The sequence below is a fragment of the Ruegeria sp. K7 genome, assembly GCF_056531785.1.
In genome coordinates this window covers 1-57671 of the sequence record NZ_JBQFMJ010000006.1, presented here as the reverse complement: position 1 = coordinate 57671, position 57671 = coordinate 1, and the positions used below count along the sequence as shown (strand labels likewise).

46 protein-coding genes (1 of these 46 running past the window's edge) are annotated in these 57671 nt (G+C 57.5%); 18 read left to right on the top strand and 28 right to left on the bottom strand.

All coding sequences use genetic code 11. The features are described 5' to 3' along the window. Together ACR0FE_RS11865 and ACR0FE_RS11860 are read left to right on the top strand one after the other, a co-directional pair. Positions 1 to 1244, top strand: partial view of a mannose-1-phosphate guanylyltransferase/mannose-6-phosphate isomerase gene (locus ACR0FE_RS11865; RefSeq protein ID WP_480912872.1) — the 3' portion only. It extends 190 nt beyond the left edge of the window; 1244 of the gene's 1434 nt are visible here — the last part of the coding sequence; the start codon falls outside the window, past its left edge; the stop codon is at positions 1242 to 1244. Positions 1245 to 1407: 163 nt separating this feature from the next. Further along, positions 1408 to 2484 carry a DUF2793 domain-containing protein gene (locus ACR0FE_RS11860; RefSeq protein ID WP_480912871.1) on the top strand — a complete coding sequence of 359 codons (1077 nt, stop codon included), beginning with the start codon at positions 1408 to 1410 and terminating at the stop codon, positions 2482 to 2484. Between the two features lie 32 nt (positions 2485 to 2516). Here the strand turns inward: ACR0FE_RS11860 and fcl are convergent, their stop codons facing one another. Together fcl and gmd are read right to left on the bottom strand one after the other, a co-directional pair. Further along, on the bottom strand, positions 2517 to 3494 hold the full coding sequence (fcl, locus tag ACR0FE_RS11855) for a GDP-L-fucose synthase (RefSeq protein WP_170825029.1): 978 nt from the start codon (positions 3492 to 3494) through the stop codon (positions 2517 to 2519). Between the two features lie 11 nt (positions 3495 to 3505). Continuing rightward, a complete protein-coding gene (gene gmd / locus ACR0FE_RS11850; protein ID WP_170681223.1) occupies positions 3506 to 4630 on the bottom strand; it encodes a GDP-mannose 4,6-dehydratase in 1125 nt (374 codons plus the stop codon). A 160-nt stretch (positions 4631 to 4790) separates the two neighbouring features. Here gmd and ACR0FE_RS11845 point away from each other — a divergent pair, with 160 nt between their 5' ends. Beyond that, entirely contained in the window at positions 4791 to 6095 is a 1305-nt protein-coding gene (locus ACR0FE_RS11845; protein WP_170619394.1) for a UDP-glucose dehydrogenase family protein, read from the top strand. An 18-nt stretch (positions 6096 to 6113) separates the two neighbouring features. On the opposite strand, the gene ACR0FE_RS11840 is transcribed toward ACR0FE_RS11845, so the two are convergent. Together ACR0FE_RS11840 and ACR0FE_RS11835 are read right to left on the bottom strand one after the other, a co-directional pair. Then, complete coding sequence (locus ACR0FE_RS11840; RefSeq protein ID WP_480912870.1) at positions 6114 to 6938, bottom strand: 3-methyl-2-oxobutanoate hydroxymethyltransferase; 825 nt, start codon at positions 6936 to 6938, stop codon at positions 6114 to 6116. A 70-nt stretch (positions 6939 to 7008) separates the two neighbouring features. After that, the gene (locus ACR0FE_RS11835; RefSeq protein WP_480912869.1) at positions 7009 to 8010 is read right to left on the bottom strand and encodes a sterol desaturase family protein; all 1002 of its coding nucleotides are present in this window, start codon (positions 8008 to 8010) and stop codon (positions 7009 to 7011) included. Between the two features lie 108 nt (positions 8011 to 8118). Here ACR0FE_RS11835 and ACR0FE_RS11830 point away from each other — a divergent pair, with 108 nt between their 5' ends. Then, positions 8119 to 9009 (top strand): LysR family transcriptional regulator, encoded by an 891-nt coding sequence (locus ACR0FE_RS11830; RefSeq protein ID WP_170807531.1) that lies wholly within the window; start codon positions 8119 to 8121, stop codon positions 9007 to 9009. On the opposite strand, the gene ACR0FE_RS11825 is transcribed toward ACR0FE_RS11830, so the two are convergent. From ACR0FE_RS11825 to ACR0FE_RS11815, 3 genes are read right to left on the bottom strand one after another with little or no spacing between them, the layout of a single operon-like run. Beyond that, positions 8982 to 10061, bottom strand: coding sequence for a hypothetical protein (locus ACR0FE_RS11825; protein ID WP_170815953.1), 1080 nt, complete (start codon positions 10059 to 10061; stop codon positions 8982 to 8984). The two genes, ACR0FE_RS11830 and ACR0FE_RS11825, sit on opposite strands and share 28 nt — an antisense overlap. Positions 10062 to 10111: 50 nt before the next feature. Then, on the bottom strand, positions 10112 to 10858 hold the full coding sequence (locus ACR0FE_RS11820) for a hypothetical protein (RefSeq protein ID WP_170611403.1): 747 nt from the start codon (positions 10856 to 10858) through the stop codon (positions 10112 to 10114). Further along, a complete protein-coding gene (locus ACR0FE_RS11815) occupies positions 10855 to 11427 on the bottom strand; it encodes an RNA polymerase sigma factor (protein WP_480714123.1) in 573 nt (190 codons plus the stop codon). Before ACR0FE_RS11815 ends, ACR0FE_RS11820 begins: the two co-directional genes overlap by 4 nt. A 48-nt stretch (positions 11428 to 11475) precedes the next feature. Between ACR0FE_RS11815 and ACR0FE_RS11810 the strand changes: the two genes are divergently transcribed. The 3 genes from ACR0FE_RS11810 to ACR0FE_RS11800 all read left to right on the top strand — a co-directional run bounded on the left by ACR0FE_RS11810 (position 11476) and on the right by ACR0FE_RS11800 (position 15894). Beyond that, entirely contained in the window at positions 11476 to 12414 is a 939-nt protein-coding gene (locus ACR0FE_RS11810) for a c-type cytochrome (protein WP_480912868.1), read from the top strand. A 74-nt stretch (positions 12415 to 12488) separates the two neighbouring features. After that, positions 12489 to 13502 (top strand): Ldh family oxidoreductase, encoded by a 1014-nt coding sequence (locus ACR0FE_RS11805; protein ID WP_480912867.1) that lies wholly within the window; start codon positions 12489 to 12491, stop codon positions 13500 to 13502. Between the two features lie 85 nt (positions 13503 to 13587). Further along, positions 13588 to 15894 (top strand): Tex family protein, encoded by a 2307-nt coding sequence (locus tag ACR0FE_RS11800; RefSeq protein ID WP_480912866.1) that lies wholly within the window; start codon positions 13588 to 13590, stop codon positions 15892 to 15894. A 378-nt stretch (positions 15895 to 16272) separates the two neighbouring features. Here ACR0FE_RS11800 and ACR0FE_RS11795 read toward each other — a convergent pair whose 3' ends face one another. The 10 genes from ACR0FE_RS11795 to ACR0FE_RS11750 all read right to left on the bottom strand — a co-directional run bounded on the left by ACR0FE_RS11795 (position 16273) and on the right by ACR0FE_RS11750 (position 29222). Next, positions 16273 to 17199: a 3-hydroxyacyl-CoA dehydrogenase NAD-binding domain-containing protein gene (locus ACR0FE_RS11795; protein ID WP_170611410.1), complete on the bottom strand. Its 927-nt coding sequence runs from the start codon at positions 17197 to 17199 to the stop codon at positions 16273 to 16275. Continuing rightward, positions 17199 to 17972, bottom strand: a complete 774-nt coding sequence (locus ACR0FE_RS11790; RefSeq protein WP_480912865.1) for an SDR family NAD(P)-dependent oxidoreductase — start codon at positions 17970 to 17972, stop codon at positions 17199 to 17201. The genes ACR0FE_RS11795 and ACR0FE_RS11790 overlap by 1 nt, the downstream gene beginning before the upstream one ends. A 154-nt stretch (positions 17973 to 18126) precedes the next feature. Next, on the bottom strand, positions 18127 to 18921 hold the full coding sequence (locus ACR0FE_RS11785) for an SDR family NAD(P)-dependent oxidoreductase (RefSeq protein WP_480912864.1): 795 nt from the start codon (positions 18919 to 18921) through the stop codon (positions 18127 to 18129). Further along, a complete protein-coding gene (gene betC / locus ACR0FE_RS11780) occupies positions 18918 to 20453 on the bottom strand; it encodes a choline-sulfatase (protein WP_480912863.1) in 1536 nt (511 codons plus the stop codon). Before betC ends, ACR0FE_RS11785 begins: the two co-directional genes overlap by 4 nt. After that, entirely contained in the window at positions 20450 to 21589 is a 1140-nt protein-coding gene (locus ACR0FE_RS11775) for an aromatic ring-hydroxylating oxygenase subunit alpha (protein WP_480813605.1), read from the bottom strand. Before ACR0FE_RS11775 ends, betC begins: the two co-directional genes overlap by 4 nt. A gap of 135 nt (positions 21590 to 21724) precedes the next feature. Then, positions 21725 to 22732 carry a GlxA family transcriptional regulator gene (locus ACR0FE_RS11770; RefSeq protein WP_480813623.1) on the bottom strand — a complete coding sequence of 336 codons (1008 nt, stop codon included), beginning with the start codon at positions 22730 to 22732 and terminating at the stop codon, positions 21725 to 21727. Between the two features lie 164 nt (positions 22733 to 22896). After that, a complete protein-coding gene (locus tag ACR0FE_RS11765) occupies positions 22897 to 25944 on the bottom strand; it encodes an efflux RND transporter permease subunit (protein ID WP_480912862.1) in 3048 nt (1015 codons plus the stop codon). An 11-nt stretch (positions 25945 to 25955) separates the two neighbouring features. Further along, on the bottom strand, positions 25956 to 26993 hold the full coding sequence (locus tag ACR0FE_RS11760) for an efflux RND transporter periplasmic adaptor subunit (RefSeq protein WP_170611422.1): 1038 nt from the start codon (positions 26991 to 26993) through the stop codon (positions 25956 to 25958). Continuing rightward, positions 26990 to 27457: a MarR family winged helix-turn-helix transcriptional regulator gene (locus tag ACR0FE_RS11755; RefSeq protein WP_480441606.1), complete on the bottom strand. Its 468-nt coding sequence runs from the start codon at positions 27455 to 27457 to the stop codon at positions 26990 to 26992. The genes ACR0FE_RS11760 and ACR0FE_RS11755 overlap by 4 nt, the downstream gene beginning before the upstream one ends. A 169-nt stretch (positions 27458 to 27626) precedes the next feature. Continuing rightward, positions 27627 to 29222, bottom strand: coding sequence for a GMC family oxidoreductase N-terminal domain-containing protein (locus tag ACR0FE_RS11750; protein ID WP_170611424.1), 1596 nt, complete (start codon positions 29220 to 29222; stop codon positions 27627 to 27629). Positions 29223 to 29330: 108 nt separating this feature from the next. On the opposite strand from ACR0FE_RS11750, the gene ACR0FE_RS11745 reads away from it, so the two are divergent. The 6 genes from ACR0FE_RS11745 (at position 29331) to ACR0FE_RS11720 (ending at position 36825) form a co-directional block, all read left to right on the top strand. Continuing rightward, complete coding sequence (locus ACR0FE_RS11745) at positions 29331 to 30569, top strand: TRAP transporter substrate-binding protein (RefSeq protein WP_170681180.1); 1239 nt, start codon at positions 29331 to 29333, stop codon at positions 30567 to 30569. Between the two features lie 65 nt (positions 30570 to 30634). Next, positions 30635 to 31300 (top strand): TRAP transporter small permease subunit, encoded by a 666-nt coding sequence (locus ACR0FE_RS11740; RefSeq protein WP_170611428.1) that lies wholly within the window; start codon positions 30635 to 30637, stop codon positions 31298 to 31300. Continuing rightward, positions 31300 to 32658 carry a TRAP transporter large permease gene (locus tag ACR0FE_RS11735; RefSeq protein WP_170611430.1) on the top strand — a complete coding sequence of 453 codons (1359 nt, stop codon included), beginning with the start codon at positions 31300 to 31302 and terminating at the stop codon, positions 32656 to 32658. The genes ACR0FE_RS11740 and ACR0FE_RS11735 overlap by 1 nt, the downstream gene beginning before the upstream one ends. 11 nt (positions 32659 to 32669) lie before the next feature. Then, positions 32670 to 33449, top strand: a complete 780-nt coding sequence (locus ACR0FE_RS11730) for an IclR family transcriptional regulator (protein ID WP_170807516.1) — start codon at positions 32670 to 32672, stop codon at positions 33447 to 33449. 55 nt (positions 33450 to 33504) lie between these two features. After that, positions 33505 to 35172 (top strand): tetratricopeptide repeat protein, encoded by a 1668-nt coding sequence (locus tag ACR0FE_RS11725; RefSeq protein ID WP_480912861.1) that lies wholly within the window; start codon positions 33505 to 33507, stop codon positions 35170 to 35172. A gap of 39 nt (positions 35173 to 35211) precedes the next feature. After that, a complete protein-coding gene (locus tag ACR0FE_RS11720) occupies positions 35212 to 36825 on the top strand; it encodes a CHAT domain-containing protein (RefSeq protein ID WP_480912860.1) in 1614 nt (537 codons plus the stop codon). A gap of 568 nt (positions 36826 to 37393) precedes the next feature. Here the strand turns inward: ACR0FE_RS11720 and ACR0FE_RS11715 are convergent. The 7 genes from ACR0FE_RS11715 to ACR0FE_RS11685 all read right to left on the bottom strand — a co-directional run bounded on the left by ACR0FE_RS11715 (position 37394) and on the right by ACR0FE_RS11685 (position 44065). Further along, positions 37394 to 38686 carry a TRAP transporter large permease gene (locus tag ACR0FE_RS11715; RefSeq protein WP_170611436.1) on the bottom strand — a complete coding sequence of 431 codons (1293 nt, stop codon included), beginning with the start codon at positions 38684 to 38686 and terminating at the stop codon, positions 37394 to 37396. Then, on the bottom strand, positions 38683 to 39297 hold the full coding sequence (locus ACR0FE_RS11710; protein WP_170611438.1) for a TRAP transporter small permease subunit: 615 nt from the start codon (positions 39295 to 39297) through the stop codon (positions 38683 to 38685). Before ACR0FE_RS11710 ends, ACR0FE_RS11715 begins: the two co-directional genes overlap by 4 nt. 81 nt (positions 39298 to 39378) lie before the next feature. Then, complete coding sequence (dctP, locus tag ACR0FE_RS11705) at positions 39379 to 40383, bottom strand: TRAP transporter substrate-binding protein DctP (protein WP_480912859.1); 1005 nt, start codon at positions 40381 to 40383, stop codon at positions 39379 to 39381. After that, positions 40380 to 40682 (bottom strand): hypothetical protein, encoded by a 303-nt coding sequence (locus tag ACR0FE_RS11700; protein WP_480912858.1) that lies wholly within the window; start codon positions 40680 to 40682, stop codon positions 40380 to 40382. The genes dctP and ACR0FE_RS11700 overlap by 4 nt, the downstream gene beginning before the upstream one ends. Before the next feature lie 78 nt (positions 40683 to 40760). Next, positions 40761 to 41783: a histone deacetylase family protein gene (locus ACR0FE_RS11695; protein ID WP_480912857.1), complete on the bottom strand. Its 1023-nt coding sequence runs from the start codon at positions 41781 to 41783 to the stop codon at positions 40761 to 40763. A 9-nt stretch (positions 41784 to 41792) separates the two neighbouring features. After that, positions 41793 to 42722: a 3,5-dioxohexanoate:acetyl-CoA acetone transferase gene (gene kce, locus ACR0FE_RS11690; protein ID WP_480912856.1), complete on the bottom strand. Its 930-nt coding sequence runs from the start codon at positions 42720 to 42722 to the stop codon at positions 41793 to 41795. A 2-nt stretch (positions 42723 to 42724) separates the two neighbouring features. Continuing rightward, positions 42725 to 44065 (bottom strand): aminotransferase family protein, encoded by a 1341-nt coding sequence (locus tag ACR0FE_RS11685; protein ID WP_480913005.1) that lies wholly within the window; start codon positions 44063 to 44065, stop codon positions 42725 to 42727. An 81-nt stretch (positions 44066 to 44146) separates the two neighbouring features. Here ACR0FE_RS11685 and ACR0FE_RS11680 point away from each other — a divergent pair, with 81 nt between their 5' ends. The 5 genes from ACR0FE_RS11680 to ACR0FE_RS11660 all read left to right on the top strand — a co-directional run bounded on the left by ACR0FE_RS11680 (position 44147) and on the right by ACR0FE_RS11660 (position 51701). Then, positions 44147 to 45133, top strand: a complete 987-nt coding sequence (locus tag ACR0FE_RS11680; protein WP_480912855.1) for a LysR family transcriptional regulator — start codon at positions 44147 to 44149, stop codon at positions 45131 to 45133. Positions 45134 to 45309: 176 nt separating this feature from the next. Further along, on the top strand, positions 45310 to 46194 hold the full coding sequence (locus ACR0FE_RS11675) for a MurR/RpiR family transcriptional regulator (RefSeq protein WP_170611449.1): 885 nt from the start codon (positions 45310 to 45312) through the stop codon (positions 46192 to 46194). A 2-nt stretch (positions 46195 to 46196) separates the two neighbouring features. Next, positions 46197 to 47039: a carbon-nitrogen hydrolase family protein gene (locus ACR0FE_RS11670; protein ID WP_480912854.1), complete on the top strand. Its 843-nt coding sequence runs from the start codon at positions 46197 to 46199 to the stop codon at positions 47037 to 47039. Between the two features lie 175 nt (positions 47040 to 47214). Beyond that, positions 47215 to 49599, top strand: coding sequence for a GcvT family protein (locus ACR0FE_RS11665; RefSeq protein WP_480912853.1), 2385 nt, complete (start codon positions 47215 to 47217; stop codon positions 49597 to 49599). Positions 49600 to 49724: 125 nt separating this feature from the next. Further along, positions 49725 to 51701 (top strand): CocE/NonD family hydrolase, encoded by a 1977-nt coding sequence (locus tag ACR0FE_RS11660; RefSeq protein WP_480912852.1) that lies wholly within the window; start codon positions 49725 to 49727, stop codon positions 51699 to 51701. Between the two features lie 164 nt (positions 51702 to 51865). Here the strand turns inward: ACR0FE_RS11660 and ACR0FE_RS11655 are convergent, their stop codons facing one another. The 4 genes from ACR0FE_RS11655 to ACR0FE_RS11640 all read right to left on the bottom strand — a co-directional run bounded on the left by ACR0FE_RS11655 (position 51866) and on the right by ACR0FE_RS11640 (position 57582). Then, positions 51866 to 52975 (bottom strand): TylF/MycF/NovP-related O-methyltransferase, encoded by a 1110-nt coding sequence (locus tag ACR0FE_RS11655; RefSeq protein ID WP_480912851.1) that lies wholly within the window; start codon positions 52973 to 52975, stop codon positions 51866 to 51868. A gap of 238 nt (positions 52976 to 53213) precedes the next feature. Continuing rightward, positions 53214 to 54317, bottom strand: coding sequence for an alginate O-acetyltransferase AlgX-related protein (locus tag ACR0FE_RS11650; RefSeq protein WP_480912850.1), 1104 nt, complete (start codon positions 54315 to 54317; stop codon positions 53214 to 53216). 1 nt (position 54318) lies between these two features. Continuing rightward, on the bottom strand, positions 54319 to 55710 hold the full coding sequence (locus ACR0FE_RS11645; RefSeq protein ID WP_170611461.1) for an MBOAT family protein: 1392 nt from the start codon (positions 55708 to 55710) through the stop codon (positions 54319 to 54321). Positions 55711 to 55722: 12 nt separating this feature from the next. Further along, the gene (locus ACR0FE_RS11640; RefSeq protein WP_480912849.1) at positions 55723 to 57582 is read right to left on the bottom strand and encodes a rhamnan synthesis F family protein; all 1860 of its coding nucleotides are present in this window, start codon (positions 57580 to 57582) and stop codon (positions 55723 to 55725) included. Positions 57583 to 57671 lie beyond the last annotated feature (89 nt).

Genomic DNA, 57671 nt, shown 5'->3' with positions numbered 1-57671 from the left:
CGTTTCGGTTCGTTGTACCCGAGCAGCTAAACGGCATTGGCATCGATCCCGGCCCGGTCCTGATCGAACCCGAGGGCCGCAATACTGCCCCAGCCGTATTGGCGGCTGCGCTATACCTGGCTGCTGAAAACCCGGACGCCATCATGCTTGTCGCCCCTTCCGATCACGTGATCCCGGACAAATCCGCGTTCCACGCGGCTGTTGCCAAAGGTGTCGAAGCCATCCGCGAACGCGGTGATCTGGTGACCTTCGGCATCACTCCGGACCGGCCGGAAACGGGGTATGGGTATCTGAAACTCAGCCATGCCCCGAACGCAGACACCGCAGTTCCGCTGGACCGGTTTGTTGAAAAGCCCGATCTCGAAAACGCCCAGGCAATGGTCGCCGATGGCAGCTATCTCTGGAACTCAGGTATTTTCCTGTTTGCGGTGAAAGACATCATTGCAAGTTTCGAACAACACGCCCCGGACCTGATCCCGCCGGTGCAAAAAGCGGTTACCGATGCGCAGACCGACCTTGGATTTCTGCGTCTCGATGCGACCGCTTGGAGCGAGGTCAACGATATTTCGATCGACTATGCGGTCATGGAAAAAGCAACTAACCTGAGCGTCGTGCCCTATGCCGCTGGCTGGTCTGACGTCGGAAGCTGGTCCGCCGTGCAGGAGTTGAGCAATCCTGACGCCGATGGCGTCGCCACAACCGGAGAAGTGACTGCAATCGATTGCCGCAATGTCCTGATCCGGTCGGAATCCCCGACGCAGGAAGTTGTGGCCATGGGGCTGGAAAACGTGATCACGGTTGCCATGCCCGATGCGGTACTTGTGGCCAGCATGGACAAGGCGCAGGACGTAAAACTGGCCGTCGCTGCACTTAAAGCGAAAGGCGCGAAGCAGGCGGAATCTCTGCCGGTGGATCATCGCCCGTGGGGCTGGTTCGAAAGCCTTGTGATCGGGGACCGGTTTCAGGTGAAGCGTATCCATGTCCATCCCGGTGCCGCGCTGAGCCTTCAGTCACACCACCATCGCTCGGAGCACTGGATCGTTGTGGAAGGCACGGCAAAAGTCACGATTGACGACGACGTGCGCCTCGTGTCCGAGAACCAGTCGGTCTACATCCCGCTGGGTGCCACGCACCGGATGGAAAACCCCGGAAAGGTGCCGATGGTTCTGATCGAGGTGCAGACCGGAACATATCTGGGTGAGGATGACATCATCCGTTACGAGGATATCTACGCGCGCGACTAGGCGACCGATTCTCGCACGCGGTTCCTGGCCCTGTGTCAGGCAACCAGCAGTTAATTAGCAAATCGTTTCGCGGGCGTTCGGCCCGGTCGGACAGGATTCATGTGTGCCACGGCAGGGTGGCGCGCAATGCAATTGTCGGACCGACAGCCACAGGAGGACGCCCGTGTCACAGACCTCACCCCGATTGGACCTGCCATTTCTTCAACCTTCGCAGGCCCAGAAACACGTCACCCATAACGAGGCCCTGCGCCGGCTGGATCTCGTGGTGCAGCTCAGCGTGGTGGCCACCAACGCGACCACGCCTCCCCCGGTTCCGGAGCAGGGCGAGGTTCATGCGCTGGGATCTACGCCAACCGATGAATGGGCGGGTCAGGCAGGTAACCTTGCAGCCTGGCTGGACAACGCCTGGCACTTCCTTTCCCTCGGCATCGGATGGCGCGCCTGGGATCAGACCGCTGGCCAGATCAGGATTTGGGACGGATCTGCCTGGATTGATCCGCCGGTGGCGACACAGAATCTGAACGGTGTCGGCATCGCCACCAGCTATGACGACACAAATCGCCTTTCAGTGCGCGGCCCTGCTACGCTGTTCAGCCATGATGGCGGCGGACATCAGGTCAAGATCAACAAGGCCGGTTCCGGTGATACCGCATCGCTTTTGTTCCAGTCCAACTGGACCGGCCATGCGGAAATGGGGTTGGCTGGAAACACAGGGTTTTCCATCAAGGTCTCTCCTGATGGGGGCAGCTGGACCGAAGCGCTGCGCCTTGATCCGACCACCGGTATCGTGGATGGCGCCGCCGTTCAGGCCAGTGCCGACGACACAACGACAGGCCGCCTGATGCGGGCGGATTACGGATATGGTCCAGGCAATTTGCTGGGGTCTGTATCCGAATCCGGGGGCGTTCCAACTGGTGCGGTGATCGAACGGGGCAGTACAGCAAATGGTGACTATGTTCGTTTTGCCGATGGAACGCAGATCTGCAACGCCGCATTGAATGCCGTTGCGTGTACCACCGCCGAAGGGACGATGTTTGCAAGCAATACAGACACCTGGACCTTCCCTGTAAGCTTCGCCCCGGGGTCGGCTCCAGTCATCAGTGGCTCAGGGGGTGCGGCATCCCGGTTTGTGGGCTTCGCTTCGCCTTCAAAAACGCAGGTGACCTACAAGGTATTGTCTGCATCCTCGGATGCAGCCACGCACGCGCCAACGGCCATTGCAATTGGTCGCTGGTTCTGAACATCAGGCTGCCCGGGCCTTAGTCCGGGCAATCACTTTGAACGCAGATCTGCGTCGTTCTGTTCAAGAAACCACGCATAAGTCTCGCGCAAACCATCCTCAAGCTCTACGCTTGCGCGCCAGCCCATATCCGCCAGGCGGGTCACATCCATTAGCTTGCGCATCGTGCCGTCGGGTTTGGACACATCCTGTGTGATCCGCCCCTCAAACCCGGTGACTTCAGCCACCAGCACCGCCAGTTCAGCAATCGAGATGTCCGAGCCGGTGCCAACATTGATGTGGCTCAGCATCGGTTGCGTGTTTGCCTCATATTTGTCGCGCGGCAGGTCGAGGACGAACAGCGACGCCTCGGCCATGTCATCCACATGCAGGAACTCGCGTCTCGGTTTTCCGGTTCCCCATATCACAACCTCGTCCAGCCCGTCGCGCTTTGCCTCGTGAAACCGCCGGATCAGGGCAGGCAGAACATGGCTGTTTTCGGGGTGGAAATTGTCCCCCGGACCATAGAGGTTCGTGGGCATGACCGAGCGGTAGTCGACACCGTGTTGACGGTTGTAGCTTTCGCACAGCTTGATCCCCGCGATCTTGGCAATCGCATACGGTTCGTTTGTCGGCTCTAACACGCCCGTCAGCAATGCATCTTCCCGCATCGGCTGCGGAACTGCGCGTGGATAGATGCAGGAACTGCCCAGTTGCAGCAGGCTTGTGACCCCGGCCGAAAAGGCTTGATGAATCACATTGCATTCAATCATCAGGTTTTCATAAATGAAATCAGCGGGGTACGTATTGTTGGCGTGAATGCCGCCAACCTTGGCCGCCGCCAAAATGACCACATCGGGTCGTTCAACCTGCATGAATTCCCGCACAGCTGTCTGGTCCGTCAGATTGAGCTCGGCTGACGTTCGGGTCACAAGCTCAATCGCTTCACCCCCAGCCTGACGATCCTGCAACCGGCGCAGGATGGCACCGCCGACCATGCCGCGATGCCCTGCTACGTAGATCTTGCGCATGGCGTCCCCCCTCAGCCGTTTTCCAGGCTGACCGGCAGCTCGAACCCGTGCTCTTTCAACAGCGCATGGCGTTTGGCTGTTTTCAAGTCTTCCAGAACCATCTCGGCGCACATTTCCTGCACAGTCAACTCCGGCTCCCACCCGAGCTTCTGTTTCGCCTTTGACGGATCACCCAACAGCGTCTCCACCTCGGCCGGGCGGAAATAACGGGGGTTGATCCGCAGGATGACATCACCGGGCTTCAAAGCCGGCGCATCGTTGCCTTCAATGGCGGTGACCGTCGCAACCTCATCCACCCCTTCGCCCGAAAACTTCAGCGAAATGCCGAGTTCAGCCGCTGACCACTCGATGAACTGACGCACAGAATACTGCTTGCCGGTTGCAATCACGAAATCCTCGGGATTGTCCTGTTGCAACATCATCCACTGCATACGGACATAATCCTTGGCATGTCCCCAGTCGCGCAAACTGTCGATGTTGCCCATATAAAGGCAATCTTCAAGCCCCTGCGCGATGTTGGCCAGACCGCGGGTGATCTTGCGCGTCACGAAGGTTTCGCCTCGGCGTGGGCTTTCATGATTGAACAGAATTCCGTTGCAGGCATAAAGACCATAAGCCTCGCGGTAGTTCACAGTGATCCAGTAGGAATACAGCTTGGCCACCGCATAGGGCGATCTGGGGTGGAACGGCGTCGTTTCCCGCTGCGGTGTTTCCTGAACCAGACCATACAATTCCGACGTCGAGGCCTGATAGAACCGCGTCTTGTCCTCGAGCCCGAGGAACCGGATCGCTTCAAGCAGGCGCAGGGTGCCAATTGCATCCACATCGGCGGTGTATTCCGGAGCTTCAAAACTGACGGCAACATGAGACTGTGCACCAAGGTTGTAGACCTCGTCAGGCTGCACCTCCTGCATGATCCGGGTCAGATTCGAGGTGTCGCTCAGGTCCCCGTAATGCAAATGCAGCTTCGGGTTCGGTACATGCGGATCCTGATAAATATGATCGATGCGCTGCGTGTTGAAGGACGATGCCCGCCGTTTGATTCCGTGAACCTCGTAGCCCTTTTCCAGCAGAAACTCGGCCAGATACGACCCATCCTGGCCCGTGATACCGGTAATCAATGCCTTTTTGGTCATATCTGCGCCTCACAAATATCAATGTGTCAGTTTAGCGTCTCAAAAACAGCAAGAAACCATGGAATGCAAGCCAAGGTCACAGTCAGGCATTGAATCCGGCGGAAGATTCTTCGAATGTGCGGTCGCCAGACTTGGTAATTGGTAAGAAGGATTTTAACGAATGCGTATTGCAATGATCGGAACTGGCTATGTCGGTTTGGTATCCGGTGTCTGTTTCTCGGATTTTGGCCATGACGTGATCTGCGTCGACAAGGCCCGGGAAAAAATCGAGATGCTGCAGGCCGGAAAGGTTCCGATTTATGAACCGGGCCTTGATGTGCTTATGGCCAAGAACGTGGCGGCCGGCCGGCTGAGCTTTACCACTGATTTGACTGCTGCTGTCGATGGCGCGGATGCCGTTTTCATAGCTGTGGGGACACCCACCCGCCGGGGCGATGGCCACGCGGACCTGACTTATGTAATGGCCGCCGCAGAAGAGATCGCACAGGCCATAACCGGCTACACCGTTGTTGTCACCAAATCGACCGTTCCGGTCGGAACCAATCGCCGGGTGCATCAGGTCGTTTCTGCCGCAAATCCCCAAGCCGATTTCGACGTCGCCTCGAACCCCGAGTTTTTGCGCGAGGGTGCCGCAATTGACGACTTCATGCGCCCCGACCGTGTGGTTGTCGGCGTCGAAAGCGACCGCGCCGCAGACGTGATGGCCGAAATCTACCGCCCGCTCTATTTGCGCGATTTCCCGATCCTGACCACCGATCTGGAAAGCGCCGAGATGATCAAATACGCGGCGAACGCCTTTCTTGCGACCAAGATCACCTTCATGAACGAAATCGCGGGCCTGTGTGAAAAGGCGGGGGGCGACGTCAAGGAAGTTGCGCGCGGCATTGGCCTGGATGGCCGGATCGGCAACAAGTTCCTGCACGCAGGCCCCGGCTATGGCGGTTCGTGTTTTCCCAAGGACACCGCAGCGCTGGCCCGGATCGGGCAGGAGCATGCGCACCCGATGCAGATCACCGAAACCGTCATTCGCGTCAATGACGAGGTCAAGAAACGCATGATAGGCAAGATCCGGGACGCCTGTGACGACAGTTTCAACGGCAAGACCATTGCGGTTCTGGGCGTGACGTTCAAACCAAATACCGACGACATGCGGGATGCTCCGTCGCTGACCATTGTCCCTGCCCTGATCGGCGGTGGCGCAAAGGTCCGCGTTGTTGATCCTCAGGGCCGGTCCGAGGGTGAAGCACTGTTGCCCGGCGTCGAATGGTCTGACGATCCGTATACCGCGGCAAAGGATGCGGATGCGGTGGTCATCCTGACGGAATGGAACGAATTTCGCGCACTGAACCTGACGGAACTGGCCGGGACCATGAAAACCGCAAGGATGGTCGATTTGCGCAACGTCTATTCCGGCAGCACCGCGTTGAAATCCGGTTTTGATACCTATGTAGGTGTCGGGCGCTGAACGCGCCCGACTAATCCATCAGACCTTATCCAACTCTTCCTGCAGTTTTGCCATCTCACCTTCGGGCATCCCAATGGACTGCGCCGGATATGGAAAGGCTTTGGCCTGCACCTCGGATTGAAATTCCTTCAGCGCCGCGACCCGCTCGTGATACATCTGCTTGTGCAGACGGCCCAGATTGCCAAAGGCATGGGCGTGACGCGGAGGATTTTCCGCTTCACCGCAAATGTCTGCCATGAACAGGAAGATCACGTCACCCGCATTGCCCGACCCCAATGAAATCGTGACGATCGAAGTCTTGTCGTTCAGCAGGTTCAACGTGTCTTCGGCGACACATTCGATTTCGCAGGCCATCGCGCCTGCGTCCTCATAGCGCTTGAAGGTCTTGTAGATCTGCATCGCCTCATCGGCGGTACGGCCAAAGGCCCGCAATCCCCCGGCCCAATGGCTGAGCGACGGAACCAGCCCCATATGGACCTGAACCGGAATGCTTTCACGCGCCAGCATTTCCACCACGTCGTACGAGCGGTTGGTGAAATACATGTCCGCGCCCTTTTCCATACACTCGATGGCATGGCGCATGATCTCGTCATTGGTGGCGAACTGGCCCCAGTTCATGGCAGTACCGGCAAAATGGGTCGGTGCAATCTCACGCGCCATGTCCAGGTGCACATCCCACAGCGTCAGCAGGTCGATCCCCGCATCGACGCAGGCCTGTATCTCGGCCTCGTTCGCCGGGTTGCACATAGTCAAACGCTGGCCGGTTTTCTTCAGGTCCAGCAGATCCTTGACGGTATAGTTTCGCCGGGCCGGGCGGCGGCCGAAAGTATAGATGTTTTTCATGATCTTCCCTGTTTTCAGATAGCAGTTGCCGGGCCCAATAAGACCCGGCAATACCCGTTTTTCGTTTGGCTTACTCGGCTGCCCAGATCTTACGGCGGCGTTCCTTGACCATCTCGTTGCCCTGGTCGGTTCCATCATGGAAAGTATTGAACCACTCATCCCAAGGCGTTTCCCAGGTGCCGTAATTGCAGTCAAAGAACCTGTGGTGCAGCTGATGAAAAAAGTCGCCGACCAGGAATTTACCCTTGTTGCCGAACTTCACGTGCTCGAACCCGGCATGAGAGGTCGGCGCGCCAATCCCGTGGTGAAACAGCAGAAAGATGGCGTGGATCGGGTGAGACGGCAGCAGGAAGAAAATCATCGTGTCGAACATGAGAAAGAAGCTTTCGACCGGATGCATCGCCAGACCTGACCATGGTCCGGTATTGATGTTGCGGTGATGCCAGGCGTGCACCTTGGTATAAAGCGGGCCGACATGCAGCAGCCGGTGCAGCCAGTAGAAATGGAAACCTGCCCAGATCGGAATGAACACAACCATGGCAATGAACCAGATCGGGTTTCCATCAAAGGTAATCATCGTCACCCAGCCACTGGCGTAGGCATACAGAATGAAGCATTCCCAGAACGTCCAGAATGTCAGCGCCGGACCCAGGGTCCAGAACATGTTGTCCCAGACCTGGTTTTTGAAGGTAAAGACCTTGGCGCCTTTCATCATCGGGCGCATATCATAGCGGTATTCATCCTGCTGGGTGCGGAATTTCCACAAGGCCAAATGCAAGCCGCCTGCAACCACCATAAGGATGCAGAAATTGCGAAACCAGATCTCGGCCACCCAATCCCAGCTCAGCGTTTCGACCCGGGCCAGAGACGGAGTCAGATAGGTCCAAGTGATGATCGCGAAGACCAAAAGCAACGCGCGCAACGCCAGGGGATTCCAGCTTTGCAGCAGGTATCGCAAGGTGGCCAGTGGCTTCATCGGCCAGTCCCAATAGGGCGAGGTCTGAATTGGCAATTGCGGGGTATAGTTCCAGATCTTGCGCTTTGGACGCGGCTGGGGGGGTGAATCCGACATGATGTGGCTCGTCTGTTCAATTTGCTGATCGCCACCTTAGGATCTGTGAGGGAAAGCTCAGAACTTATTGTCTTGCCGGTCAGCCTAAGTTTTGCTTAGCCTGATTTCATGGCAACCCGAATTCCTTCGCTGAACTGGCTGCGCGTTTTCGAAGCAGCAGCACGTACCGAAAGCTTTTCCCGCGCGGCCGCACAGCTGAACATGTCCGCCGCCGCCGTCAGCCAGCAGGTCAAGGCGCTGGAAACCCGCCTTGGTACACCACTGTTTCACCGCCACGCCCACGCAGTGACACTGACCGAGGCAGGCCGCGCCTATCTGCCATCGGTTCAGCAATCGCTGCTGATGTTGGAAACGGCAACGACGGGGCTGTTCGGGGAAACACGGGAACAACGCCTTTATGTTCAATCCGTTCTGCTGTTTGCACATGGGGTTCTTGCCGGTGGTCTGCCCGCCTTTCAGGCGGAGCAACCTCGCATCAACTTGTCACTGTCCACAGGCAACATGATCTCGGATTTCGCAAACCAGTTTTCTGATCTGCAAATCGTGTTCGGCAATCCGGCCCTCTTGAACACCGAATGGGACGAGTTGCTGAAAGAGCGCCTTTTCCCGATCGCTCCGCCAGAGACAGCCGCGCAGATCAGAACGCCCCAGGACCTGTTCAAGTTCACCTTGATCGAGGTCTCAACACACCGCGCAAGCTGGCCGCACCTGTTCGAGGCCCTGCGCCTGCCCGCCGGTCAAGCCCGCTATTTCTTCGCCGACAATTCCCTGATGGCGGCCGAGTTGTCGGCCAGTGGCGGCGGCATTGCGCTGGCCCGCGCGCCCGCATCGGACAGGATAATGCAACTGTCGGGACTTGTCCCCTGCCTGCCCGGTATCAGTGTTCCGGGACAGGAAGCCTATCATTTGATCTATCCATCGCGCACCGCGCTGCGTCCTCCGGCTCGTGTGTTTCGCGATTGGCTGCTGGACTATAGTGCAGCCGTCCAGACGCGGTAACGTCCCTGCCCCGTGACCTCCCGGATCAAGCCGCGACGTGTGAAACGGTCGAGGTTTCTCTGAACCGCCGCACGCGAGGCTTGGGTCAGTTCCTCCGCCAAAGGTGCCGATATCATGGGCCAGGCCGTCAACGCGTCAAGCAATAGCGGAGGCGTCCGGCCGCTCAGATCCTGCGTGGCGTCACGGGCGCGCTGTTCCCACGCGCTCACACGATCCAGATGCAGCAGTGCGGCCAGAACCGCCTGCCCTGCTCCGCTCAGCCATGCCTCCAGTTTTTCTCTCGGCTCGCCAGTCCCGCGCAACGCGCCCGGGCCGGACAACGCAAGTGGAAGAAACAGTGCCCCGCCCCGCCCCATCTTCGCGGCAAGGCGCGCGGCTATGATTGCCGCCTCGGTGTCCTGTCCGATGCCCTGCGCCAGACTGCGCCATGCGTGAAACCCAACTGCTGCCTGCGTTATCGGGTGCAAACTGTCCGTGTTGCGCATGACGTCAGCCAGATCGGCCACTGCTTCGGGTACTTCTTCGACCCCCTGACCCATTCGGTCCAGAAACGCGGTCAATCCAGACTCCCACCCGCCTTCTGACGGGTCGGCACCTGTCGTCAGGCGGCGCACGGCCCAGCCCGCGCGAAACAGGGCCTGAATGTCATCGCCGGTCGAGCCCAGCCGCAAACCGGTCCACAGCGCCAGACGATCGGCGCTGATCCGGTCCCCTGTCCACCAACCCAGGTCAGACACTTCCATCAAGGCCAGACGATGGCCCCATCCTTTGGGCCCTGCCCGCAGACGCTCGTCCAACGCGCCGAAAGTGACCGCGACATCGGCCAGTTCACTGGACAACTCCGACTGCCCTGCATACCAGTCGCGAGGGTCAAACAGCAGGCGTTCCTGCGCCCGCGTTCCGGGCGTCAGATAGTCCGGAAGCGTTTCATCTTCGTCCGGAGGCAGGAACCAAAGGTCTTCGTCCTCGGACGGGTCCGCGTCATAGATACTTTGCGGGCCGAGCGGGTCGGCCTCATCATCCGGGTCAGGCAGGACGGTTCGGGGCTTCATGCCCGCTATTCTTCGGGCAAATTCGCGGGTTCACAAGGCTATTTCGCGGCTCAGCCAGCAAACAGCGCAGTCAACGTGTCCAACTGCCCACCAAGGTCAGTTTGCGCGTCGCTGCCCAGCAGCATGTAACCATAGCCACCCTGCGCCCATGTGGCCGTGGCCAACCCGCTGAGAACCGCCTGTTTTACGTCCTTATTCGGGGCCGCCGGTCCCTGCCGTATGACACAAAAGGCCAAAGGCTGCCCCTGCGCATCCGCGAATACAATCTGAATCAGAGGTTTGCCCTTGAACGACAGGACCTGCGCCCGCTTCAAATCAAGGCCCGGCAGCGCCTCGAGCGCATTACGGTTCAGGGACCGTCCAAGCTGTTCCTCGGCCTGTGCGAATTGCACATCCAGCGCGGCAGGAGAGTTGTCCAGCGTTGCAATCGTATCCGGCACGTATAGCGACTGATAGATCGCGGCCTGTTCCGCCCAGCCCATCTCGGCCGGGCGCGTTGCCCAGAACGTCGCCGACACCGCAATGACGGCAACCGAAGCCGCAATGGCAAGCAGACGCCATGAGCCAGCGACCGACCTTGCAGGTGTTGATACGTAGGTATCCGGCAAATCGACGTGCGGCGTTTGGGCAGGCATCGCCTCGAACACCTGCTTCACCACCGGTGCAAACGGGTCCAGCGCCATCAGACGTTGTTCCAATGTCGGATCATCCGCAACTGCATCTTCGATCGCGCGGGCCTCACCCGCGTCCAGGGTGCCTTCCAGATACGCCACTAGCGTCTCGTCGGAAAACTTCATTTGCCACTCCGTCGAACGACATCCGCTGCGTCTTGCTGCATCACGTTTTTCAGTTTCTGCCGGGCGTTGGAAAGCCGGCTCATGATTGTCCCTATCGGCACCTCCAACAACGCGGCAGCCTCGCGGTAGCTATAGCCTTCGACAAACACAAGCATTACCGTCTCGCGCTGCGCTTCTGGCAGTTGCATCACCTGTGTAAACACTTCAGTGGCGAAAATATTCGTTTCTGAATCGTTTCCGGGTGCAATTAAATCCGCCTCAGGCGTGACGGACAGCGCCTGCGCCTTGCGGACCGAGCGCGCTCGTACCTCATTCAGCCAGATCGAGCGGCAGATCGTCATCAGCCAACTGTCCAGCCGGTCATGCGAGGTAACCTGATGGTGCCGTTCCAACGCGCGCAGACATGTGGATTGCAGAAGGTCGTCGGCCACGTCAGATGCACCGGACAACGCCAGACCAAACCGCCAGACACGTTTCGAATGTATCTGGATCGCGCCGCGCACGGCCTGTTCGGAACTGATCTCACCACTCATCGAATAATTTGCGACCTGTGTGTGTTTGTTTTTCACGGACCGGGCCCGCCGGGTCAGGATTGACACAGACTCAGGAGGAAAGAAATGAAACTTCTGCTTAGAGCAGTCACGATTGCGTCGGCAATTGTTGCAGGCCCCGCGCTGGCGGACGGCTGGACACTGGCCCCGGAAGGCTCGCACCTGGCATTTGGCTCGATCAAGAAAGACACGGTGGGCGAGGTCAACAGCTTTACCCGTCTCAGCGGTCACGTCAGCCCGGACGGCAAGGCGGACATTAAGATCGACCTGTCTTCAGTCGAAACGAATATCGACATTCGAAATGAACGGATGATCGAATACGTGTTTCGCGAAGCCGGAAGCGCAACGCTGACGGCCCAGTTCGATATGGATGAGGTCTCGGGGCTTGGCGTGGGCGAAACCACCACCATCGATGCCGAGGCCATCTTGTCGCTGGCAGGCACGGACGTCGCGTTCGATGCCGAAATGTTCGTAGCGCGCCTGTCCGAAACTTCGGTCATGGTCTCAACCAACGATATGGTTTTCCTCAGCACGGAAGATGCAGGCGTCAACACCGGGATCGATACGCTGATGGAACTGGCGGACCTGCCGGGCATTACCCGAACCGTGCCGATCACCGCGCGACTGATCTTCAACAAGGACGACAAAAAGGCCGAGGCAGGACCCTCGGCCCCGATCACCCTCGCCGCCATCGAGGGCGACATTAAGGCTGGCAAAAAGGTCTATCGCAAATGCAAGGCCTGTCATCAGTTGCAAGAGGGCCGCCACGGGGTCGGCCCCTCGCTGCACGGGATCATCGGCGCGACAGCGGGTCGGAGCGACGGTTTCAAATACTCCGGCCCCTTGCAGACCTCTGAAATTGTCTGGACGGCAGGCGCGTTCAGCGCGTTTCTGTCCGATCCGAAAAACACCGTTCCCGGCAACCGGATGCAGTTTCCCGGACTGAAGAACCAGACAGAGATCACCGATCTCATCGCCTATCTGCAATCTGAATCGCAGGGCTGAACCGAAATCCCGCTTTTCAATCGTTGGGTTGCCACGCTATCCCTTGTGCTGAACTACCGGCACAGGGGACAGGCATGAGCGATACGGTCAAACTAAATCTGGACGAAATCCGGCAGCTAAGCCTGAGCGTACTCATAAAATCCGGGTTTGGATCAGCCCACTCAGCGGCCATCGCAGACATGCTTACCACTTGCCAGATCGATGATTGCCAGTCACACGGACTGTTTCGCCTGTTCATGTGTACCGAGACAATGCAGGCGGGCAAGATCGATGGCCATGCCGCGCCGGTTTTGGTCCCGTCAGACAACGCGATCGTTCGCGTGGATGCCCAGGGCGGCATGTCGCTGCTGGCGTTTCAGCAGGCCTTGCCGGTTCTGTTTGAAAAGACCCGGACCCACGGTATCGCCGCGATGGCGATCAATCGGTGCTTTCACTTCTCTGCGCTCTGGCCCGAAGTAGAACGCCTGTCATCGGCCGGGCTTGCCGCGATGGCAATGGTTCCCAGCCATTCGTGGGTGGCCCCCGCAGGCGGAACACGCGGCAGTCTGGGCACCAACCCGCTCGCCTTCAGCTGGCCCCGGTCAGGAAAAGATCCGTTCACCTTCGATTTCGCCACCAGCGCCTTTGCCCGCGGTGAGATCGAACTCTATAGAAGGGCAGGAAAACCGCTGCCCGAGGGCGTTGCCATCGACAAAAACGGCAATCCGACTACTGATCCTCAGGCGGCCATGGACGGTGCCATGCTGACCTTCGGCAGCTACAAGGGGTCGGCCTTGTCGATCATGATCGAGTTGCTGGCCGGTCCCCTGATCGACGACCTGACCAGTCTGGAAAGCATGGCTTTTGCCGAGGGCGCTGGCGGTGCGCCCTATCACGGCGAGATCATTCTGGCATTTGACCCCGATCAGTTCAGCGGCGGCAAAACGCAGGAAAACGACGCAAGGGCCGAACGGCTTTTTGCCGACATTCTGGATCAGGGCGCGCGGTTGCCGTCGCAGCGGCGATTTGCGGCCCGCGCCCGCAATACTGCACGCGGGTATGTCGAAATCTCCAAAAACCTGTACGACGATTTGCAGGCTTTGTTGTAACTGTAGAGGCGGGTCGTATTCACCTCTTCCCCTCTTGGGCGGCGCTGGATAAGAAGTCCTTCCAACCGTAGTTCAGGAGGCCTCATTGGACCGCATCGCCCGCACTATCGCTACCGAGATCAACGCGCGTCCCGAACAGGTGGGCGCAGCGGTCAAGCTGCTGGACGACGGGGCCACCGTGCCTTTTGTCGCCCGTTACCGGAAAGAGGCGACGGGCGGGCTGGATGATACGCAACTGCGGGTTCTGTCGGACCGCCTGACCTATCTGCGCGAACTGGATACCCGCCGCGACAGCATCCTGAACTCGATCAAGGATCAGGGAAAGCTGACCGAAGACCTGGCCAAATCCATCGCGCAAGCCGACACCAAAGCGCAGCTGGAAGACATCTATCTGCCGTATAAACCCAAACGTCGGACCAAGGCGATGATCGCCCGCGAAAACGGTCTGGAGCCGCTGGCCGATGCCATTCTGGCCGACCGTTCTGCCGACCCCGAAGCCCTGGCCCAAGGTTTTGTGAGCGATGCGGTAGCTACAACCAGGGACGCGCTGAACGGTGCCCGCGACATCATCACTGAACGCCTGACCGAGAATGCCTCGCTGCTGGGTGAGCTGCGCAGCTTCATGCAACGCGAGGCAGTGCTGAGCGCAAAGGTGATTGAAGGCAAGCAGCAGGAAGGCACGAAATTCAGCGATTACTTCGACCATTCCGAGCTGTGGTCCAAAGTGCCCTCGCATCGCGCGCTGGCAATGCTACGCGCCTCGAAAGAGGGGATCGTGACGCTGGACATCGCGCCCGAACCCGAAACCGGCGCAACACGGGCCGAAGCGATTGTGGCCGCACATCTGCAGACACGCAGCGATGGGCCGGCAGATAAATGGCTTCGCAAGGTGGCGGGCTGGACCTGGCGGGTGAAACTGTCACTGTCGATGATGGTCGAACTGATGGCGGACCTGCGCGGCCGGGCGCAGGAAGAGGCCATTCAGGTGTTCTCCCGCAACCTCAAGGACCTTCTGTTCGCGGCGCCTGCCGGCGCACGCGCAACGCTGGGCCTGGACCCCGGAATTCGTACCGGCGTAAAGGCGGCTGTGGTGGATGCAACCGGGAAAGTGGTAGCCACGGATACCTTGTATCCGTTCCAGCCCAAAAACGATCTGCGCGGGGCGCAGGCTGCAATCCTGAACCTGATCTCAGCCTACAAGATCGAACTGATTGCGATCGGCAACGGCACCGCCAGCCGCGAGACCGAGCGATTGGTAGCTGACACGCTGAACCTTTTGCCTAAGACGGTGAAGGCCCCGACAAAGGTTGTGGTCTCGGAAGCCGGTGCCTCGGTCTATTCGGCATCGGAACTGGCCGCGCGGGAGTTTCCCGACCTCGATGTGTCACTACGCGGCGCGGTGTCGATCGCCCGGCGACTGCAGGACCCCTTGGCCGAATTGGTCAAGATCGAGCCGAAATCGATCGGTGTCGGGCAGTACCAGCACGACGTCGACCAGCACCGCCTTTCCCAATCGCTTGATTCCGTGATCGAGGATGTGGTGAACGCCGTGGGCGTCGACCTGAACACGGCCTCGGCCCCGTTGCTGTCGCATGTTTCCGGTCTGGGGCCTGGGCTGGCCGAAGCGATTGTGATGCATCGCGACCTGCATGGCGCGTTTCAATCCCGCAAAGAGCTGCTGGATGTCGCCCGCCTTGGTCCGCGGGCTTTTGAACAATGTGCGGGCTTCCTGCGTATCCGCGACGGGGCCGACCCGCTGGACGCGTCCTCGGTCCACCCCGAGGCCTATGGCGTCGCGCGCCGCGTCGTGGCGGCATGTGGACGTGACATTCGGCAAATCATGGGACATGACGGCGCCCTGAAAGGTCTGCGGGCCGAGCAGTTCGTCGACGACCGCTTTGGCCTGCCGACGGTACGGGACATTTTTTCCGAGCTGGAAAAGCCCGGACGCGACCCGCGCCCAAGCTTTGTGACCGCCTCATTCACCGACGGGGTGGAAGACATCACTGATCTCAAACCCGGCATGATGCTGGAAGGGACCGTCACCAACGTTGCGGCCTTTGGGGCATTCGTCGATATCGGCGTTCATCAGGATGGGCTGGTGCATGTCAGCCAGCTGGCCGACCGGTTTGTCAAAGACCCGCACGAGATCGTCAAGACCGGTCAGGTCGTCAGGGTTCGTGTGGTGGAGGTCGACGTACCCCGCAAAAGGATCGGTCTGACCATGCGCAAGGACGGAGGCGCCTCTGCGCGTCAGGACCAAACCTCGCGCGGCGCGGGAAAGGCCAGCGGTCAACCAAAACACCGCAACACGCAGCGACCGGGCTCAGGCGGAAACGCGCAGAACGGCGCACTGGGTGACGCTCTGCGCTCTGCGCTCAAAAACCGTTAAACGTCGCTGGCCAGCGTTTCGTGACAAACTGGTCGCACTGCCATTTCGTGGGCGGGACTTGCCGTTGGTTCTGGGTCGAGTCCTGGCACTCAAATTTGATTTTTTTCGAAAATTAATGGCACGCGGAATGACGTTTGGTTTCGGAAACAGTTTCGGGTGCCAACAGACAGATCGTCCAGATATACGCGCGGGTATGATGGTGCAATCTACCAACAGGCCAGCGCAATTAATTGTTTAAAGAAGGTTTGTTATGAGGTTTCCTGTGACTTTTGCGCTTTCTGCTGGCCAGTTGTAAAACCGTTGGATTTGCCTCGACACGGCCCCGCACCTTCACCGGTTCGGCGGTCACATGACATCGGCGCGAAACGACCCGTTTCCTCAACGCATCCCCGCAATTGACTTTTGCATGGCTACAATCAACGCATCGCGTTTTTGCGACAACTCGCCCGGTGTCATGCCCCTTGCTTCGGCCTGAACGCCCTCGGTCAATTGTTGAGCGACCTGATCGGACAGATGGATCTGACCCAGATCGTCCCACCAGCCGTTGAACGTATCGGCGAAGTGATCGCAAAATGCCTTCAGCCCACCTTCACCCGCCCCAAGGTTGAACAGCATGGTCGGCCCCATGGCCGCCCACCTGAGCCCGGGACCGGCCCAGACGGCCTTGTCGACATCCTCGACAGAAGCCACACCCGAGACAACCAGACTGACGGCCTCGCGCCAAATGGCCGCCTGCAGACGGTTGGCCACGTGACCGGGCACTTCCTTGCGCAAACGGATCGTTGTTTTTCCAACGCTTTCGTAGAATCCTTGCGCCGTCTCGACCACCCCGGGGGCCGTTTTGTCGTTTCCCAACACCTCGACCAAGGGGATCAGGTGCGGCGGATTGAACGGATGGCCCAGCACAAAACGCGAGGGATCCTTCCAGCCGGGCTGCATCTGGCCCAGAGTCAGGCCGGACGCCGAACTGGCGACAATTGCACCGGGGGCCAGGGCGGGCTCGATCACGGAAAAGGTTTCATGCTTGACCGGCAGCCGCTCAGGCACGTTTTCCTGCACGAATCCGGCGCCTTCGACCGCGCTGGCCGCGTTTGTATGGAAGGTGATCGCGTCGGGCGTGCCATCTTTGGTCAACCCAAGCTCGGTCATTGTGGGCCACGCCGTTTCGATGTAGTCGCGCACCTTACGCTCAACATCGGAGGCCGGGTCGAACATCGCGACCGAACGGCCGGATGCCAGAAACAAGGCCGCCCAACTGGCGCCGATCACCCCGCCGCCAAGGCAGGCCGTGTGTTTGAACTCCATCAGAACAATCCCGGATTGAGAGGGGATGCGGCGGTCATGCCGCCATCCACAGTAAACAACTGGCCTGTGGCGAAACTCGCTTCGTCCGAGGCAAGCCAGACCGCCATGCTGGCGATGTCTTCGGGCTTGCCGAAACGGCGCATCGCATGTCGGGCAAGCGCATCCTGCCGCGCGGCCTCGGGGTTTGATGCAAGGTCGAAACCTGAATCCAACATGCCCGTTTCGATCCAGCCCGGGCAGATTGCGTTACAGCGTATACGGGGACCATGATCCACGGCAATCGACCGGGTCAGTCCATGCACAAAGGCCTTGGACGCATTGTAAAGCGCCATCGAAGGATCCGCGACCTGCCCCGAGATCGAGCCGATGTTGATGATCGACCCGCCTTGGGGCATTCGGGGGATATATGCGCGACACATATTGAACACGCCCCGGCAATTGGTCCCGATCACGGTATCCCAGTCAGCGTCGGTGCTGTCAGCCACCGTTCTTTCGACCTGAACGCCGGCATTGTTGACCAGAATATCCATCCCGTCCGTCGCAATGGCCAATTCCTCGACGGCAGCGGCGTCCGTGACGTCCAGCGGGTACCAAGTGACACAGTCTGGCAGCCCTTCGGGCCTCGGGCCACGCCCGCAGGTCGAAACCGTCGCATCCTCGCGCAGAAAGGCCTCGACAATCCCGCGCCCGATGCCTTGGCGGCCACCGGTCACAAGTGCTCTTTTTCCAGCCAGCCGCATCAGTTCGCCACCATTGCCTTGCCACGCGGACATTTTCCGACAGGCCCTAACATTGCGCTGCGCACGATCTCGGCGCCGTCCCGGTTGATATCCAGTTTAGCCGATGGAGCGGTCCGGATGATTGCACAACATCGCGATTTCCAAGCACCAAAGAAGAGGTTTCTCGTTTCGTATCCCAACGCTTCACTCATAGCTTCATCTGCTGGACCTGCGCGCTCAGCCCTCCGTCAAGAACCCAAAGCTGGCCGCTGGCATAGCGCGCCTCGTCCGATGCCAGCCAGTTGACCAGGTTGGCAATGTCGTCCGGTGTGCCATAGGTGCGCATCGGATGCACATCGCGGACCGCCTTCTGCAATTGGTCGATGGTTTTGCCGCCGCCACCCGAACCCTCGCCGGTAAAAAAGCTTTGTAGCATGGGTGTGTCGACATAGCCCGGGCAGATTGCGTTGACCCGAATACCTTCGGGCCCGTGGTCGCAGGCCATTGCCCTGGTCAGGGCGTGAACCGCGCCTTTGGTTGCGCAATAGGCCGCCAGTCCCGGGTCGGCGATGAAGCCGTCGTAGCTGCCAAAATTGATGATCGATGCCGTCGTGCCGGCGGCAGTGGCTTTTCGCATCAAGGGCAGGGCATGTTTTGACATCAGGAAGGTGCCGGTCACGTTGACGGCAAAGGACAGGTTCCATTCTTCCAGAGTGGTCTGTTCGATGGTCTTTTCGATCTCGATCCCGGCCGCGTTGACCAGAATGTCCAACTGGCCCGCGTTTTCGGCGACCTGCTCCATAGCCGCAACGGCATCCGCTTCCTGCGTGATGTCGAGTTTGACGAACACGCTGCCGTCGTCGTCATGCGTGGCCAACGATCCCTCGGGCGTCAGGTCAGCCGCATAGACCCGTGCACCTTCTCGCAGAAAACGGGCGACGATGGCGCGCCCGATGCCGCCTCGGCCGCCTGTGACCAGCGCGGTTTTGCCCTTCAGCATCATTCTTGGTTCTCCTTCAAAGGTGAAAAGCGGTATCTGGCCGCGGCTACAGTCCAGTCCATGTGATTGCGCACATATTCCTGAGAAGCGTCGCGCGGCGGATTGTAATCCCAGGCCTCACCCGCCCCGGCTTCCATCGCAGCATGAAGCGCATGACGGGATTTTTGTGTTGCGATGATATCCGCACGCAGCTTTTCACTATCCCAGCGCTGGTCAGTTTCGGCGGCGAAGGCAGCAGAATGGGCGGCATAAGCCGGATCGTCCGCGACATTCACCGTTTCCAGTGGATCAACGGACAGGTCGTAAAGTTGAGGAGGGTCGAGGTCACAATGGATGTATTTCAGCGACCCGCGCCGGATCATGAAGACCGGGTAAGGGGTCATCTCTGCACAATACTCACCGATCGCTTCGTCGACGATGTCAGCTTCGCCGCGGGCCAGCGGCATGAGTGAACGACCATCCACCGGTTCGCCAAACATCTCCGCTTGCCCCCCAGCAATTTCAACGAAAGTCGGCAGCAGGTCCAGCAGTGAACAGGCGTTGAGAGCTGTCCCTTGCGCAACACCCGGCCCGGCCATAATCAGTGGGACGCGGGCAGAATGCTCGAAGAAGTTCATCTTGTACCACAACCCCCGCTCGCCCAGCATATCCCCGTGATCGGCGGTCACGACGACGATGGTGTTGTCCAGTTCGCGTATATCTTCCAGCGCCTTCGCAATCGCCCCGACCTTGCTGTCGAAATAGCTGACATTGGCCAGATAGGCGCGGCGGGCGCGGCGCACCTCCTCATCCGTCAGAGAGACATAGCTCGCCTCGATTCCGTCCATTACCCTGCGCGAGAACGGGTCCTGTTCCTCGGGCGTCAGTGAGGTGTCCGGCATCGGAACATCCGCATCCGTATACAGGTTCCACCATTCAGGCTTGGCCACGTAGGGGTCATGGGGGTGGATGAAGCTGGTGACCAGGCAGAACGGCGCTTTGTCCCCGGCCGCCCGATCGCGGCCCCGGTCAATCAGCCAGCGGCGGGCTGCGAACTCGACCTCATCATCGTAATCGGTCTGGAACGTCGCGATGGCTTCGCCGCTTTCCTTGACCGTTTGCATATTGTGATACCACTTGTCGATCCGCTCGTCAGGGGCTTCCCAATCTGGTGTCCAGGCGAAATCGGCAGGGTAGATGTCGGTTGTAATGCGGTCCTGAAATCCGTGTTTCTGATCCGGTCCGACAAAATGCATCTTGCCTGACAGGCAGGTTCGGTATCCCAGCGCCTTAAGGTAATGTGCAAACGTCGGGACCGAAGCGCGAAACTCACTGGCATTGTCATAGGCCGCAATCCGGCTGATCAACTGCCCAGACATGAAGGCAAAGCGGGACGGCGCACACAGAGGAGAGTTGCAGTAAGCCGCATCAAACCGCATACCGCGTGCCGCCAGCGCATCGATGTTCGGTGTCCTGACCGTCGGGTGGCCGTAAGCCCCGCAGAAATGCGGGGCAAGTTGATCGGCCATGACCACAACGATGTTGGGCCGTGTCACGGCGCGGCCCTTGCGTAAGCGTCCAGAACCAGCCCATGGAAGTGATGCACCGCATGTTCGGACTTGCCCGAGCCGCTCGGGTCATGAACGATACGCCCTTGCGTGAAGGCAGGCGTACCCATCCCGCGCTGAACGCTTTCGACGATATCGATGTCTTCGCGCTGCAGAACCTCGTCGAGATAGCGGATCGCCTCCTGCTCTGCCTCGTCCGGTTCCGGAGTTTCGAGGAAGAAGTCATAGGTCTCAAGCGTGCGGTCAGGTCCCACGGGGATGATGTTCAGCACGATCATCGATGACCGGCCCGGGTAACGCATCAGGCAGGTGGTGGGCCACAACCACCAGACGGCATGAGTACGCACAGACGCATTCGACACGTCATAGGCAGAGTTTGCGCTTTTGCCTGCGTCGGCCATATGGCTGGAATAGATGCCGTAGGTTGTAACCTTATAGGTGTCCATATCCACCAGATCGCAAAAATCCTTATGCGCGGTCGGGCAGTGATAACATTCAAGAAAATTGTCGACGACGTTCTTCCAGTTCGACTTGATGTCATAGGTCAGGCGATGGCCAAAAGTCAGCTGTTCAATATCCGGGGCCCAATGGCGAATTTCCGTTTCAAGGTTGCCCGACACTTCGCGCAGGGGGCGCGCTTGGGGGTCCAGGTTGACATAAACGAAACCTGCAAATTCTTCGACTTGCACTTGATCAAGGCAAATGTCCCGGGTGCTGAACCCGGTCAGGCTTTCCGTTTCGGGCGCGCGCACCAATTGGCCGTCCAGCTTGTAAACCCAGGCGTGGTAGGGGCACATAATGCGGGTCGTTTCCCCCTCACCCGACAGCAGGTGATGCGCGCGGTGCTTGCAGACATTGTAGAATGCCCGCAATTCCCCCTCGCGGTCGCGCACGACGGCAATGGGCCGACCGGCGATTTCAACCGTCACATAAGATCCTGGCGCGCGCAGCTTTTCGACGTGACAAACCCATTGCCATGTCTTGGCAAGGATTTCATTCAAATCCACCTGATGCCAAACCGGATCAACATAGGCCTCGGCCTTCAACGAGCTTGTGTTGAATGGATCTGGACTGAAGCCATCGGAAATCCGCTGGAATTGTTCTTGGGTTGGCAGCTCGTTCATTGGTAACTCCAAGATTTCGGACCCGCGCGGTCCGGTGGACTGGCTTGCGAAGCGTATGATCCTTTGAAATCAACTCACGCTGTTGATTTTTTTCGCCTCTCAAATGACTATTTTCGCCATCCGCAGAGTTGTGCATCAAGACTGCCTGGGCTTGCGATGCATCGGCCAAGCCCGGTATTCAAACGGGACCCGCCCCTCGATCCGATCCTGACTGGGCGGCAAGCCAAACCTGTCTCTGTACGAGCGGCTGAAATGCACCGGGCTGGAAAACCCCGATGCCATTGCAATCTCGGAAATCGGCATTTCTGTTTGCGTCACAAGCCCCCGCGCCCGGTCCAGCCGGATATCGCGATAATAAAGCGCCGGAGTTTTCTTGATAAAGGTGGCAAACATCCGATCAAGTTGACGGTGCGAGACACCCGCGCGCCTACATATCTCGGGGATAGACACCGTTTCTTCCAGATGTGCCTCCATGATCTGGATCGCAGATTTCAACGTCGCCGGAACAACCGCCCCTAAAGGCTCGCTGCCTTCAGGTTGCTGCATCGAAGCGGGGCCCCGCAAGCGGTCGTGAAAAATGTATCTGGCGGCCGCGTTGGCCAGCGCGCTGCCGTGAATACCCTGCAGTATCTGCAGCGCAAAATCCACCGAAGCACTGCCGCCGCAGCACGTGATTCGGTTGCCGTCTAAAACGTAAAGGTTCTCAACCACTTCCACGCCTGGAAACAGTTCCTGAAATGCGTCGATATGTTCATAGTGAACAGTCGCCCGACGACCGGAAAGCAATCCGGCCTGCGCCAGAATGAACGCACCCGTATCCAGTGCGCCCAGCGTTACGCCACCTCGCGCCCAACCGCGCAACGTATTGCCGATCTTGGGCGTCAGATGTTTTTCCGGGGTCCAGCTGGTCGAAACGATCACGATATCCCGCTGACCTGCAGCGCTTTGATCGATCGCCTTGGTTTCAATCCCTGCACCATTGCTTGAGGTGCAATATCCACCGGATTCTGAGACAAATTCCCAACTGAAATAAGACCGTCCGTCCAGGTAATTTGCAGCACGAAACGGGTCAATAAAGCTCATGGTTGCGGACAAATTGAAATTTGGCGCAACAATCACCAACAATCGGGTTTTGCCATCCATAGTCTTCACGGTCGCGTTTTCCGGCCACAAATCTCAATCGAAGTACGATCGCTCTACCTTCGACCTGCGGGTGTGGATTTGCAACGCTGCCCACCCCAAAACCTATGGATTTGGGGTGGGCGACGTGTACAAAACGGCGCGGTCAACCTGGCTGATATCTCAACCTAGGCGGCGACCGCGGCAACCTCTTGCCGTTCATCCCTTGCGAAAAACACCGCGTAGAGGACCGGCGCGGCGACCATTGTCAGGATTGTGGCAAAGGCCAGACCTCCCATGATCGTGACAGCCATCGATACAAAGAACGCATCCGTCAACAAAGGCGCCATTCCCAGAATGGTGGTGATCGCGGCCAGAATGACAGGGCGCAAGCGCGAAATCGACGCTTCGATGATCGAGTCTTTCAACGGCTTTCCGGTCGCGCGGACCAAATCGATTTCTTCGACCAGCACAATCCCGTTCTTGATAAGCATCCCGGACAGGCTGAGCAGCCCCAGCAACGCGGTAAACGTAAAGGGCAACCCGGTACCCAAAAGGCCGATCACCACTCCGTTCACGGACATGGGCACCAGCAGCCATATGATCAGAGGCTGGCGGATGGCGTTGAACAGCAACACCGATATCAGCACCATAATCAGCAGGCTCAGCGGTAATTGTTTTCCAAGGCTTTCCTGAGCATCGCGCGAGTTCTCGTATTCACCGCCCCACTCCATTTTGTATCCGGGTGGAATTTCCATTGCCTCGATCGCTTCGCGCACCTCGGCGTGCACTTGCGCGGCTGTCATGTCCGGCGGAATGTCGGCACCGACGGTTATCGTCAGGACACGATTTCGGCGATGTACACGTGTATTTTGGGTTTTGTACTCAAATCCATCGACCATCTGTTCGATTGGCACCCACTTTTCGGCCTGCGTTGAATAGACAACCTGATCGACCACGGAATAGTCGCCATCAACCGGTCTGCGCAGGATGATCGGGATCAGGCGGTCGCGTTCACGGAACACTCCGCCGGTGATGCCGTCGGTGGAAAACAAAAGTGTCGCCGCAACGTCTTCGCGCGTCACACCAGCGGTTTGCGCCCGCTCGGTTGCGTAGATTGGCTGAAGCGCCAGTTCTTTCTCGCGCCAGTCGTGACGAACGCCGATGACATTGTCCGAAGCATCAGCCATGCGCCGCTTGGCCTCTTCAGCGAGTTGGCGGAGCACCATCGGATCGCTGCCGGAAAACCGGGCCTGGATCGGATCACCACCGCCGGGGCCGAAGACCAGCCGCTTGGTGCGGAACTCTCCTTCGGGGAACAACGCCATGCCATACTCTTCCAGGTCAGCCTGAAGCTGCGGGATATCGTCCAGAGTTTCCGTGCGTATGATCATGTGCCCGTAACTGGGATTGGGCTTTTCAGCGGAATAGGTCAGCATGAAACGGGTCGCCCCCTGCCCCACAAAGGTTGCCACCGAGACCACATCGTCGCGCTTGCTTAGCCAGTCCTCGATCTGCGCCAGATCCTCGGACGTCCGCGCAATCGGAGTGCCTTGCGGCAGCTTGTAATGGACAAAGAAAAGCGGGGTGTTCGAGTTCGGGAAAAACTGCTGCTTCATCAGTCCGAAGCCCGCAAAACAGGCTGCCGTCACTGCAACCAGCGCAATGATAACCAGCCAGCGGAACCTGAGCGCTGCTCTGAGGATCGTGCCATAGATCCGAAACAGCAAACCGCCATAGGCGTCGATTTCGCCTTCCTTACCCTGCTTGAAAAAGTAGTGGCCCAACAGCGGAGTGACGGTCAGTGCCAGAACCCAGCTCAGCAGCAGCGAAATTCCGATCACTGCGAACAGCGAGAACAGAAATTCACCTGTAGCATCGGGGCTCAGGCCGATGCCGGCAAAGGCCATGATTCCGATCACAGTCGCACCAAGCAATGGTATCTGGGTTTTGGAGGCCGCGTCGTCTGCGGCATCGCGCGAGTTTTTCCCGCACAGCATGGCAATCTGCATGCCTTCGGCGACAACGATCGCGTTGTCGACAAGCATCCCCATCGCAATGATCAGCGCGCCAAGCGAAATCCGCTCCATCTCGATCGAGAACATCGACATGAACAGAACCGTGCCCACGACGGTCAGCAACAGCGTGCTGCCGACAACGATTGCGGCGCGCCACCCCATGAACAGGCCAAGCACCGCAACCACGATCGCAACCGACATCGCCAGATTCACCAGAAAGTCGTTGGACGCCTGTTCAACCACGACGTGCTGCTGGTAGATTGGCAGAATATCGACACCAAAGGGGATATTCGGATCCAGCTCTGCCATCTTGGTGTCAACGCGTTTGCCGACTTCGACAATGTTCTCGGTCGCCAGACCCGCAATCCCAAGCGTGAATGCCTCGACGCCGTCAAAACGGACGATCAGGTCAGGATCGTTCTGGCGGCCGCGATAGACATCTGACATGTCGAACAGGTTGATCACGTGGCCCTGAGAGCCGACCGACAAACCGGCGATTGCGGATACACTGTCCGAGCCTTCGGCCGTCAGCAGCGTCGTAAGGTTGTTCTCGGATCGCAGTGAACCAGATGCGTTGACCGAGTTGGCGTTGGCAATCGCTTCGTTGATCGCCTGCAACGGTACGTTCTGGTTTACGGAAATGGCGAGGTCAGGTTCAATAAAGATTGCTTCCTCGGGAAGGCCCTGAACCTCGACATCGGCAACCCCGTCAACGGTCAGCAACTCCCGTCGAAGGTAAGTGGCCAGTTCGTGCTTTTCGGCGTCCGAGAAACCTTCGGCGGTCACCGCATAGAACAGGCCGAACACATCGCCGAAGCCATCGTTCACATATGGCTGGTCCACGCCCTGCGGCAATCCGCGGGCGGCGTCCCTGACCTTGGCCCGAAGCTGCGTCCAGATATCCGGCAGCTCGCTGCCGTCATAGGTCGACTTGATCTCGACCTCGATCAGAGACTGACCGGGGCGGTTGACCGAGGTGATGGTGTCCACCTCGCCCATTTGCTGGATGGCCGATTCCAGCGGTTCGGACACTTCCAGTGCAACCTGCTCGGCGGTGGCGCCGGGATAGGTTGTCACAATGACGGCCTGTTTGATGGTAAAGGCCGGGTCCTCCAGCCTTCCGAGCGAGAAAAAGCCCCAGATACCGCCAAACAGTGCGACGAGAATGATGAGCCACGTATAAAGCGGCCTGTCGATGGATGCGCGCGCGATGTTCATCGGTCCGCCCTTCAGTTCGCAAAGCCGGCAAAGCGACGCACCGCCTGTCCGTCACTCAGCGCGTTACCGCCGGCCACAACGATTTCGTCCCCGTCGGAAAGACCGGACACGACACGCACATCCCCCGATTGGGTCGGCTCGATCTCGACCGGCACGCGCTGCACGGTTCCTTCGTCCGCGCCCGCCGGGGAAAACAGCATGACACCCAGACGACCTTCGGCATCCGCAACAATGGCGGTCGGCGGGACGACGATGCCGGTTTGATTATCCTGAACCTGCACGTTTACCGTTACCGACGAGCCGGGAAGAACCTGAATGCCTTCCGGCGGTGTCAATCCGAAGTTGATCCGGAACGTCTGACCGACGCTGGACGTTTCAGCATCGAATTCGCGAATTTGCAGCGGAAAAACTTCATCGCTGGCGGGAAATTTGGCAGTGATCGTCACGTCATCCTGACTGCCCCGGCGCTGAAACAGGATTTCGGGCACATCGACTTCGATCCGCAATTCCGACATGTCGTGGATACGTACGATGGGCGTTCCCGCGGAAACGGTGGTGAATGCCTCGACCGTGCGGCTGGAAACTAGCGCGTCGAAGGGGGCCGTGAGGGTCGCATGTTCAAGCGCGTATTCCGCGTCACGTGTGGCAATTGCCGCCAGCTGGGCGTTTGTATCCGCATCATCCAGGGCCACCTGACTGACCGTGGTCCCCCTGAGCCGGGACAGGCGTGCAACCGTGCGGTCGGCCTGATCCTTTTGCAGTCGGGCGCGGTTGAGCTGCAGCTCGAACGGTTCCTGATCGAGTCTGGCGATCAGCCCACCTTTCGGAATAACCAGACCTTCGGTGACGGGCATCTCGATAATCTGTCCGGCCACCTGAAAGGCCAGATCGACCGTTTGGCGGGCCGCGACCCGGCCAAAGAACTGTCGCGAAAAGCCGGGTGACGTTTCGCTGACCATCAGCAGTTTCACCGGTTTCGGGGCTTGCTGTGCGGTCAGCGATGTCGCCAGCACGATCAGGCCAAGAGCCAAAGTTGACAGGATCTTCATTTCTTCAAACCTTCGGGTATGCCTGTTTTCAGGACGGTTTCGCGGATCTTCTGCGCCAATCGCGCGAATTCAGCGGTTTCTTCATCATTGAGCCCCGAGGCACGGCGAAACAGTTCCCCGGCTTCGGTCACAAGTTGTTTTCGGGCGTCTTCGCCCTGCCCGGTCAGAACCAGCAGCCACGCGCGGCGGTCTTCGGGATCGCGCTGTCGAACCAGGTACCCGGCCTTGGCCAGCGAATCCGCAGTCGCGGTTATCGTAGAGGGCAAAGATAACATGTCATGTGCCAGAACGCCCATCCGCTTGGGCTGTTCCAGCTTGATCAGCATGTGGCATTCCTGATGGCTCAGATCGGTCCGCAACAGATCGATGCTTTCCTCCAACTTCCAATACAGCGCGTAGACGCCCATCATCGATTGAATTTCAGGACTGTACTTCTGCGTTGATGGTTCGACCGTCTCGGTCATTTCGGTGCCCTCGGATAGGTTGGGCGCGGTATACTTCAAAAAATGAAATATTCAAGATGCGAAGTGAAGATTACTCAGGATCGCGCCGGATCACTCTTGGAACCGAACGTCCTTACTCGGCGCGTTTGGGAATGCGCAAACACGAGTGGGTTTCGTCGAGGGCCGGGATTCACCTTGCCGCGGAAAGCAGATCGCTGGCCTTTTCGCCGATCATGATCGCAGGTGCGTTTGTGTTTCCGCTGACAATTTCGGGCATGATGGAACAGTCAGCCACCCGCAGGCTTTCAATGCCTCTGACCTTGAGCTGCGGATCAACGACGGCGTCATCCGATACTCCCATCGCGCAAGTGCCTGTCGGATGGTAAATCGATGCCGAGTTGGACCTGACCCAATCCAGCGTTCCGTCATAATCGTCCATGGCCAGATCGGCAGATGGCCGGAACTCTTCGGAAATCTTGGACGCCAGCGGGTTTGCCTTTGCGATGGCGCGCGCAATGTTGACGCCATCGACAATGGTTCGGCAATCCGTCTCGGTCGACAGGTAGTTCGGGAAAATCTTGACATAGCTCGACGGGTCGGGGCCATTCAGACGCAGCTCTCCCCGGCTTTCGGGGCGCAGTTGGCAGACCGACATGGTAAATGCCGAGAACGGGTGAACGCCCTCGCCAGGGCTGTCGGCCGACCAGGGTTGAACATGGAACTGAATATCGGGCGTCTGAACTTCTGGTCGCGTTTTCAGAAAGCCTGTCGCCAAACTGGCGGCCATTGTCATCGGGCCGGCACGGAACAACGCGTATTTCAAGGCTATTCGCGCCTGATTGAACAGGTTCCTCACCTCGTCGTTCAAAGTGGGTTCGTTACATTTGAACACAAGCCGCGCCTGCAGGTGATCCTGCAGACCTTTCCCCACTTTGGGCAGCGCGTGTCGCGGTTCGATACCGTTTTCCCTCAGATGATCCGGATCGCCGATACCTGACAACATCAGAATCTGAGGGGAATTGATCGCGCCGCCAGACAGAATAATCTCACGCCGTACGGTCAAAGTCTGTTCGGCACCGGAACGGTCCCGATACACCACACCGACCGCGCGTTTTCCTTCCAGCTTGATGCGCGTTACAAGGGCGCGCGTTATGATCTTCAGATTCTGTCGGTTCCGGATCGGCTTCAGATACGCAACCGCCGAACTGCACCTGCGTCCGTTGCGCGTTGTCAGCTGAAAATAGCCGACACCTTCCTGCTGCGCGCCATTGTAGTCCGGATTGAACGGGTAGCCCGCTTCTTGCGCGGCAGCGACCCAGGCATCACAAATCGGGCGCTGGATACGCATGTTGGATACGGCAAGCGGGCCTCCGACCCCATGAAAATCGTCTTCTCCGCGCTCCTGATCCTCGCTGCGCCTGAACAATGGCAGGACGTCATCCCAGCCCCAGCCGATATTCCCCATCTGCCGCCAGCGGTCGTAGTCCTCTTTCTGACCGCGCACATAGAGAAGACCGTTCAACGAGGACGACCCCCCAAGAACCTTGCCGCGCGGCCAGTCGATTGACCGACCGTTCAGACCCGCGTCTGGCTCGGTCCGGTAGCACCAGTCCACCGACGGGTTATGCATGGTTTTGAAATAGCCGACCGGAATATGAATCCACGGATTTGTGTCTGGCCCACCGGCTTCGAGCAGTGCAACGGACGTACCGGAATCGGCGCTCAGACGGTTGGCGATGACGCAGCCGGAAGAGCCAGCCCCGACAACTGCATAATCCACCTCCATAACCGTCTCCTCTTAGCGAAATTAAAAAAAGTCTATGCAAGTTGCATCAAATATACTAGCATTTTTTGATACAAAACGTCTCAATAATTTTTCATCGGGAGGAAAAAGATGGAGATTGGTCGGAAACTAAGCGGAATATCACGGAGGGATTTCTTCCGCGTGGCGGGCCGATACGGCATGAGTTCAACACTGTTGGCTGCAGGAGGGTTTGGCGGCGCGATGAGCCTGGCGAATCTGGCGCAGGCCGCTGAATCGAATTATGAAAAACGGTTCTCGAAAGAACCCAAGCACACCCTGAAATTCGGCGCTGCCGGGTTCAACACCCGCAACCTTTTGATCGAGCGCGCAGGCGCCATCGAGTTTGCACGCGACCTTGAAGAACGGACCGATGGCGAGATTCGTGTTGAGTTCATCGGCGACAACCAGATCTGCGGTCAGCTGAGCTGTGTCGAAAAAACCCAACAGGGCATTGTCGACATCTACGCGGCTTCAACGCAGAACTCCGCAGGCGGCGCACCTTATCTGAACGTGCTGGACTATGCCTATATGTTCCCCAGCCGCGCGGCGCAGTATCATTTCTTCTACAGCCCGGCCAGTCAGCGCATTCTGCGGGACCCGCTGGAAAAACGGCACGGTCTGAAGTTCCTGTTCACCCACTGTGAACTGCGCGGACTGCAAATGGGTTCGACATTCTCGGACAAGCCGACGGTCACCAAGCTTGAGGAACTGTTCGGAACCAAGAACCGTGTTACCGGAACTCAGCTCGGCCGCATTGCGATGCAATTGCTGAACCTGAACCCGGTGCCGGTGGCATGGGAAGAGACGCTGGACGCGCTCAAGACCGGATTGATCGACGGCGCCGAAACCTGGGCTTCGGCGGTGGCTTACGCCAACATGTCGCCAGTGGTGTCACAGTCCGTGAACCTCAAGTTCTTCTGCGGCACCGAACATACTTCGATGTCCGCAAAGGTCTTTGACAGCCTGGGCGGCGAACTGCAGGACGCGGTCATGGAATCGTCCTACTTCACCCAGGCACTGATTCAGGGCGCAAACGAAGCCGCGCTGTTGAACACCGTCGGGTTCTCGGACCCGCAATTGCCGGGGACGATCTTTGCCGAAAACGGGGTCCGCCCCGCATTCCTGCCGGACGATCAAATCAAACTGGCCGAAGAAATGTGCGCTCCGAACTTCAACCCCGATCCATGGGCACAGTGGCGCGAGCGGTTGAACAAATGGGCCGGCGGCATCGACACATATCAGGAAATCTACGACATCGCGCGTGAGATTCCGGCGGACATGTTGCCGGAAAATGTCGAGCCACGCCGTTGGTGGAAAGGCGAAGCCTGATAAGACTACCGAACCGGCCCCACGCGGGCCGGTTCCACTAAACACCGACTGGGAGGACGGGGTTCATGTCATTTTGGACCGATGTTGGCGCAATATTCAGCGCCATTCTAAGCCAGGATTCGTTCGAGATTCAGTCTGCGCTGCAGTCTGACGCGACATGGGTGGTAGGGACTGTGGTCGCTGCCCTGGGCGGTCTTATCGTTATGGCGATCTATCGAAAGGTTCCCTTCATTGAACGCCAACTGGAACGGTCGGTCATGGTCTATTCCTATCTGGCCATTGCGCTGATCATTTTCTGGGGCGTGATCGACCGCTTTGTGTTCAACGATCAGGAGCCGTGGTCCACAACCATTCCGCCGCTGCTGTTCATGGTGATGGCGTGGTTCGGCGCGTCCTACAACGTTCGCCTGCGCACGCATTTGAGTTTCAGCGAATTCCGCACCTCGATGCCGCGCGGTGGGCAACTGGCCTGCCTGATCCTGGATGCGATCCTGTGGTTCATCTTTGCGGTGATCGTCATCGTAACAACATCTCGGCTGGTGGCACTGTCGGCTTCGAACTTCCAGATCGTGCTTGGCACCGACAACGTGATGCAGTGGTGGTTCCTGCTTGCAGCGCCACTGTCGTTCTTTCTGATGGTCGGCCGCGTGTTTCAGAATTTGGCGGACGATTTACACAACTGGAAAAACGGCGAGCCCTTGATCAAGCAAGCCGTGATTGGGGCGGACTGATGGCAGACGGAACCTGGGTTACATTGATTTCACTGGGCGTGACGTTCTTGTTCATGCTGGGCGTGCCGGTCCTGCTGGTAATCGGCTATTGGGTCATAGGCTGTTCATTTGTTCTGGGTCTGACACTCGACAACATGGGGGCCGAGCTTCTGAATGTGTTCAACAAGGGCTTTGCCTTGCTGGCGATGCCGCTGTTCATTCTCACCGGCGATCTGATCAACAAATCGGGCATCGCACGACGGCTGAGCGATTTCGCATATGCCTGTCTGGGCTGGATACGCGGGGGGCTGGCGATGGCCTCGCTTGGCGCATGCGGGCTGTTCGCCGCGATTTCGGGCTCGAACTCGGCGACGACGGCAACAATCGGATCGATGCTGCACCCCGAGATGGTCAAGGGCGGGTATGACGAACGATTCAGCGCCGCCACGGCGGCGGCAGGCGGCACGGTCGGGATCATCATTCCGCCGTCGATCATTTTCATTGTCTATGGCTTCCTTATGAACCTGCCCATTTCCGAACTGTTTGTGGCCGGCATCCTGCCCGGTGCACTGATGGTTATCGGAATGCAGGTCGCATGCTGGATCATCTGCCGTATCAACGGCTGGGGCCATCTGATCCCGCTGCAACTGAACCGCGTTCTGAAAACCGCCTTTGGTGCCTGGCTGGGTTTCTTTGCAATCGGGCTGGTGCTGTGGGGCATCTACACCGGCAAATTCTCTCCGACCGAAGCGGCGGGTGTGACCGTCGGCTTCTGCGTCATCGCCGGTCTGGTGAGTTATCCGATCAACCGCATCATGGGTGCGCGCGACGACATTTCCCCGACGGACAAGAGTTATGCGGAAATGATGGTCGTCGAAGGGTTCACGATCCCGGAAATCCCATCGATCGTAATCCGTTCCGCGCAAATTACAGGGATACTTGCACCGCTGATCGCCATTTCGGTCGTCATGCAACAAATCCTGTCGCTGCTCGGCGCTCAGCAAACCATCGGGGACTTCGTGACTTCGATGGGCGGGTACCATGCGGTGCTGTTTACATCGATGGTCATCGTCTTTTTCTCGGGCATGGTGCTGGAGAGCCTTCCGGTGACAATCATCCTCGCGCCGATTCTGGCCCCCATTGCGGCGTCGGTCGGCGTAGATCCGATCCATTTCTCGGTGATCTTCCTTGTGGGCGCATCAATCGGGTTCATTACGCCGCCATATGGCCTGAACCTTTATGTCGCGTCAGGCGTAACGGGCGTGCCCTATTTCCGGCTGCTGCGTTACACCGTGCCCTATCTGGTCGCGCTGCTGTCCGTCTGGATATTGGTGTCTCTGGTACCTGATCTGGCCTTGATCCTGCTGCCAAACAAATAGAATGTAAGGGGATGGTCGACACGGACACTTCGGAACGAGAAACTCAGATACCGACAAATCTGCGATTGCTTCTCATCCTGGAAGAAGTCGCAAAGCGCGGCGTTGCTGTTAAACCGGCCGACCTGATCGACACCCTGGGGCTGGCGAAACCAACGGTTCACAGGCTGCTGCAAACAGCCGAAGCGGAGGGGTTCCTGCAGCGCGATCTGGACGGACGCTCGTTCGGGCCCGGTCCACGTCTGCGCAGGCTGTCCGTCAACACTATGTCTGCTGAACACCTGCGCACTGCACGTCTAGCAATCCTGCGTGGGGTTGCGGACGAAATCGGAGAGACCTGCAACCTTGCGATCCCGGATCGCGAGGGGATGATCTATCTGGATCGGGTCGAAACCAAATGGCCGCTGCGCATTCAGTTGCCGATCGGCACCCAGGTTCCGTTCCATTGTACCGCCAGCGGAAAGATGTATCTGTCCACCCTGCGCAAGGCCACGCTGGACGGCTTTCTTTCAGCGCGGAAGCTTCTTCCGCAAACCGAGCGGACATTGACGGACCCCGAGACCCTGCGCACCGAGATCGGGCACATTGCGGAAAACGGGTATTCCACCGACAACGAGGAATTCATGCCGGGAATGGCCGCCGTCGCCGTGCCTGTTACCGACGATCAGGACAGGCTGGCCGCGACACTGTCCGTTCACGCACCCACCCAACGCCACGATCTTGAAAGCTTGAAGAAATTCCTGAACACCTTGCAGGATGGGGCGGACAAGCTCAGAAGGCTGCTCTTGTCCTGACCAGTCCGCCGCGGGGCAATGGACTAATCATTTCAAAACGCTACACTCTCTGTCCATGTTGCGTTTTGGTTTCGTTGTTTCAATTGTCATTGCATTTTCCGTTGTGTGGTCCGGGCCACTGATTTCACAGTCATATGCAACCGACCGACCGCAAGATGCACTGGCCGTACAACTGGCAAATCAGGGACGTTATGCCGAGGCCGAAGCGCTTTTGCGCAGAACTCTGGCGCAGGACCGTGCGAACCTTGGGCCAACCCATCCGAATACGGTCGACACAACCGAAAACCTGGCCGTTGTGCTGGATATTCTAGGGCGACCCGATGAATCGGAACCGTTGCATCGCTTGGTTCTTCAGACGCGCCGCAAGCATCTTGGCCCAAACTCACCCGCCACACTTCGGGCGATGAGCAATCTGGGAACCACTCTTCGGGATCTCAACAGGTTTCTAGAAGCGGTCGAAATACTCGACGCGTCAATCGCAGGGTCAAACATTACCCACGGCGAGACGGCGCCCGAGACGTTGGCCCGCATCAACATGCTGGGCCATACCCTGTTGCGCGCCAATCAGCCAGAGCGGGCTGAGCAGGTTCTGAGGCGCGCGGTGGAACTGGGCGGCCAAACGCTTGGTGAAGACAATGCCGAGGTCCTGTCCTGGTCCGTCAATCTGGCTCTGGCACTGGACACAATGGCGCGTTTTGAAGATGCAAACGCCTTGAACGCGAGAATTATCGCTGGCCTCAGTCGCCGGCAGGGTCCGACTTCACCCAGAGTTCTGACGGCCAAGAACAATTTTGGTTTCAGCCTCATGAGTCAGGGCCGGATGCTTGAGGCTGTTCCGTTGTTTACCGAGGTCCTGAATGCGCATGAGCAAACCCTGGGGCCTCAACATCCTCAGACGATGACGGCGCGGATCATGTTGGGAAACGCTTTGTCCAAACTGGGCCGAGGGGACGAAGCGCTTGCGTTGCGCAGGCGGGATCTGGACCTCATGATCAGCTCGGCAGGCCCGGAGCACGTCTATACGGTTCGGGCGATGCGAAACTATGCCAGCGCGCTGGAGGCGGTTGGGCGGTTAGCGGATGCCCAAACCATCCGCCAACGCGTTTTAGCGATTTCCCGGAAAACCAATGGCGAGCGTAGCGAAGACACGTTGATTGCCATGAACGATGTTGCCCTCGACCTGCTGGAAAGCGGTCAGGTTGCGCAGGCAAGGGAGTTGATGGAGCGCGCCCTTGATGGACTTGTGGGATTGTACGGGGCTGCTCATCCCCGAACGGTAGAATCCGCCATAAACCTTGCGGCCATTCAAGCACAGGCCGGAGATAGCGAAGCCGTCATCGCTTTGCTGCGTGACATCCGCAAACATCTTGGTACGCACCCGCATTTCGGACCGGTTGAGGAATTGCGGTTGGCGTTCAATCTGTCTTCAACCCTTCACGATGCCGGACTGCCACTTGAAGCAGCACAGGAGCTTGAGGGGATGATTCCCAAAGCGGACGCCGTATACGGCCCGACGTCCGTCAGGCCACAATTGTTCCGGTTGCGGCTGGCCGAATCCTCTCTGTCTTCGGGTTCGTTCCGGAAGGCACTGCACTTGTCCCGTCACGCTCATTCCGTCTTGTCAGATCGATTGCGCCGCACCGGCAACCTCACGGCCGACGAACAGCGGGTTGCGCTGGAACAGGCCTCCCGCGCGGCGTGGGCTTTCATTCAGGCGTCCTGAGCGGTTTCCCAACGGGCTGACAAAGCCGAGGCTGACCAGTTGGCGCGGGATGCTTTCGAGGCAGCACAAACGATCGGGCTTGGGCCTTCGGCCTTTGCCATATCGCGGGCTGCCGGGCGCATTGCGGCAGACAATGCCCGCGTCGAGCCCTTTTTGAACGACTGGATTGGCGCCAAACGCGATTTGGCGGCATTTGAGACCAAGTCCGTTGCCGCCGCATCCGGCGCAGAGACATCGACAGTGGCCGCGCCCGATACGCTTGATCGGCTGATGGACAGATTGGATACAACAACGCAGGCCTTGCAGAATGCCTTTCCCGCGTTTTTTGACCTGATTAATCCGCGCGTGGTCCGGGTGACTGATTTCCTGCCGGGTGGCGATGCCGAACTCGATGACGACGAGGCGCTGATCCTGATCGTTCCGGAAGGTGGAAATGATCGTTCAACGCATTTCGGGCCCGGCTTTGTCTGGGCCGTAACACGTGAAGGCGTCACATGGTCCCGATTGGAATTCGATGCAACAGAGCTGGAAGCCCGAGTCTCGGCCCTTCGCCGTTCCATCAACCCAGACGAGGAGTTCCTTGTCGCGGCACGCGCACCCATTAACCCCTCCGGTCCCGAGCAACAGGACAGCACACGCAGGTTTGACATTGAACTGGCCCACGATCTGTTTCTTGACCTGTTCGGCGCACCGGAGATTTCAGAGGCAATCGCGCCGAAGAAGCGGTGGCTGATTGCCCCGCAAAGTTCGCTGCTGAGCCTGCCATTCGGCGCGCTGGCGACCGCCCCTCAAAAGGAATTCGGGTCCGTGGCGAAAACCCTTCGAAATACGCGCTGGCTTGGCGTCGAACGCGCCCTGAGTGTCATCCCTTCCCTGCAACTGGCGTTGCGAGACAACACAAGCACCACGGCTCGGGCAGACACGCGCGTCAGTTACGTCGGGTTCGGCGATCCCGATTTTTATGGGACACCCGAACCCCTGCGGCTGGAGACCCGCAATCTTCACAGATCGGCCCAGGACCTGCGCGAAGGGTTGAAAAACCTGCCAAGACTGCCCGGAACGCGGACCGAGATCCTGTCGCTGGCATCGCAGTTTGGGGCCGGTGAACATTCCGTTTTTCTTGGATCTCGGGCCAACGAAAGTGAACTCAGAAAACTGGACGCTTCCGGGCAATTGCGCCAAACGCGCGTTCTGCATTTCGCAACGCACGGACTGATTTCCGGTGATTTCGACAATCTGGACGAGCCTGCCCTGGCGCTTTCGCCCCCGCCTTCGCCGGGCAGTCCCAAGTTTGACGGACTTTTGACCGCATCCGAGGCGGCCACGTTGTCCTTAGATACAGAATGGGTTCTTTTGTCCGCATGCAACACCGCGGCAGGGGCAAAACCGGGGGCGGAAGGGCTGTCCGGGCTGGCCCGCGCATTCTTTTTTGCCGGTGCCAGGAACCTCCTGGTGAATCACTGGCCGGTTCGGGATGATCTGACATCCCGCCTGATCACCGAGGTTGTAACGCCCTCGACCAACCGGGTCCGCAGCGAAGCGCTGCGTCAGGAAATCGAGGCGCTGATACAGGACACCAGCGAAGATCACCACGAACGCCCGTTGGCGCATCCCGGGAACTGGGCTGGCTTTCAACTGGTTGGTGCCGGTTGAACAAATCCGCTTTCACAGCCATTCGAAAAAACTGAACTCAGGTCTTGGCCATTTTCCTGCCGCTGCAAACCTGTGGCAGTGAGTCAGGCGTAAGACAGAGTGTGCAGCAACCCCTGTTGCCCGTCAGATCCTGCAACTAAGTCATGCCCGCGACGCATGCCGGACATGCATTGCACCTACTTATTTTTCATAGGTTTTAGGGATAGATGCAGAAACAAGAACTTCTGTCCCTGAAACACTTGGAATGACACGATGACCAAAGAACTACGTGAAACCGTACACTACGTCAGCTTTGTTGTTGCCGGGCTGGCATTCATTGCCGCACTCTCGATCCTATTTTACAGCTAATCGGGCAAAGCGGCCTAAAGACAGGCATCACTTTCGAATTGTCTGAAAGCCGGAGGAACACTCCGGCTTTTTTATTGGGCTTGCGCCATTGAACCGGGTGTTCTCAGCGGTGCCCATGTGAGGTCAGGCAGGCACACCCTCAACGGAAACGGCCGCTCTGAAAAAAGGCATCCGAACCCGCACGGGTCGGATGCCTTTTTTTTGGATTTTGAGTGTCGGATTACCGGCCCAGCAACAGGTCCGGCAACCACAATGCCAGTTCAGGAACAAACGTGGTCAGCATCAGTGTCGGCAGCCATGCAAACACGATGAAGATCAAAGTCGGCCACAGCATCTTGGCAACCGGCGTGTCGCAAACCTGCGCCCCCAAGTACAGCAGCGGCGCCGTGGGCGGCGTGATGTTGGCCATCCCAAGGTTGACGCCGATGATCGCGGCAAAGTGGATCGGATCCACACCCACGCTCTGCGCAATCGGCAGCAGGATCGGCGTGGACAGCAGCAGCCCCGAGATATCGTCCATCAGCATGCCGATCAGGATCATGACGACATTGATCATCAGCAAAATCACGACCGGGTTGTCCGAAACCGAATAGACCATATCCTTGGCCATCTGCGGCGCGCCCTGCGAGATCAGGTTGTCTGATACGATCAGCACCATGAAAATCATCACCATGACCACCCCGATCGTAACACCCGAAGTCTGGATGGTCTGGGCCAGGGTTTTCCAGGTCAGGCCGCGATAGAAGTAGATTGCCACGGGAATCGCGTAAACAACGGCGATACCAGCGGCTTCGGTCGGGGTCATGATACCGCCGTAGATACCGCCCAGTATGATGATTGGCATCATCAGCGCCGGACCCGCCAACCGACCCTGGCCCAACAATGCGGGCATGAAAGGATCCGGACGCTCTTTCAGCTGGATATCGTCATACTTCCGCAGCATGAACTGATTGGTGATGATCAGCAGCGTGATCAGGATGATCGCGGGAATGACCGTCGACAGGAAGCACTTCAGCACGTGTTGCTGTGCGACCCAGCCGTAGAGGATGTGCGATGAACTGGGCGGGATCAAAAGGCCCAGGGGGCTTGCCGACACAATCAGGGCTGCGGATTGCCCTTTCGGGTAATTCGCCTTTTTCAGGTGCGGCATCATAATACCGCCGATGCAGGTCAGGGTCGCATTCGCACTGCCCGAGATCGAGCCGAACACGCCGCAGGCCAGCACGGAGGCCGCGTTCAGTCCACCTTTGATGTGGCCAATGAACATCTCGGCCAGCGCCACCAGAGGCGCCGCAATTCTGCCTTTCTCCATAATGCCACCGGCAATCATGAAAAGCGGAATCGCGAGCAGCACCAGAGAGCGGATCCCCGTCGCTCCGGTCGGCAGATATCCTGTGATGGATTGATCTCCCACCATCGCGATAAAGATCAGGACGGCTCCGAACGCCACATAGACGCTGACACCCAGCAAGAGCATCAGGCAGACAATAACAAGACTTCCGGCGATAATCATTTCGCGGCTCCCTTAAGAATTTCAGAGCGCAACGGAAGCCCGAGCCCCTTGCGGATATGAACGTAGAGATACGCAGCGGTGAACATCGCCATGAAGCCGAAAGAGCACATGATCGCGATGCGCCAGGAGACGAACGGAATACGCAGGACCGGAGTGGATCGCAGCCGGGGGAAAGAGAAGTCGTCCAGCAGCGAGACGTAGCAGGCGTAGACCATAAAGAGGATCACAAGAAGCTCAACCAACAGCACCACAAACCCGCGCCACCAGATCATCCGGGGATTGTGGATCACGATACCCAGAATATCGGCGTTGATATGCAGATTGCGGGCAGAGGCCAGAACCGCACCGGCAAAGAAGCCGATGATCGAGAAGGCCAGCAGCCATTCTTCATAAGCGAACAGGTCGCCGCCGAAACCGTATCGGATTACAACAACAGCGCCAAAGGTGAAGGCCATCAGGAAGCCGCAGGCCATGACGATTTGTCTGCAAACAAACGCGATCACTTTCATGGGATACCCGATGACGGGCGGCAATTCGTCGGTAACTTTCTGCGGTTTATCGGCGTCTTCGTCGCCAACCCATCTCGTCATGTCATCGTCTTCTATCGACATGTCTGTCCCCGCTTTTTGTTTTTTTATCAGGTATTAGAAGAAGGGCCGGCAAGTTTGCCGGCCCACCTGGGTTTCAGATTATCAGTTTTTGCTTGCAAGCAAACGGTCAATCACATCCTGACCGACGCTTTGCGCCATCATGGGCCAAATATTTTCCTGAATGTGGGCAGCCATTGCGGCCTGCTCTTCTTCGTTCAGGGACAGGATAGTATAGCCTTTTTCGATCAACTTCTCCCCAAAGGCCGCATCGTTGTCGCGGTTATACTGGAAAAAGTCGTCGGACGCCTTGGTCATTGCGGCCTGCAATGCCGCACGCTGCTCGTCGTTCAGCTTGTCCAGTGTACGCTGCGAGGCATAGAACGTGGTCAGTTCCGAGATCGAGTTGTACTCTACGAAATGCGTGCCGACATCCGACTGCGCGAAGATCGAGTAGGTTGCCGTCTTGGTGCAGCAGATCGCGCCGTCCACGATACCGGACTGGATCGCGGGGAAGATGTCGCCCCATGCCATGGTCGTGGCCTTGTAGCCAAGTGCTTCCACCATGGCTTTTACAGCCGGAGACGACCAGACCCGAATGTTCATGCCTTTGTCGTCAAAGGTGTTCCAGTTGGCCGGTTCCTGCGTGGCCACGATGCCGACAAACCCTTCGGGGTTCTGGGCCATCACGCTCACACCATACTCGTCGGTGATTTCCTGCAGGATCTTGTTATATTCGGAATCCATGTTGCGCATGATGTTGTTCATGTCGTCCCAGCCACCCACGAGGAACGGCATCGACAGGAACTCCAGGCGCGGGTCGGTATCCGCATAGATAAAGGCCGCCGCCAGATCGATGTTGCCGCGGGCCACGTCTTCAAACAGCGCCTCGCCCGAGCCCAGCTGGTTTGCGGGGAACACTTCGATCTTCAGACCGACGTTTGCCGCCGCGACGTCTGCCGCAACCTGTTCCATCATCTTTGTACCCTGATGGTCGATTGGGAATACACCGGCAAACCGCAAAGTCATATCTTCGGCGAATGCAGCGGTGGCCATCAGCGCGCTGGTGGCGCCAATGACCAGCCCTTTGGCCAGTTTGTCGAGTTTCATGAGAATTTTCCTCCCTTTGGGGTTTTTGCCCTTGAACACCGGGCTTTTAGAATCGTTTTGGCCAGCAGCATCGCCACGTGGCCAGTTCTTAATATTTTGTTATCACTAAAGCTGGAATTTATCATCTGCAATTTGTTTTTGCGAATCTTTTTCGATTGAAACATCTGAAAGGCGAATTTGGCCGACGAAAAACAGTTTGATTTCAACCCTGTGAATGTCAGCCCGCCAACAATTGTTGCAGGCCCACGCGTCAGCGGTGGATTTGAACTGAATCCCGAACAGCTATGGATCGCACTCATTCGGACCACTCCATCGGCACCGGACGTTGCAACAATTGCAGATCGTCATCTTGCTAAATCCCCTGGGGCGTTTCAACATCAACCTGAGTACCCGGACAGGAATGCGTTCAGATTTTCACCCAGTTCATCGCAAAGATAGCCCCCCTCCTGTACGATGACGGTCGGAACGGCCAACTCATTCAGCTTCTCCGCAATTCTGGTGAAGCCCGGCGTTGATACCGCCAGCCCGCCAAACGGATCACCTTCGAAAGCGTCGAGGCCCAGCGCGATCACGACCGCGCCCGGCGCAAAGGCCCGGACATGTTCAAGCCCGCTTTCCAGCCCCTTCATGAACCCGTCATCCCCGGTTCCGCGCGGTAGGGGAATATTGAGGTTATAACCAAATCCGGCGCCCTCACCGCGTTCATGCGCGTGGCCCCAGAAGAATGGATAGAACCGCGCGGGATCCGCGTGGATGGAAAGCGTGAAGACGTCACTGCGTTCATAGAAAATGCCCTGCGTACCGTTTCCATGGTGCAGATCCACATCGATGATCGCCACGCGGTCATGCTGCTTTCGCAGGTATTGCGCTGCGATTGCGCTGTTGTTGAGATAACAGAACCCACCCGCCAGATCGCTGAAACAGTGATGCCCGGGCGGGCGGCACATCGCATAGGCGACATCGTCGCCTTCGCTCACGGCCTGCGCTGCAGAAACAGCGCAGTTCGCAGACCAGCGCGACGCTTCCCAGGTGTGCTCTCCGATAGGACAGGACATATCCGCGATGTGGTATCCCGCTTGCGCCACGGCGGATAACGGATAGCTCGCCGTGCGGCGGTCGGGATGAATGTTCGGGAAAATCTCTGGCGCCGCATCCGGAATACGTTGCCAGCGCGGGTAAACTGTCGACAGAAACTTCAGATAGGCCGGAGCGTGGACCGCCGCAATCGGACCCAGGCCATGATCCTCGGGGGCCAGAATGTCATGCCCGCCTGTCGCGACCCCATCCAGAAACCGTTCCAGCCGTTCAGGTTTTTCCGGATTGGGCTGCATGAGGCCATTCACCAGAAATCCCGAAGGAAAGTGTTGGCGCTGTTTTTCCTGATCAACAAAGACTTTCATGCCATCCCCCTAAAACGCGACCTGATCCGCGCCTTTTAGCCCCAGTGTTTCGCGTACATCCGTGGGTGTTGCGACATCGAACCCCAATTCTTCGACAATGCGTCGAATTTTCTGCACCTGCTGCGCATTGCTTGTGGCCAGTTCCCCTTTCGCGATCATCAGGTTGTCTTCCAGCCCGACGCGCACGTTCCCTCCCAGCACCACGCTCATTGTCCCCAAAGGCATCTGCTGGCGCCCGGCAGCGAGAACGGAAAACTGGTACTGATCACCCAGCAAACGGTCCGCGGTTGATTTCATGTGCATCAAGTTCTCGGGGCTGGCATCCATGCCGCCAAAGACACCCATGACAAACTGAAGGAAGACGGGTGCCTTGATCCGTTTTTTCCGAAGATAGTAGGCGACGGTCTGGATGTGACCAACGTCGTAGCACTCCAGCTCGAACCGCGTTCCGCACCCATCCCCCATCAGCGTGAAAAGACGCTCGATATCATGAAACGTGTTCTTGAAAACATTGTCGCGAGAGTTTTCCAGAAATGGCTCTTCCCAGTCGTGTTGCCAGTCCGAGAAACGTTCGCGCATCGGGAAAAGACCGAAATTCATTGACCCCATGTTGAGCGAACACATCTCAGGCGACAGTTGCGACGGAGCGGACAGGCGCTCTTCGATCGTCATCTGCGAACTACCACCTGTCGTGATGTTGATGACCGCATCTGTAGCCTGTTTGATGCGCGGCAAAAACTGCCGGAATACGTCGATATCCGCGCTTGGCTTCCCGGTTTCCGGGTGGCGCGCGTGAAGATGCAACACCGAGGCCCCTGCTTCGGCTGCCCCGATAGCCGCAGTCGCGATCTCATCCGGTGTCACCGGCAGATACGGACTCATGCTAGGGGTGTGGATCGAACCTGTGACCGCACAGGTTATGATGATTTTTCTTGTCATATTCAGCTCTCCAGCCCGGCTTCCCGCGCAAATACGGAAAGGCTGTCATCCAGAATGTTCAGAATGTCGCCAACCTGATCTTCGGTTACGATCATCGGCGGGCAGATTAGGAAATGATCCCCTTCCAGCCCACCCCTGGTCCGGCGGGAATAGGTGATCAGACCTCGATCGTAGCAGATGTCCACAAACCGGGAATACGCATCCAGTTGCTTGGGAAGCGGCGTCATGCTGTTGCGATCCGAAACCATTTCAAACGCCATCAGCAAACCTTTGCCCCGCACGTCGCCGATGAAGGAATAGCGTCCCATCAACTCGTGCAGCCCGGCCATCAGAACACCACCCATCCGGGTCGCGTTCTCAAGCAGATTCAGGCGTTCGATTTCACCCAGCACTGCCAGACCCGCCGCGCAGGCCAGCGGGTTGCCTGCATAGGTGTGACCGTGCGCAAAACCGCCAGCGACCAGGACGGCGTCCACCATCCGTTCGTCGGCAATCATCGCGCCCAGCGGCGCATAACCGGCGGCAAAGCCCTTGGACACAGCGGCCAGATCCGGACGAACATCCCAATGTTCGGACGCCATGAATTTGCCCGTCCGTCCAACGCCGGACATGACTTCGTCCATGATCAAAAGGATACCGAATTCGTCGCAGATTTCCCGGATGCGGCGATAATAGCTGTCCGGTGCAACCAACGCTCCGGTCGACGCGCCACCCACCGGTTCCATGATAAAGGCCAGCACGGTCTCAGGACCCTGAGCGATGATCTCATCCCTCAGCATCTCGGCGTATTTCAAACCGCGCGCGTCATCGGACAGGTTGTCATTGTCCAGATAGCAACGCGGTGCCGGGATCTTCGGCATGTCCTGAAACATTGGCCGAAACACATCTACCAAGGGCCCGTACCCGGTCAGTGCAAGCGCACCCAAGGTGCTTCCGTGGTAGGAAGGGAACCGCGAAATCACTTTCCAGCGGTCCTGCTGCCCAGTGGCGACCGCCCATTGGCGCGCAAACTTCACGCAGGATTCAACCGCTTCTGAGCCACCCGACACAAAAAAGACCCGGTTCAGACCGTCCGGCATGCGCGCGGCGATGGCCGACGCGAGGTCTTCGGCCGGGGCGTTTTCGAAATGGAGCCTGTAAGCGAACGTGGCGCTGTCCATTTGCGCCTTCATCGCAGCCAGAACGTTCGGGTTCGAATGTCCGATGTTGCTAACCATCGCACCGGATGAGCCATCAATGTACCGTCGGCCTTCCGTATCCCAAAAATAGATCCCTTCGGCACGGTCGACCTGAGGCCGCCGGAGACGGGATTGATAGAACAAATTCGATTTCTGCACTGACAGGCCTCCGAGAATCCCTGAACGTATCGGGACGACAAGAAGATGTTGCGCGCAGATCTGTCATAGACCAAATAGATAATATGAATGGATATCATAGATCTGGTTAATGGCATGAAGGAATCCAAGGCGGAAAGACTGGCGCGGGAACTGGACTGGAACCTGCTGCGCACCTTCATGTTTATCGTCCAGGAAGGCAGCCTGACCAGCGCAGCCAACCGACTGAGATTGCGCCAGCCGACAATAAGCCAGGCCTTGCAGCGGCTTGAAGCCCGCACCGGCACCAAGCTGATTGAGCGCAGTCCGTCAAGCTTTCGGGTCACGCCGGCCGGCGAAACCCTGTATCAGGAATGTGTTGAAGTGTTCGGAACCATCACGCGCGCCGTGCAGACAGCCCAAACCACACGGGATCATCTGACCGGTCAGGTCTCCATCGCCACAACCAGCCGAATTGAAAGCCCTTTCTACGACAGGGTTCTGTCTGATTTTCACGAACAGAATCCCAACGTGACATTTGAAATCAACGTCATGTCCAGCGCAAACGTCCAGCGCAGTGTTCTGGAGAAGAACGCGGCCGTGGGCTTTTGCCTGGCCCACGAAATTCACCCCAGACTGAATCACGAGATCATGTATAGATCTTTCTTCAGCTTCTTTTGCGGCCCGACGCATCCTCTTTTTGGGCAAGCGGATTTGAAGCTGAGCGACCTGAGAGAGTATCCGTCCGTTTCCTTTAAAACCGACCAGTTGTGGGATGCCCTAAGGCCGGTGGCCCTTTTGCGGGCGCAGCAGGCACTGGACAAGAAGGTTATCGGATACACGTCTAATCTGGACGAGGCCTTGCGGATGATCATTGCCGGGCTGGGGTTTGGCCCCCTGCCCGTCCACTTCGCCCGCCAATATGTGGCGCAAGGTAAACTCTGGCGCCTGCCGCCTTACACCAACGAACCGGTGATCGATTTTTTCATGGTCCACCATAGCAACGCGCGTCTGAACCCCGCAGAATTCGCCTTTCTTGAAATGTTGAAGGCCAGAATATCCAGTACTCCGCTAGGCAAACGCACATACTCGGACTGACATCCCGACACAGGGCATCGTCCGGCCCGGATGTTTTCAAATGATACAGTTGTCAGGAAATATTGCACGAACGTGAAAATCATCCTAGCATCGCGCTCAGGCTGTTGGTTTCGGGCCATCGTCAATACACCCGGAAACATCAACGTGAGCAACCTCCTGTTCTGAGCACTTGTAGTATGAGCGATTATCAGCAAATCGGCGAACGCCTGAGGGACCTTTACCCCGACCTTCCCCGCGTTCTGAAAATCGTCGCGACCTACATGCTTGAGCATCCGGGCGACATCGCGACACTGTCCATGCGCCGTGTGGCAACAAATGCGGGCGTTTCCCTGCCGAATTTTTCCCGCATGGCAAAAATTCTGGGGTACGAGACCTATAGCGAGCTGCGTGACGTCTATCGCAAACAGGTGCAGCAGCACGACATCAAGGATTATCACCTGCGCGCCGTAACCATGAGCGACTCGGAAGACAGCCGCAGCAACATCAGGTTCTGGGAGCAGTTGCGCGACGCAGCGCTGACCAACGTATCTTCTCTGTTCGAAGCCAACGACCCGGAACACATCGCCGAGATCGCCCGCATGTTAAGCAAAAGCAGACATGTCTATCTGGTGGGAATGCAGGCTTCGCAAACCCACGCGTCTTACCTGCACTATCTGGCGGGAATGACCAGCGGCAAATTCCGCCTGCTTCAGGCCGCTGGCGGTGTTCTGGCCGACTCAATCACCGATATCTCGGAAAAGGACACCGTGATAACAATCAGCCTGCAACCTTGCGCCAACGCGGCCATTCAGGTGTCCGAATTTGCGCAGGAACGAAAGGCGAAGGTAATCGCGATCACCGACAGTCCCGCGTCGCCTATTGCGATCATGGCAGATCACACACTGCTGGCTCAGGATCAGGCCCCGTTTTTCTTTGGCTCCTTTGCCGGCGTAACGGTGCTGATCGAGGCACTGATCGGGTTCTTCACGATCGAGGAACGGGCCAGCGCAACAGACAGAATCAAACAGATTGAAGCGGATCGCATCAGGCTGGGCGAGTATTGGAAGGACAAGGAAGTCTGACAATGTCGAAGGAAGAAACACTGGCAATTCTGGCGTGTCAGATCCGCATTCCGCAAACGAAGTCTGCGCAGGAACGCGACGATCATCTGGCGCAGTCCACGCAAAGAGTATCCGAGGAACTGGCCACCCGGCCTGCGGACCTGGTGGTCTTGCCCGAATTGTCAAGCATCGATTATTCCCGCGCGGCGTTTTCGCGCCTGGACAATATTGCTGAACCCCTGGACGGTGCTTCATTCCGCGCGTGGCGTGATGTGGCGCTAAAGTTCGGCGTTTTCGTGTCCTACAGCTTCGCGCGCAGAGGGACAGACGGCAACTATATCTCGATTGCGGTTGTGGGACCGGACGGCAATCTTGTCGGGCATTATGACAAACTACATCTGGCCCAATACGGCGCCTCGATGGAGAAAGAGTATTTTGAGCGCGGCGCGCATCTGCTGACTTACGAAGTCCGTGGGTTCAGGATCGCCCCTATCATTTGCTACGACATCCGCATTCCCGAGCTATGCCGTACCCTGGCCGTCGACAAGGGTGTTGATCTGATAACCCATTGCGGCGCCTATTTCCGGGATGAATCCTTCCCCACCTGGCACGCCTTCGCGACCACCCGAGCGATGGAGAACCAAATTTTCCTGATGTCACTCAACCGCGCTGGTGAGCAGTATGGAAATTCGCTCTTCTGCTGGCCCTGGATGGACGAAAACAAGGGCCCCGTCGCGTTTCCACAGCATGAAGAAGCCTTGAAACACATCGTTTTGGAACGATCCGTTCTGAATCAGGCCCGCACCGATTATTCTTTCCTGAGGGATCGGCTGGAAGACTATGATCGTCTTCCGACCCTGACCTAACAAACCTCGCAATACGCAAACGATTGGCTCGGGACCGCTCGGGACAATTCCGGAATGGTGGTGAACTGTACGCTTGTTCACATAATTTAACGAATGATAAAAATTGTTAGACTAATTTTTCAAATTTAATATTCTGAGTAAAATTGGCTTTGAATCAGAATCACAGGAAAGCGAAATGACTGTCCCAGGCCACGCTTCAGTTATTGTTATCGGCGGTGGAATTATGGGGTGCTCGACCCTTTACCACCTGGCAAAAATGGGGGTCGGCGATGCGATCCTGCTGGAACGCAACAAGCTGACCAGCGGTACGACGTGGCACTCTGCTGCACAGGTACGCGCCCTTCGCCATTCGCAGAACCTGACCCGTATGATCCAGTATTCGGTCGATCTTTATTCCCGGCTTGAACAGGAAACGGGCCAGAATGTTGGCTGGATCCAGAAAGGCAGCCTGTCCATCGCCACCTCGGACGGGCGCCTGACGCATATACGACGGCAAGAGGCGCTGGCCAGAGCCTATGGGGTCACTGCGCAATCCATCAGCGCAGGCGAGGCCAAGGAACGCTGGCCGCTGATGAATGCCGAAGATGTCATCGGCGCTGTCTGGTCGCCGGACGACGGCCGAGTCAGCCCTTCGGACGTGTGCGCCGCACTGATCAAGGCTGCGAAAGGTTTGGGCGCAAGGATTTTCGAGGATACCGGGGTCACTGGCATCCTGACTGAAAATGGCCGCATCAAGGGCGTTGAAACAACGGCCGGTACGATCACATGCGATGCCATTGCTTTGTGCACCGGGCTTTGGTCACGCGAAGTGGGCGCCATGGCCGGCTCCGCCGTGCCTGCGCTTGCCTGCGAACATTTCTACCTGCTGACCAAGCCAATCGACGGAATTGTCGGAAATACTCCAACGCTCAGCGACCACGACAGCCATCTGTACATCCGCGACGATTCAGGCGGCTTGCTGGTGGGTTGCTTTGAACCCATGAGCAAACCGGTGAAACCCGGCATCCTTGATGAAAACTTTGAATTCAGCCTACTGCCCGAGGACTGGGACCATTTCGAGCCGATGATGATGAACGCGCTGCACCGGTTACCGGCGCTTGAGACGGCCGAGGTCAAAATGCTGCTCAACGGGCCCGAGAGCTTTACCCCGGACGGCATGTTCATGCTGGGCGAGACGGCGGAGACACGCGGGCTCTATCTGGGCTGTGGTCTGAACTCGGTCGGGATCGCTTCGGGTGGCGGCGCCGGGATGAACCTGGCCCATTGCATCGTTCATGGGCACACGGCGTATGATTTGGGCGAAGCGGATGCCAAACGTTTTGCGCCTGTGTTCAACTCGCTGGATCATCTGATGGCCCGGGCGCCGGAAATTCTGGGAACCCACTACGAAATCGCCTATCCCGGCCGTCAGCTCACAACCGCGCGGAACCTGCGTGCCCTGCCGCTCGAGACGGAATACAAAGCAGCGGGCGCGCATTTTGGCCAGTTTTATGGCTGGGAGCGCCCGCTCTACTTCGGAAAAACCGCCGAGCCCGCAATGAGTTTCGGCAAACCCGACTGGTTCGAAAACGTGGCGAATGAAGTCAAAGCCGCGCACGAGCAAGCGGCTGTCTTCGATGCGTCATCGTACGGCAAGATCGAGGTTGAAGGCCCGGATGCCGAGGCGTTCCTGCAACATACATGCGCGTCCAACATGGCCAAGCCGCCGGGCAGTGCCGTCTATACTGCAGTACTGAATCAACGCGGCACCTATGAAAGCGACATTACCGCCCATCGGATTGCCGATAACCACTATCGCCTGTTCGTCGGCACCAATGCGATCAAACGGGACCTCGCCTGGTTCTGCCGCCACTCGGAAGGGTTTGATGTGACCCTGAACGACAGCACCGAGGACTACGCCGTTCTGGGCCTGATGGGTCCTGACGCCGCACGGATCATCACCGAGGCCGGTGCGCCCGAACTGACCAGACTGGGCTATTTCAAGGTCGGTCCCGCGCACATCGCCGGATGCCATGTTCGGGCCGTGCGCATGTCATATGTCGGGGAACCGGGCTGGGAAATCACCATGCGCGCCGAAAACGCCCCCGCAGTTTATGCAGTGCTGACGGCAGCGGGCGCAAAACCGGCGGGCCTGTACGCCCAGACCGCCATGCGGATCGAAAAAGGATTTGCCGCCATGGGTCATGAACTGGACAGCGACACGTCCCCTGTCGAGGCCGGGCTGGACAGTTTGGTGTCGAAGAAGAAGCCCTTTATCGGTTCCGAAGCGCTGGCACAGCGCCGCGAAACGAGTTCACGCCATTTGGTCACGGTGATCATCGACGACGAGACGGCGGTGCCACTGGGACATGAGCCCATCTATGCCGGAGACGAGATTGTGGGTCATACGACATCCGCCGCTTTTGGCTATCGTATCGGCAAGCCGGTTGCACTCGCCCATGTCAAACTGAAAGACGCTGATGGCGTCAGGGTCCATCTGAATATAGCCGGCAGCCGGTTTGCGGCGAAACTTCAATATGCGTGTGCGTTTGATCCGGAAGGCGCACGGATGCGCAGCTAAGACGCCACCGCGCCGTGGTGAAAAAATCCGGCGCGGTGGAACCGAAACATGTAAAACGTCGCCAAGTTCCGAATTCACTGGTATCCGGGTATGCAAGCCGGTCGCAGAAAGGGTGACGTCCGAAAATGCCAGTCGAAATCATCGAAAACACATGGATACCACTACCGGAAGGGCGAAAACTTGCCGCAAGGATCTGGTTGCCGGAAAAAGGGCCTTCCCCTGCGATTCTGGAGTACCTTCCATACCGAAAGCGTGATGGGACTGCGCCGCGGGATGAAACTACCCATCCTGTGTTTGCCAAGGCCGGGTATGCCTGCATCCGGGTGGACATCGCCGGAACCGGCGACAGTGACGGCCAGTTCGATGATGAATATTCCGAGCAGGAACTCAGCGATGGCGAAGCCGTTCTGAACTGGATCGCAGCACAGGACTGGTGCGACGGAAACGTCGGCATGATCGGAATTTCCTGGGGCGGGTTCAACGGATTGCAACTGGCTTTCCGCCGTCCTGCCGCGTTGAAAGCGGTCGTCAGTGTCGCCTCGACAGTCGATCGTTACGCCGACGACATTCACTTCATGGGCGGGTGCCTGCTCAGCGACAACGTCAACTGGGGGTGCCAGATGTTTGCCTACCTGACGCGCCCGGCTGATCCCGCTTTGCGACCTGATTGGCGCGAGGACTGGCTGAAACGGCTTGAAAACGTGCCATTTTCAGCCGCCGACTGGCTGCGCCATCCCACCCGAGATGGGTTTTGGAAACATGGCTCGGTCTGTGAAGACTGGTCAGCCATTCAGGCCCCCGTTCTGGCAATCACCGGCTGGGCGGACGCCTATGTCAACGCGCCCCCCGCGCTGGCCGCCAATCTTGAAGTACCCGCAAAGGCTATAATCGGGCCCTGGGAACACCGCTATCCGCATATTGCCAAACTGGATGCCGGGGACTTCCACTCGGAAGTCATCAGGTGGTTCGATCGATGGCTGAAAGGGCAACAGAACGGGGCCGAGGATCTGCCCGCCTATCGGGCGTATATGCAGCAACATTTCAATCCGACCAAGGAAAACAAGCCAAGACAGGGGCACTGGATCGCCGAAAGCCAATGGCCCTCACCCAATGTTGGTACCCAGCACTGGCACCTGCGACCGGGTGGATTTGCGGACGCTCCTATCGCCGAAAAAGCGATGGTGGCCAGCCCCTCGCATATCGGACAGGCAAGCGGGTATTTCTGTCCTGGCATGCGGATAGATAACGAGTTGTCCGAGGATCAATCTCAGGATGATGCACTGTCACTTTGCTTCGACAGCACAGCAATGCAAAAACCGCTGGACCTGTTGGGGCGCGCCCGGCTGAAACTGTCCTTCACCGTGGACAAACCGGTGGCGCAACTGGTCGCGCGTCTGTGTGACGTTGCCCCCGACGGAACGTCGCAGCGGATTACCTACCGCGCGCTGAACCTGACGCATTGCAACAGCCATGAGACACCAGAAGTATTGGTGCCCGGAAAGGTCTATGAAGCGGAAATCGTATTGAACGAATGCGCCCACCGCCTGCTACCGGGACACATCCTGCGTCTGGCGCTGTCCACCTCATATTGGCCAATAGTCTGGCCTGCACCCGACGCTGCACAAGTGACGCTGCTGCTGGAACACTCAGCCCTGCTGTTGCCCGTGCGGGACGTACACGAGGAAATCGCACCATCAAATCCCGGGTCGGTTCAGGATTATCCGACACTTCAGGCCAGTCAACTGCGGCCACCTTCTGGACGTTCGGAGCGCTCAGTGGAAGACGACGGAACCGTGGTCCTTACGACATTTGACGATTACGGCAAGGCCACCGATCCTTATCATGGTATGACAGTTGGCAGCCATGTGGCCATGCGTTACGCGATCCACCCGGACGATCCGACAACGGCACAGTACAAAGCCAACTGGTCATTTACGTTCGCACGAGGCGATTGGCAGGTTGAGATACATACGGAAGGCCAAATGACCTGTGATGAGCAGAATTTTTACCTGGAAAGAAAATTGCGCGCGACCGAAGGCTCCGAAAAATCCGAAGTCCTGACAAAGGAATGGCGCGAGACAATCCCGCGTGGACTTCTTTGACAATACTGGTCACGGCAAGGCGACGGCCGCGGAACCTCGCCGGTCCTTCTGCAGGGTCTGCTTCAAAAGACTGCACCCTATGGCAACAACAAGACCGGTTCTGACACCGTTTGCATGCAGAAAGTACCGGACACGTGACGCGCCACGTGTCCGGCATACAAATCTCAGGTTTTCAGGATCAAGCCCTGACCTGTCGGCAGAGACAAAATGTGAAAGTTCATCTCCCGGCTCAGCTCATCCATCGCCTGTTTCTGCAGTTCGAACCCTTTCTGAGCATAGTCATCCAGAAGCACAATTCCACCGGGCACGATTCTGTCCCAAACGAACCGCAAGGCGTCTATTTCCGGTGCAGGGTTATTCAGGTCGATATGAACAAATGCCAGTTGTTCGCTCGTCAACTGATCCAGCGTGTCAGGAATAAAGCCAACCACAATCTTGGTGTTTTTGAATTCCGCAAAATTCGCGCGAACTTCATCGGCACTGATCGCATAGAAGCCATTAGACAACGCGGCGGTGTTGTATTCGGACAGGTGCTCTTTGCCTTCTTCCGCGCCTTCAATATGTTCGGGCTTCATCCCGGCAAATGAGTCGAAGAGGAAGATGGTTTTGTTCTGGTTGTTCCAGTCCAGATCAAGCATGGCGCCGGATGCCAACATGCCGTAATTCACTCCGAACTCGGCAAAATCGCCCGGAAGCGCCATGGCGGTTCGCATGCACCACAGACCGACATGGAACCGCCAGTACCAGTGATGGTCGATGCCACGGGCGGCTTTCGAACCCCGTTCATACGCTTTTTTGAAGGCGGGATCCTGCATGAAATCAGAGCTGTGAATGGTGCTGAGCCCGTCAAAATCATACACACCCTTTAGTTCGGATGGACGACGTTTTTCCTGATAGCCATAGTTGACGAAATGGGTCCAGGGATCCTGACCGCTTGCGCCAATTTCCGGGTAGGCTTTCACGTAATACTCGGGGTCGAACCAATCAGGATGGGCTGGCGTTGCCGATGGTTTAAGTCCTTCCTGATAACCGTGCTTCAGGTAATGAGACCACGCGTCCATTCCCGTCTCACGGACGGCCGGATTAGTACTCAGGTAGAACTCGGGATCAAACCAGTCAGGATGGGTTGGCGCAGCTGACGGCTTAAGTCCTTCCTGATAACCGTGCTTCAAGTAATGAGACCATGGATCTATGCCTTTCTCGCGAATCTGAGGGTTGCTGTTCAGGTAGTATTCGGGGTCGAACCAGTCAGGATGCGTCAAGGTGCCGTTCACTTATCGTTTCTCGTATGAGTGGGTGGATATTTCAGATAGGATGTTATTCCTACAAACTTCTCCGGTTTTTTCCATAGGCGGAGTTCGGGACCATCTCCAAAACGGCATAACAACTGCTACTTTGTGATCCGGCCGCTTCGTTAAGCGATCTGTTCCGCCTTGTCGGCGAGAATGCTGGCCTTTCCGCCGTAAACTTCAAAGATTGTTGCCATGACAATCTGGTGATCAAAGACCCGCATCAGTTCAACGCCTTGAGTGTTTCATGCAGGTGCCAGCCCGGTATTTCCCAGTCGACAAACTCAAAGATGAGATAGTCAGGCTGAAACGCTTCGACTGCGTTTCTATCGTAGGCGCCGTGCGCATGATGCGACCACCGTACTTCACTGAAAACTGCGCCCAGGAAAGGTCGAAAGAACCCAAACGTGAAGCTGTCCCCGATAATCTGCAGTTTGGGTTTGCCCGAGCTACCGTCATCGAATTTGACAATGTACGAATTCATCGAAACATGATCTTCGAAGTCCTCAACGCTTTGTTCTTCGACGGCCCGCAACATGGTCATGTCCAATTCGGGAATTGCCTCACTATCAGCGGCTTCGCTGAGCCCCATAAACTGGTCGAGAACACCGAAATACGTGCCTTCATTGTAGCCGATCAACAGAGCCTGCGGGGGTGGAAGATTTTCGGCCAGGCCCAGTCGGCTCATCGCGTCATAGAAGACGACATAGGCACCGAAACTGTTCCAGTGGGTATCCCGTTTGTAATAAAGAGGCGTTTCGTCAAGATCATAGTCCTGATAAACGACATAGGGATCCGTCAGGGGTATGTTCTGGTCTGCCAAATTCTTGATGATGGCCCGTTGTTCAGATTTCTCGAACTCGTCTGTTTGCGCCCAGGACGGCATATACTTGTTGTAGACAGCGTGCTTGGTCGGAACCGGAATAGCCAGAAATTCGGCCCCAACCTTGTCTGCCAGGTCCTGCGCCTCGAGCACATAGTTTGTGATACTGGTGACGCGCCAAGGCAAGAATTCCAACCCGCTTGTTCGTTCAATGACCGACGGCGCGTTGTAGTACATCCAGCCTTCCCGCCCCACGATGACCTTCGCGTTGCCCTGGCGGTTCACTTTTTTATCCAAGGACTTCTTGGCCAAAATCATCTGATTGCGAAGGCCGATATTGTCGGAGACAAAGTCATCGACCCCTGCAAAAAAGTCGTCCAGTCCGGACAGTGAATCCGGGAACGCAGGAAACTCAGTTTGTGCGCGGTTTTCAAGATTGAGGTCACTGCTGAAAAACCCGGCCAGGACGGGTATGAGCAGGCATATGAGCAGTATTTTGTCCATGTCAGAACCGGAAATACAGGAATGGGCTATACGTGCTGTTGGCCACGAACATCAAACATACCAACAGCAGGAAAGTGAACCACATATTAGAGAGCCAGCCAATTCTGTTGGGGCGTTTCCAGATGCGGTCGCGAACCGGCCGTGGAACCAAGCCGAAGAAAAGACCAATCGCGAAGATCGCCATGACTTCATTGCTGACCGTCAGAAAGAACTCGGGGGATATCACGCCATCCCCCGAGGCGCCGAACATGTGGCCAAGGTAGTCAACCGCGTCACCCAACGTCTCGGCCCGGAAGAACACCCACCCGATCAGCACGACCAACAACGTGTAGACTCGTGCAAAAACAATCTGACGGGGTTTGCCAAAGAACCGCTCAAGCGTCAGAAAACTACCGTGCCACAGGCCCCAGATGACAAAGTTCCACGCGGCACCATGCCAGATACCGGTCGCAAGAAAGACAATCAGCAGATTGATGACCGTACGGACCTGACCGTGACGGTTTCCGCCCAGTGGAATGTACAGATAGTCGCGAAACCAGCTGGACAATGACATATGCCAACGCCGCCAGAACTCGGTCATGGACTTGGACACATATGGGTCGCGGAAGTTGGTTGGAAATTTGAACCCGAAAAACAGACCCAGTCCGATCGCCATGTTCGAATATCCGGCAAAATCGAAGAAGATCTGAAGGGCATAGGCCACAGCGCCCAGCCACGCTTCCCCCATGTCCAACGCTGGCCCGAGTGAAAAAGCGTGGTCTGCAATTGGTGCGACCTTATCTGCGATGATGACCTTTGACGCCAGGCCCAGGACGAAGAGCTTGGCCCCAACCGAGCGCCTGCTGCCGGTATCAAGCCGCTTTCCCATCTGCGTCACAACGGACCCAAAGCGCACAATTGGGCCGGCAATCAGCTGCGGGAAAAGAATGATATACAGCGCAGTGCGCAACAACGTCGGGGACTGGTATTTTTCTTCGTCGCTATGACGATACACGTCGACCAGTTGCGAGATTGCCTGGAACGTAAAGAACGATATGCCCAATGGAAGCGCAATTGTCAGTTCGGGCAGGAATCCGACCCCGACCGAGCGCAAGTTTTCGGCTACAAAGCCGTAGTATTTGAAGAACCCGAGCAGCGATAGCAGGGCCGCGATACACAGCGAAACTACCAGCCGCTTATGCTTTGTTCCCTTGATCTGATAGACCGTGCCAGCATGCGTGATCGCAATGGCCGTAAAGATGAGCGGAAGGTACTTCAGCTCTCCCCAGCTATAAAAGATCACGGAACCGCACAGCAGAAGGATATTCCGCGTGTGGGCCGTTCTGGTCAGATAGCATCCTGCCAATATCAGCGGTAGGAACGCATACAAAAAGGTCGGGCTGCTGAATAACATCCGTCAGGCTGCTCACTTCTGGAATTGCGACAAGTCGCGATGCTTGTTCTTTTTCTGGCGTTTGATACCAAGCGCTGCACCGACCGATTTGAGCGCCGGCCTGCAAAACCTTTCGAACTGCCGCAATGTGCTGGGTGTTCGGCTGCGGTGAGTTTCACCATTGACGTAGGAAATCAGGTGCCCGTGCGGTGCGACGTGCTCCATCGGGAAATAGGAATACAGGCTGTCCATCTTGTATTCCATCAACGTCGTGCTCTGGGCGGCCACATAGTCCGGCCAGACGGTCGCTGACATGTAACCCCGGGCCTGTGCGACATAGGTCATGGCCCGTTCCTGGCCGTGCGCCAACCCGCCATCCACATGATTGGGTTCCTGATTGTATTGCGAATACTGGTATTGATCGTCAAACATCGGCCGCAGGGCGTCCGGACGGAACCAGTATACGGTGCCGTATGCGGCCAAAGGTGAATAGGGTTCTTCCGGGACCGAGCAGTTCAGGTCCTCCAGGATTTCGGCGAAGATCGGCCGGTTGTCGTACCAGGCGTGCCCCATCGACCGGTAACCGGTATGGATCATGGGCGCGAATGCCATGCCCACATGAGGGTGGGTGGCAAAGAAATCCAACAGATGAGACACGTATTCCCTGTTCGCCAAGACCGAGTCAAAAATGAAGTTTTTGAAGTATTTTCCGGTCGTTGGATGCACTTGAGGTGACTTTTTGGAATGCAGGCGGCAAACCAGGTCATAGTCCTTTTCCATCACCACATCTTTGAGGTCGATATACAGCGAGGACATGTCCCGCCCGCGATTTTCGCTCACGACACGCACATCTGCCTCAATTCCAGCGGCTGCGCATTTTTCTTCCAGGATCGCTTTCTTCTCGTCCGACGCGGTGGTGATATAGAAATCAAACGGGTGTGGAATATTGCTGACCCGATCAAAAATCTCTTCAAACGCTTCGGTGTAGTAGAGATGCGCACAGGCCGCGATTTTGAGCGAAGAATCCCATTTTGGCGTTCCTTCGTATGATTTGCTGTCAAACGTAAATTGATAGGCCAGATTGGTGTGTAGCGACCGCAATGAAGTCGTCTTCAACAGAACCTGCCACATCAGGTTCGTCGGATAGTCGCTGTTTTCTTCCAGATAGGGAATGATCCGGTCCAGGTTGATCTGATATGCATCCTGAAGCGCCGGCGAGCTGTAGAACGGGTGCAGCAGGATAAAGGGGCACTGCGCTTCTTCCAGCGTTTCTTTTATTTCCAGCAGAAGCGGATGGTCCGTCTCATAGTCTTCAGGTTTGATAAACGCACCGCCTTGGAAGCCGTGCTTGATCAGATAGGCCGCCAGATCCGGAGTGGTACCCGGTTTGTTGCCAGGCGAACCTTTCCTTGGCGTGTGTTTTTGCAGGAACTTATGAAACGGCTCCGATTGCAGCACGTTCTGCCCCAAATTCAGAAAGATGCTAACGAGTTGCCGATCGTTTTCTGACAACGCTTCGTCTTTTCTGCTGGCGATTGACCAGAAGTCCAGATCGCTTTGCGCCGCCATGCTGGCCCGCATGGCTTCATAGGGGTAGACGGGACCGATCAGGTCACAATCCATAAGTGTCAGTTCATCCAGCGCCTGGATCTGATCCAAACCCAATTGGCTGATGCAGCCCAGATACCCCCGGATGTGGTCCCGTGGTTGTTTGTCCAGAACAACGACCTCGTCGCTGCATGCATTCAGTTCGGCCAGGCCGTCGGAATCAGGCGCTCCGTTGGTTACAACCCAGATACGATCGAAATCCGGTCGAAGAGACGCAAGGCAATGCGTGGCGTACCCAAGGACTTCACCCTTTTGAAGTTCCAAATTGTAGATTAACCCGCGCATCACCCCTGCTCCTTTTTTGCCCATGTGCTGAATTGGTTGAGGCCGTCCCTGACGGAGACCTGTGGGGACCAGTTCAGCAGGCGGCGTGC

Bases quoted from the DNA above. Each gene is read 5' to 3' on its own strand.
- fcl (WP_170825029.1), bottom strand. From the start codon at position 3,494: ATGCGCAAGATCTACGTAGCAGGGCATCGCGGCATGGTCGGCGGTGCC.
- gmd (WP_170681223.1), bottom strand. From the start codon at position 4,630: ATGACCAAAAAGGCATTGATTACCGGTATCACGGGCCAGGATGGGTCG.
- ACR0FE_RS11845 (WP_170619394.1), top strand. From the start codon at position 4,791: ATGCGTATTGCAATGATCGGAACTGGCTATGTCGGTTTGGTATCCGGT.
- ACR0FE_RS11840 (WP_480912870.1), bottom strand. From the start codon at position 6,938: ATGAAAAACATCTATACTTTCGGCCGCCGCCCGGCCCGGCGAAACTAT.
- ACR0FE_RS11835 (WP_480912869.1), bottom strand. From the start codon at position 8,010: ATGTCGGATTCACCCCCCCAGCCGCGTCCAAAGCGCAAGATCTGGAAC.
- ACR0FE_RS11830 (WP_170807531.1), top strand. From the start codon at position 8,119: ATGGCAACCCGAATTCCTTCGCTGAACTGGCTGCGCGTTTTCGAAGCA.
- ACR0FE_RS11825 (WP_170815953.1), bottom strand. From the start codon at position 10,061: ATGAAGCCCCGAACCGTCCTGCCTGACCCGGATGATGAGGCCGACCCG.
- ACR0FE_RS11820 (WP_170611403.1), bottom strand. From the start codon at position 10,858: ATGAAGTTTTCCGACGAGACGCTAGTGGCGTATCTGGAAGGCACCCTG.
- ACR0FE_RS11810 (WP_480912868.1), top strand. From the start codon at position 11,476: ATGAAACTTCTGCTTAGAGCAGTCACGATTGCGTCGGCAATTGTTGCA.
- ACR0FE_RS11805 (WP_480912867.1), top strand. From the start codon at position 12,489: ATGAGCGATACGGTCAAACTAAATCTGGACGAAATCCGGCAGCTAAGC.
- ACR0FE_RS11795 (WP_170611410.1), bottom strand. From the start codon at position 17,199: ATGGAGTTCAAACACACGGCCTGCCTTGGCGGCGGGGTGATCGGCGCC.
- ACR0FE_RS11790 (WP_480912865.1), bottom strand. From the start codon at position 17,972: ATGTCCGCGTGGCAAGGCAATGGTGGCGAACTGATGCGGCTGGCTGGA.
- ACR0FE_RS11785 (WP_480912864.1), bottom strand. From the start codon at position 18,921: ATGATGCTGAAGGGCAAAACCGCGCTGGTCACAGGCGGCCGAGGCGGC.
- ACR0FE_RS11775 (WP_480813605.1), bottom strand. From the start codon at position 21,589: ATGAACGAGCTGCCAACCCAAGAACAATTCCAGCGGATTTCCGATGGC.
- ACR0FE_RS11770 (WP_480813623.1), bottom strand. From the start codon at position 22,732: ATGGATGGCAAAACCCGATTGTTGGTGATTGTTGCGCCAAATTTCAAT.
- ACR0FE_RS11765 (WP_480912862.1), bottom strand. From the start codon at position 25,944: ATGAACATCGCGCGCGCATCCATCGACAGGCCGCTTTATACGTGGCTC.
- ACR0FE_RS11760 (WP_170611422.1), bottom strand. From the start codon at position 26,993: ATGAAGATCCTGTCAACTTTGGCTCTTGGCCTGATCGTGCTGGCGACA.
- ACR0FE_RS11755 (WP_480441606.1), bottom strand. From the start codon at position 27,457: ATGACCGAGACGGTCGAACCATCAACGCAGAAGTACAGTCCTGAAATT.
- ACR0FE_RS11750 (WP_170611424.1), bottom strand. From the start codon at position 29,222: ATGGAGGTGGATTATGCAGTTGTCGGGGCTGGCTCTTCCGGCTGCGTC.
- ACR0FE_RS11745 (WP_170681180.1), top strand. From the start codon at position 29,331: ATGGAGATTGGTCGGAAACTAAGCGGAATATCACGGAGGGATTTCTTC.
- ACR0FE_RS11740 (WP_170611428.1), top strand. From the start codon at position 30,635: ATGTCATTTTGGACCGATGTTGGCGCAATATTCAGCGCCATTCTAAGC.
- ACR0FE_RS11735 (WP_170611430.1), top strand. From the start codon at position 31,300: ATGGCAGACGGAACCTGGGTTACATTGATTTCACTGGGCGTGACGTTC.
- ACR0FE_RS11730 (WP_170807516.1), top strand. From the start codon at position 32,670: ATGGTCGACACGGACACTTCGGAACGAGAAACTCAGATACCGACAAAT.
- ACR0FE_RS11725 (WP_480912861.1), top strand. From the start codon at position 33,505: ATGTTGCGTTTTGGTTTCGTTGTTTCAATTGTCATTGCATTTTCCGTT.
- ACR0FE_RS11715 (WP_170611436.1), bottom strand. From the start codon at position 38,686: ATGATTATCGCCGGAAGTCTTGTTATTGTCTGCCTGATGCTCTTGCTG.
- ACR0FE_RS11710 (WP_170611438.1), bottom strand. From the start codon at position 39,297: ATGTCGATAGAAGACGATGACATGACGAGATGGGTTGGCGACGAAGAC.
- dctP (WP_480912859.1), bottom strand. From the start codon at position 40,383: ATGAAACTCGACAAACTGGCCAAAGGGCTGGTCATTGGCGCCACCAGC.
- ACR0FE_RS11700 (WP_480912858.1), bottom strand. From the start codon at position 40,682: ATGAGTGCGATCCATAGCTGTTCGGGATTCAGTTCAAATCCACCGCTG.
- ACR0FE_RS11695 (WP_480912857.1), bottom strand. From the start codon at position 41,783: ATGAAAGTCTTTGTTGATCAGGAAAAACAGCGCCAACACTTTCCTTCG.
- kce (WP_480912856.1), bottom strand. From the start codon at position 42,722: ATGACAAGAAAAATCATCATAACCTGTGCGGTCACAGGTTCGATCCAC.
- ACR0FE_RS11680 (WP_480912855.1), top strand. From the start codon at position 44,147: ATGGATATCATAGATCTGGTTAATGGCATGAAGGAATCCAAGGCGGAA.
- ACR0FE_RS11675 (WP_170611449.1), top strand. From the start codon at position 45,310: ATGAGCGATTATCAGCAAATCGGCGAACGCCTGAGGGACCTTTACCCC.
- ACR0FE_RS11670 (WP_480912854.1), top strand. From the start codon at position 46,197: ATGTCGAAGGAAGAAACACTGGCAATTCTGGCGTGTCAGATCCGCATT.
- ACR0FE_RS11665 (WP_480912853.1), top strand. From the start codon at position 47,215: ATGACTGTCCCAGGCCACGCTTCAGTTATTGTTATCGGCGGTGGAATT.
- ACR0FE_RS11660 (WP_480912852.1), top strand. From the start codon at position 49,725: ATGCCAGTCGAAATCATCGAAAACACATGGATACCACTACCGGAAGGG.
- ACR0FE_RS11650 (WP_480912850.1), bottom strand. From the start codon at position 54,317: ATGGACAAAATACTGCTCATATGCCTGCTCATACCCGTCCTGGCCGGG.
- ACR0FE_RS11645 (WP_170611461.1), bottom strand. From the start codon at position 55,710: ATGTTATTCAGCAGCCCGACCTTTTTGTATGCGTTCCTACCGCTGATA.
- ACR0FE_RS11640 (WP_480912849.1), bottom strand. From the start codon at position 57,582: ATGCGCGGGTTAATCTACAATTTGGAACTTCAAAAGGGTGAAGTCCTT.